Origin of the sequence: Parapedobacter deserti (genome assembly GCF_042646065.1) — a bacterium.
In the GTDB taxonomy this organism is placed as follows: Bacteria; Bacteroidota; Bacteroidia; order Sphingobacteriales; family Sphingobacteriaceae; genus Parapedobacter; species Parapedobacter deserti.
In genome coordinates, this window is record NZ_JBHRTA010000038.1 from 115,344 (window position 1) to 173,014 (window position 57,671).

Genomic DNA, 57,671 nt, shown 5'->3' on the forward strand with positions numbered 1-57,671 from the left:
TTCTCCTATTGTCGTCACCGCTTTAAAATTTGGCGCGGTATCACCCAATCGTAGACTCATATTTAGTTCCTCCTTTATGTGACCTGTTTAATCTACAAATTTAGTAGATTTTTAGAAAATTCCAAATTCTGTAACAAAATGTTGTACGCTTACATCTAAAACAGTATGGAAGGAGAATCGTTTGGGGAAATTTCACCCTTCTATCGAAAAAGGGTAATGATCGAGCTTGCGTTCTGGCAGCGTAAGATGACGGGAAAGCAGCCACTCGGTAATGTCTGGGCTAAGAACATACAGACGAAACTCAATAACCTGATTCCCGAGAAAGTTCACCAGGCAATTACATTCACTATTGAAAAGATGGTAAAGGCCGTACTTTTCGGGGCAGGATATACGACATCGCAGCCAAAGGAGTACAGCAGTTTTCAGCTGCGTGAGGCGTACGTGAAGAGGCTTATCGAGACGTATAAAAAAACGGCATCGTTAGAGGGTGCGGTCACCGGGGCGGGGGGCATCCTGATGGGGATGGCAGATTTCCCTGCTTTATTGGCCATCAAGATGAAAATGTTGTTTGATATTGCTGCGATCTACGGTTATGATGTAGGGGAATATAAAGAACGACTTTTTTTGCTTACCGTATTCCAGTTGGCCTTTTCGAGCCATAAACATCGGGCCGAAGTATACGATCGGTTGCGTCATTGGGAGGCATATGCGGAAAGGCTGCCCGATGATATCGATAGTTTTGATTGGCGCACATTTCAGCTGGAATACCGCGACTATATTGATCTGGCCAAAATGGCACAGTTAATACCGGTCATCGGTGCAGCTGTCGGTGCGGTGGTCAACTACCGGCTGGTGCAGCAGCTGGGGACCGCTGTCATGAATTGTTACCGGATGAGGTTGCTGAACGAGAAATAGGTAGCTGAGTATTATTATTACATTACTGCAAAGCCAATGAATCTGGATACGTTAGCAGTCATACGAGCGGGATACAAGCCGGTACAGCCCACTGTGCGGCAGTCGGGTGGATCAGTCGCTTACCTGGAAATGCTGCCTGATCATCGGCTGCAACCTTTTATTCACTGCTATTGGCAGCTCAAAACAAGCGTGCCGCTGGAAAATCCATTCCTTTACCGTGTAGTCGCGGACGGTTGCATCGATATCTTCTTCGAGGCAGATCGACCTGAGAAAAGCTTCGTAATGGGCTTCTGTAAGCAGTACACAGAATTCGAATTGGACAGTGTGTTTAACTATGTCGGTGTTCGGTTTCTGCCTACGATGTTCCCTCAGTTGTTCAAGATCGATGCATCGTCGCTAAGCAACCGCACCGAAGACTTGGAGGCTGTCATTCCTTCCACAGCTCGGTTTGTCGCCGAGCGGTTTGTTCCAGGTTTGCCAACCAGTGCTATTCGGCAACAGCTGGATGACTATTTCCTTCGACATATCGCCCGCACCGATTTTAACCATGACCCCCGTCTATACGGTGCCATAGCCACGATCATGCAGAAATCGGGCGTTTTAACTATAGAAAAGGACATTGATAGCGGTATCAGCCCGCGACAGCTACGGAGACTTTTCGAATACTATATTGGCGATACGGCAAAAACGTTCTCGAAAATAGTGCGTTTCCAAAATATCCTCCGCGCCAAGCCATCAACCCACAGTCTCCGGGAGAATAAACTGTTTTATGATGCGGGGTATTACGATCAGGCGCACTTTATTAAAGCGTTCAAAAGCCTCTACGGGGTGACACCAAGCCGAGCCTTTGGGCGGTAAGTTGTCCGGTTTTTACAATCTTAGGGAACTTGCTTCGTGCAACTTTGCATAACAAAAACAATTCGTTATGCACTATTTGTTCACCTGGCTTGCTGTTCTTTGCTGCGTTGGCATTGCAAGCGCACAAACTGAAACCATTAAAACACGACAGAATATGAAACTAAATGCAGGAATCATCACCGAAAAATTGGCTGAAAGCAAGGCTTTCTACACCGAAACGCTGGGATTTGGAGTAACGTTCGAAAATGAGTTTTATCTCCTATTACATACACCCGGACGCACCGCGGAAATCAGCTTTTTATTGCCTGACCACCCTACGCAGCAACCGTTATTCCGGTCGGCATTTGGCGGTCAGGGTGTCTACCTCACCATCGAAGTAGAGAACGTGGATGAGTTATATGAAGCGGTAAAAGCGAAAGGTGTCCCCATAAAAATTGACTTAAGGGACGAACCATGGGGTGACAGGCACTTTGCCATTGTAGATCCCAACGGCGTTGGGATCGATATCGTTACTTATTCAGGAACGGCGCAGTAAAACTAGCGGATAGGCTGAATTGACCCGTTCGGTATGAAAGATTCTACGATTTAATTGCTGGCAGCTTTACAACAGACGAGCTCTTCGGGGTCAACTAGTTACAGCAGGTAGTTGAATACGCTGAAACGTAGAGCTTTGATGGCAGTACACCGTATGTGTAGCTGAGTTTTCGGCAAAACACTATGCTTGCATAGTGTTTTTCTCTATCTTTGCTTACGTAGGCGATGCATCCGTTTCCAACGGACGGCAATTAAAAAAACCTGCAAATTATGATATTTGAACTCACCGAAGAACACCGAATGATCCGGGATGCTGCCCGTGATTTTGCCCAAAATGCATTGAAACCGGGCGTTATCGAGCGCGATGAGCATCAGGAATTTCCCGCGGCACAAATCAAGAAACTGGGCGAATTGGGCTTTCTGGGGATGATGGTCGACCCCGCGTACAATGGAGCGGGGCTGGATACCGTATCGTACGTAGTGGTCATGGAAGAATTGTCAAAAATAGATGCATCAGCTTCGGTGGTGGTGTCTGTCAACAATTCATTGGTGTGCTATGGCATTGAAAAATATGGTACGGAGGAGCAGAAGCACAACTATCTAAAGCCGTTGGCGGCGGGAGAGCAAATCGGGGCATTCTGCCTTTCGGAGCCTGAGGCAGGATCGGATGCGACATCTCAGCGGACCACAGCAGAGGACAGGGGAGACCATTACCTGCTAAACGGCACCAAAAACTGGATAACCAACGGAAGTACGGCGTCCACTTACCTTGTTATCGCGCAAACGTATCCGGAAAAAGGACATAGTGGTATCAATGCACTCATCGTCGAAAAAGGAATGGAAGGCTTTTCGATAGGGCCTAAAGAAAATAAGTTGGGTATCCGGGGTTCGGATACCCATTCGCTTCATTTTAACGACGTGAAGGTGCCCAAAGAAAACCGGATCGGCCAGGACGGTTTCGGATTCAAGTTTGCAATGAAGACGCTCGAAGGCGGGCGGATCGGTATTGCGGCGCAGGCCCTGGGCATTGCTTCGGGAGCGTATGAACTTGCGCTGAACTATGCGAAAGAGCGCCGAACTTTCGGCAAAATCATTGCGCAGCACCAGGCCATTCAATTCAAGCTGGCTGATATGGCCACGCAGATCGAAGCGGCAAGGCTGCTTTGCCTGAAGGCAGCATGGCTTAAAGACAACGGCCAACCGTATGCCCAAGCAGCGTCCATGGCAAAATTGTATGCCGCTGACGTAGCCATGAAAACTACCGTTGAGGCGGTGCAGATACATGGCGGCTATGGCTACGTGAAGGAGTACCATGTAGAGCGTCTGATGCGTGATGCAAAGATCACCCAGATCTACGAGGGAACTTCGGAAATACAGCGGCTGGTGATTTCCCGGGAGCTGTTGAAAGATTGAGCCCGGTCGCAGGTTTTCGCGCAGCGAACGTGTTCCGCGCGTTCAAATGAGAATTAGCAGCTAATTTCACAAACATATTATCATCAACAATGATTACGATTGGTAATGACCAAGTAGCAGATGCATTGGCTTATGACCGGCTGATAGAAGCGTTACGAGACATGTTTTGTTCGACATATACCATGCCGGTGCGGCACCATCATTTTTATAAGACGGTTGAATCTGTTGAAAACACGGTAATTTTGATGCCCGTATGGAACGATCGCTACTTGGGCATTAAGCAAGTAGTTGTTGCGCCGGCAAACGGAGAGAAAGGGCTTCCCGCCATTCATGCGCATTATATGTTGATGGACGCCGTTACCGGACAGCCGCTGGCACAGCTGAATGCTGCGCAGCTAACCGCGCGGCGTACGGCCTGTACGTCTGCACTGGCGGCATCGTTTTTGGCCCCAAAAGATGCAGAGTCCTTGCTGATCGTAGGAGGAGGAAAGGTGGCGCAGCACTTGGTTCAAGCACACACCGTGATGCGGTCATACCGTCGGATATCGATATGGACGCGCCATGCCGCTAATTCGCAGGACTTTGCAGCGCATCTGGCCACCTTGGGTCACCGGGTGGAGATCGAACGCGACCTCGAAAAAGCAGCTCGTGATGCGGATGTGATTGCCTGCGCTACATTATCTCCGTCGCCGCTTATCCGTGGGGAATGGCTGAAGCCGGGTACCCACCTCGACCTCATCGGTTCGCATACGCCCAACACCAGGGAGGTCGATGACGAAGCTATCAGGAGAAGCACCATCTTTGTGGATTCGCGGGAAGGAGCGCTCCACGAAACGGGAGAGTTGGCTATCCCCATTGCCCAGGGGGTGCTTGACCCCGCGGAGGTGCAAGCCGATATCGCCGAGTTGGTCAAGGGTGTACATCCTGGCAGAACAGATCCCGGAGAAATAACCCTTTTCAAATCGGCAGGACTCGCCGTGGAAGATCTGGCAGCCGCCCTGCTGGTGTATGAGTCGGTGCGCGGTTGAAAAGGTAAAGGTTTATTTTGTCCTAATGATGTTACAAGCGTGCGCAAATCTGGGGCATGAAATGTTAATATCTGACTACCTTTCGTGGTGTATCTTGCTTTATATTTGCCTAAACCCCGTTAGAAACCTTTTGCATTTGATTCGGAGAGGTAATTATTTGATATGAAACATTATTTGCGAACTGCGATTGCTGCATCGATCCTTGCCATCACCGGGCCTGTAACGGCACAGGCTCAGCAAAACAATCATTTAGCCAGTCTTTATGAACAGGCCAGCGAGGTTTCGGGCTTGGTGGTCCAATACGGTCAGGATACGCGGGCGGTCGAGTACTTTTACGGACCAATGGCTTCCGTTCAAGGAAGAGGCGCTGCATATGTACATTCGCCGGAACAATTGGACCGGTTGAGGCGGCTAAATAAGGAATACCTTGATAAGCTGAAAACACTGGATTTCGACCGGTTCAGTATACACGGGCAAGTGGACTACATCCTGCTGAAACGTAAAATCGAGCGGAGTGAAGAAACGCTGGCTGCCGAAAAGGTCGATTACCAAAAGGTTGTCCGATGGATGCCATTTGCCGATTCCATTTATGCATTCGAACGGTTGAGGCGGAAGGGTACTTCGGTAGATGGCGAAGCGGTAGCAAATTCGCTGCATGGAGCGCTCCAGCAATTGACTGAAGCCCAGGCGCTGTTAACAAAGGAAGATGCGCTGGATGCCGCGTTGGCTGACTACGCATCCAGCGCGGTGCTGGATCTGAAGGCACGCCTCAAAAACGCTTTCGATTTTTACAATGGGTACGACCCCCTATTCACGTGGTGGGTGCCCGAACCGTACAACGCATTGGACACGGCACTTGAACGCTACGGGAAGCTTATTTTAAGTAAAAGTGACGCCAAGCCGTTTGACGACGGCAGTAATATTGGCGGAAGGCCAATAGGCCGGGAAGCGTTTGTCAAAGCGCTTCGTGATGATATGATTCCTTATACTCCAGAGGAATTGCTCAAACTGGCGGACCAAGAATTTGCGTGGTGCGAAGCGGAACTGCTGAAGGCCTCGCGTGAGATGGGTTTCGGTGATGACTGGAAAGCGGCGCAGGAAAAGGTTAAAAATAGCTATGTACCACCGGGAAAACAACCTGAGTTGATCATTGAACTGTATAAAGACGCGAATGATTTCATCAAAGGAAAGGATTTGGTAACCATGCCTCCGCTTTCCGAAGAAACTTGGGGCATGTTTATGATGTCACCCGAGCAGCAGTTAGTTAGCCCGTTTTTCCTCGGCGGACGCAACATCATGGTTTCCTATCCGACCAACACGATGAGCCATGACCGGAAGCTGATGAGTATGCGAGGCAACAATCCTTATTTTTCACGGGGTACCGTGCAGCACGAATTGGTGCCTGGTCACCACTTCCAGTACTTCATGAATAGTCGCTACAAGCCCTATCGGGCCGAGGCATTTCGTACACCGTTTTGGACGGAGGGGTGGACGCTCTATTGGGAACTGCTGCTGTACGATCTCGGATTTGCTAAAACTCCGGAAGAACGGATCGGTATGCTGTTTTGGCGGATGCACCGCTGTGCACGAATTACCTTTTCCATCAATTACCATTTGGGCAAATGGACACCGCAGCAGTGCGTCGACTACCTCGTGGACCGCGTTGGGCATGAACCGTCGACGGCACACGGTGAAGTCAAGCGCTCGTTTGAGGCTAACTACGGCCCACTATACCAACTTGCTTATCTCACCGGTGGATTACAGGTCTGGAGCCTGAAAAAAGAACTGGTTGATACCGGCAAGATGACCTATAAGGAGTTTCATGATCAGATTATCAAAGAAAATTACCTGCCCATTGAACTGCTCCGTGCTACGCTGACTAACCAAAAGCTGAACCGCGATTTCCAAAGCAGTTGGAGGTTTTATGCGTTTGACAACTGAACAACTACCATGAATCTGACGATAAATAAAGCCCCTGGAGGCAAATTACAGCCCAGACCATAATGAGCACAGCGGCAAATAACGGGTTCAAATCGTCGTTGAGCCTGATGGATGCCACCATGTTGGTGGCCGGAAGCATGATCGGTTCGGGTATCTTTATTGTCAGCGCGGATATTGCGAGGAATACCGGCGGTGCGGGGTGGCTCATGGCGGTATGGCTGATTACCGGCTTTATGACGCTTACCGCTGCGCTGAGCTATGGCGAGCTAAGCGCAATGTTCCCCAAGGCAGGGGGGCAGTACATTTATCTAAGGGAGGCGTACAATCCGCTGGTCAGTTTTGTATTCGGGTGGACTTTTTTTACCGTTATCCAAACGGCCACAATTGCTGCGGTCGGCGTAGCCTTTGCCAAGTTCACCGCCTATTTGCTTCCGGCACTGGATGAGGACGTGATCGTAATGGATTTGAGTTTCTTACAAATATCATCGGCGCAGCTGGTTTCAATAGTTGTCATCTTGTTGCTTACCGTGGTAAACACCTGGGGCGTCAACAGCGGAAAAGCTGTGCAGACCAGCATCACAGTGGTTAAGATTGTGAGCCTGCTGGGACTGGTGCTTTTTGGTTTTTTTGCGTTCAACAGCGATGTGTGGCGAGCCAATTGGCTCACCGCTGATGCCTGGAACCTACGACGACTGAATTCGGATGGCTCGCTTGCAAATTATACCATGTTCGCTGCGTTGGGTGCCATCGCTGCCGGGATGGTTGGTGCCATATTCAGCAGCGATTCGTGGCACGCATCCTCCTCGGTAGCCGGTGAAATCAAAAATCCGGGCCGCAATGTGGGGCTGAGCCTCGCGTTGGGTACGATCATCGTGACCATCGTGTACCTGCTGACCAACCTCATGTATACGGGAGTACTTACCATGGAACAGATGGCTGCTTCCGATAAAGATCGGGTAGCCATGACCGCTGCTCAGGAGATCTTTGGTCCTATTGGCATCACGATCATTGCCATTATGATCATGGTATCCACGTTTGGCTGCAACAACGGGCTGATTTTGGCTGGGGCAAGGGTTTATTACTCGATGGCGCAGGACGGGCTTTTCTTCCGGAAGGTGGGACAGCTCAACAGGTCTTCGGTTCCTGCCGTAGCGCTATGGCTGCAATGCATTATCGCTTCGCTATGGTGCCTGAGCGGCAAATACGGCGACTTATTAGATATGATTTCCAGCGTGGTTGTCATATTCTATGTGCTCTGTATTATTGGCATATTCAGGTTGCGGAAATCCCGTCCCGAGGCTCCAAGGCCATATAAGGCGTTTGGTTATCCCATATTGCCGCTGGTTTACATCTGCATGGGCTCTGCTTTTATCATATTGATGGTCGTCTACAAGCCGAACTATACCTGGCCAGGAATTATCATCGCTTTGCTGGGTATACCGGTATATTACCTGATACGAAAAAAAGCAATGCCAGTAAATAGTTGATGTATGCAACAGCTGATCCCGGTGAATATGGCGCATAATAAGTGCCGGGGGGAGCTGGAATATGGATTTCGACATAAATTATACAATAAGCAATGAAGTATACGCAAATCAGGTACCGGTGCTTGGTTCATCTGCTCATCTATGGGCTGATGATCATTGGTAAAGCGCATGCCCAAGGGACTGCTGAAGATTATATACGTGCGGCCTCGTTTAGCGAAACAACGCGTAACAAAGTGCATTATACACCTACCAACTTTACCTGGCTGGAAAATGAGGCGAAATTCTGGTATGTAAATAATACACCGGAAGGTAAGCGCTTTATGCTGGTAGATGCAGCCGAGCGCAGAAAAGCGCTGGCCTTCGATCATCACCGGATCGCAGCTACCTTGGCTTCGGCAAGCGGGGAAAAGGTAGACGCTGACAGCCTTCCGTTTAATGTGATCACGTATAGGTCGGCAAATCAGATCGACTTCAATGCTTTTGACAAGGTGTGGAGCGTTAGCTTGACGGATTACCGGGTTACGGATACCGGCAAGAAGCCTGAGCCACCGCGGTGGGGCCGTGGGGGTGGCCGTTACTGGGGAGATCCAGACAGTGATGGGGTACGGGAAACCACCTCTCCAGACAGCAATTGGGTGGCCTATATCAAGAACTACAATGTATACGTACGCCCCCGCGACAAACGCGGTGGTGAAATCCAGCTGAGTTATGATGGGGCGTTGGGGCACGCTTACTCACCGAATATTGCCTGGTCGCCGGATTCCAGGAAGCTTGCCGTGAATAAGGTAAGGCCAAATACCCAGCGGAAGATCTATTTCGTAGAGTCCTCGCCAAGCACCCAACTGCAGCCCATTCTCCAGGAGCGGAATTACCTAAAGCCAGGGGATGCGCTTCCGCAAAATCAACCGGTATTGTTTTTGCTGGATAGCAAGCTGTCTTTTGCGGTCGACCCAGAGCTGATTCCCAACCAATACAGCATATCGCGCCTCGAATGGCGGAAAGACAGCCGTGGCTTTACCTTCGAATACAATCAACGCGGGCATCAGCGATATGAGGTGTTTTCGGTGAATGCCGCCACGGGGGAGGTCTCCTCGTTGATTACCGAAACCAGCAAGACGTTCGTAGATTATAGTGGCAAGAAGTACCGGAAGGATATCAATGACGGCCAGGAAGTCATTTGGGCTTCGGAGCGCGATGGCTGGAACCACCTATACCTTTACGATGGCAAAACCGGGCGCGTTAAGAATCAGATCACCAAAGGTGAATGGGTGGTGCGGGAGGTAGTGCATGTAGATGAAGATAAGCGGTACCTCATTTTCGCGGGAAGCGGTAAGGAGGCCGGTCAAGATCCCTACTTTATCCAATACTACCGCGTCAGCTTCGATGGTTCAGGCTTGGTTCCGCTGACCTTTGAAAACGGAAACCACCGAGCAGTGTTTTCTCCAGACAATTCTATGTTTATCGATACATACTCCCGAGTCGATGCGCCACCGGTATCGGTATTGCGCAGCGCAGCGGACGGCACGGTGTTGCTGGAGTTGGAAAAGGCGGATGACAGCGCCTTACTCGCAACCGGATGGAAATATCCCGAAGTATTCCATGCAAAGGGGCGTGACGGTGTAACGGATATCTGGGGCGTTATCATCCGGCCTTCCAATTTTGATCCCAGCAGGTCGTATCCTGTTATTGAGAACATCTATGCCGGTCCGCAGGGGTCGTTTGTGCCTAAGACTTTCAGTACACAGCAGGGGATGGCTGCATTGGCAGAGCTGGGCTTTATTGTTGTGCAGATCGATGGCATGGGCACGTCCAACCGCTCTAAGGCCTTTCATGATGTTTGCTGGAAAAACCTGAAGGACGCCGGCTTCCCCGATCGCATGCTGTGGATAAAAGCCGCTGCAGCAAAGTACCCGTATATGGATCTGAACCGTGTTGGCATATATGGAACTTCCGCTGGAGGGCAAAACGCAGCCGGCGCTGTGCTGTTTCACCCGGAGTTTTATAAGGTTGCCGTATCATCGTGCGGCTGCCACGACAACCGGATGGACAAGATGTGGTGGAACGAACAGTGGATGGGCTATCCTATCGGCCCGCAATATGCGGAGTGTTCGAATGTGGTCAACGCCCATAAATTGGAAGGCAAGCTGATGCTTATCGTTGGTGAAGTTGACGACAATGTAGATCCCGCGTCGACCATGCAGGTGGTAGATGCGCTCATCAAAGCTAATAAAGACCACGAGCTGGTGGTGTTGCCCGGCGCTGGTCATACTTCAGGGGGCGAATATGGTGAAAAGAAAAGGCGTGACTTTTTTGTAAAGCACCTGCTGGGAGTAGAGCCCCCGGTATGGGAAGGGCAGAAGGCGGTATTCTAGGCGTAAACGTCAACTAACTAACGCCTAATCACTTCGGGGTAGCCAGGAATTTATACACCAACCCCAATAGAAAGTATTGTCGTAGGGTCAATTGTTCCTGATAGTAGTTGGTATTGCCGGAGCTGCCGATCCAGATATTTTGGTTCTGGTTTAGCATGTCAAAAGCTGTAAACTTCAATTCGCCTTTCCGCTGCATAATGGGATAGTACAGCGCCGCATTTACGAGGTGGAGGTTAGTGCGGTCATTACCTAAACTTCGGGGTTGATTTCTTACCGTGTAGGATGTTTCGAGACGGAATTTTCGGATATCATCCAGCCTCAGCATGGCACCTACACTATGGTTGATGTTGGAGATATCCCGGAAGTTTACCGTTTGTTGCTCGTTCCTAACCTTATTCATGTTAAATCCATATGTGGGAATGAGCGTTATCTTGTTTTTGTAGGTTACATTTAGGCTGTTGTCGAGATTGCCATACAGCGTCTGTGCGGCGTTTTCCTCATCATTTACCGTCGCATATGACTTACTCGTCGAACCATATCCAGAGAGGTTCCAGCTGATATTCCATGTCGCGTTTTGCGCGAAGCGCTTCATTACGTATGCATTCACATATAGCCGATCTGTACCCGGTGCCTGATAATATCTGCGGGTAGTTTCAGAACTGGATACGTCATACGTGGTGCTTGATCCGATAGACCTCTCATAGCTCGTATAACCTATCGAAGCATTGAAGTTTATTTTGCTATTGGCGAACCATCTGAAATAGCGAAACCTGATGGTCTCTTCTAGTTGATTGGTAAAATATGGGCTGGCGATCGTCAACGAAGTTGGGTACAGGTCTGAATTGACCGCGACGATCTGGTAGAATGAAGGCAGCCTCACCTGTTTGCTGTACGATAGCGTGAGACCGTTAAGCGTGAAGGAAGCGGTAGGTAACCAATAGCGGCTGCGATCATTCAAATCTGCGGACTTCCCGTAATAGTGGTAGTTGCGGCCAAGATTCAGCCATTCGATACCTACAGAAATCTTTAGTTTTTCCTTGAAAAGGGAGGCGTTGGCCCGAGTGCCGAGAAAGGCAAATCCGAATTGCCCCTGCTTGTTGTTGGCGACATCACTCCGGTTTGTGAACTCCTCAGAGTTGATTTTATTATCTATTTCCTCTACGTTCCGGTTCAATTCCCAGTTGTAACGGGCATACGTGTCCCAATTGACATGTTTACGGATGGGCACTTGTACGTTTAACATATTTCCAATAGTCAAATTGTTGCCGTTTGTGAGCTGCATTATGCCTTGGTTTACAGTACTGTCGTTAAATAAGTAGAACCGGTTGAAGGTATTCCGGATACTATTATTTTCCGTTTGCCTGATATAGGCGTTCTGGCTGATTGAAAAAAGTATCTTTGATGTAGCCAGTTTTTTTTCTGCGTAGAGATTGTGTCTATAACTTCGGTTGTTTGCCGTATTGTTACTGTTGCTTTCGCCTTCCTGAACACTTATTCCTCCATCCTGAAATCGGCTCGAATTGCCGTAATGTTCATTTGCACTCCGTTCAAACGCTATGTTGGCATCCAACGAAACGGTCGATGTCGTATCTGGGGCATAACGAGCAAATGCCCGGAAGCGGTGAGTGTAGTTCTTATAGGTTGAATTGTCTTGGCTGTTCGCAATTTCAGTTATTGTTTCATAGATATTTGAGTTGGTGCCTTTATTATCCACGTAGTCATTCTGTTGTTCAAATGTATACATTAAATTGGTTTTCAGTTTTTTGTCAATGTCGTAGTTTGCATTGATGCCAAGGGAAACCTTATTTTGTAATCCGCCATAGCTCATATAACTATACGAATTGTTTTCTGCACGGTTCATTCCGCCATACTGCCCCAACTCACTATAATCAAAGCCCTGTCGGCTGATGTTGTTCCCATAGCCGATGAAACTGATCTGCAAGGTGTCCCGAAACGTGTTGACCAATGCTCCCGTTTCATAGCGGTCGTGTGTGCCGCCACTGCCGTAAAACTTGCCGAAATCCGCTTTAACAAAATCTTTTTTTGTCTTCAGGTTAATTACGATAGGTAGCTCAGAATCATCCAGTATCTCCCGTTTTGACTCACCCTTGTCTTTGATCACCTGTACAGCGTCAATCAATGAAGCGTCAAGATTGCGGGTTGCCATCGTGAGGTCTTGCGCAAAAAAATCTTTATTGTTGACCCGTATACCCGAAACTTGCCTGCCTTGATAGTAAATCGTGCCGTCTACATTGACTTGGAGACCGGGTAACAATTGCAGCAACTCTTCCACGTTAGCGTTGGGGCGTGTCTTGAAGTAGTCGGCTCGATATTCCAGCGTATCGCCATTTAATCGGATGGGCGCTATGTGCGTTACGATCACCTCATCAAGACTGACTTCTCCCATCATAACCGTATCGAGAGACAAAATTTCCTTGGGATTTAGGGTAAATTCATGGCTATAAGGTGAACTGCTGACGTGTGTGATGTGTACGATTAACTGTCGCAACGTTAGAATTTTTATCAGCTTGAACCGACCGTCGCTGTCCGATAAGGAATAAGTAACCACCGAAGAGTCCTTGACTTCAACAACCGCTATTGTTGCCTTTTCCAACGGTTGCCGGTTTACATCCACGACAACGCCTTTGATTTCGCCGTTGTTCTGTGCGGCTAACAAATGGGACAACAACAAGCAGAGGCCCAATAAGAGGAATCGCATATGACGAGTTTAAGAATTGGTTGGTTTCGGTTTACCATGGTACTAATATATGAAATCATCGTGATTTTACAAAGACTTACGGTGGAAGGGCTAAAATTGCAAAAGCTTCGTTACCATCTGATTACATGTTAATGTCTATCGGTTGAAATATAAGTTAGTGCTTATATAAGCTATGCCCTTACCATCTTTTTTCCAATGCATCGGAATACCAAGCCATCATTCTGAAAAAGAAAGATATAAATTGAAAAGCGATCAATTTTAATTCACTTTTTCGTTACCGCTGGGCAGTATATTTATATATAGGGTAAATAATTGCTCTTATCGGTGAAGATCGGATTAGTTTAAGCAGGGCCGTGCATTTACCTTTGTTATATCTTGATGATAAGATAGCTAACCATTCAACCATATATATTTTTCTGAGATAGGGACGAAAATAATCATGTGCGTAGCACTTGTACTTGTAGTTTTATTGTTAACTAAACAAACTGAACAACATGAACAACGAAGCAATACCGTTTTTGGATCCGTAAGCCTGTATCCTAGTTATCTGGTCTTTTTTTGATGTGTAATTAATTAGCAAGTATGAAACTAATATGAGACAAACACTACTACTATTGTTGTATAGCCTGTTTTCACTTCCTATATTAGCCCAGACCGTAACAGGAACGGTGAAGGATGTGGACGGGCAACCATTGGCCTCAGCGACGGTTGCAGTTCGAGGCACGAATATCGCCGTGCAAACGAACGATCAGGGGCAGTTTTCTATTCAAGCAGATCGTGGAACTACGCTCGAGACAACGCTCGTTGGTTTCGAAAAACAGGTGGTGGTTGTTCAAGGACAATCCGCTATTGAAATTGTGTTGACCGAGACGCTGAGTTCATTAGACGAAGTGGTTATCATCGGTTATCAATCAGTCAGCAAGAAAAAGAATACTGCTGCGATTTCGAGTATTTCGGGAAAGGAACTCGCTAATATCCCTGCGGCAAGTTTCGATATGTTATTACAAGGCCGTCTTGCGGGGGTGAATGTCCAGAATTTTACGGGTATGCCTGGCGGAGCACCTACCGTGAATGTACGGGGAACCACCGGAGTAAGTTCAAATTACGAGCCAGGTACCATCTTGAATAATCCGTTATACGTCGTTGACGGGGTGCCTCAACCAGCGGAGCAATACAATAGTGTCAATACCGGTACTGGCACAAACTACCTGGCTGGATTGAATCCAAATGATATCGAGTCAGTGGACGTGTTGCGCGATGCTTCAGCGGCCGCTATTTATGGCTCCCGTGCAGCTAACGGCGTCATTATGATTACAACTAAGAAAGGGCGTAGTACGGAACCTACTGTAATGGTCAATGGCTATACCGGTATAGTGATGCGGCCCGAACTTAGGGACGTCACACTGGGTGCTGCCGAACGCAGGCAAAAAATGGAGATTATTGAAAGGCAAGTTGCCTATAACAACCGCGCTAACCTTCCTTTTTTGCTAACAGATAGTTTGAATCCGGCCTTCAATGGCAACACGAATTGGCAGGATTTATTTTATCAACTTGGTAAAATAAATAATGGGGACCTGAGTTTAAGTGGCGGTGGTTCAGGTGGTATGTCTTACCGTTTCAGTGCAGGTTACTACGATGAAGAAGGTATTATTAAAGCGACAGGCTTCAAACGCTTCAGTAGCCGATTGAATTTGGTCAGCAGGGCGGCAAAAGAAAAGCTCATGATTAACCCAATTATTGCTTTCACGCGCACAGACCGGGCGCGAGGGAACGGAGAAGGGCTGAGTCCGCTGGAACGAAACTTAGGTTTGGGTATAAGTCCCTTAAATGTGGGAGCAGGCAACATGCCCTCATCACTAATTAACCTATCGGACAGTAAGAGAGAGTTGATATTGGGGGTATACGATGAAAATTTAGATAAAAACATCAATAATCAACTGGCATTAACCCTCAATTTGGATTACGCGTTTTCGCCGCATCTCAGGTTCACTTCACAAACATCCTATACCAATAACGGTGCACGGCGCGATTACAACCGCCCGAGTGCGTTAAATGGTAATGTAGGTAACCTTGCGTTTACTTTCTCATCCGCTCAGGAAAATTGGTTGTCATCAAATTATCTTACCTATAATAATATGATTGGCAAACATTCGCTGAGCGCGTTGCTAGGCCAGGACATTCAAACTGATCGCTATCAGACCACTCAAGCGTGGGGAAATCTGGGGTCATCAGACCAAATTAAGGTCGTGCAAGGCTTTTTGCAGAACAATATCGGTGCGGGGTCAGATTATCAAGCCTGGGGTCTGCTTTCCTACTATGCAAGATTTAGTTACGATTTCGACAGCCGCTATTTGTTTTCTGGAAGTTTACGTTCGGACGGTTCCTCTCGCTTTGGCGAAGACAGCAAGTGGGGGTGGTTCCCTGCATTTTCGGTAGGGTGGCTGTTGTCTGAAGAGGATTTCTTAAAAGACAGTGAGGGAATATCCATGTTGAAAATTCGCGGAAGTTACGGCACATCGGGTAGTTTACCACGTGAGAATTATCTACAGTATAACCTTTATAATGTCAACGCCGGATCATATAGCGGCAGTGGCGCAACATCTTATAACGGCGTTGTATCCACCCTGCCAAACTTTCATAACGGGGTGGCCCAACGCGGGCTAACCTGGGAAAAAAGTAGAAGCTGGAACATTGGTGCAGATATAGACCTCTTTCAGGGTAAATACAGTTTTTCAGCGGATATCTACAATCGGGAAACCACAGCTCAGCTCTTTTCTGTAGAATTACCCGTCACGACCGGCTACGATCTAGCATTAACCAATTCTATCGGTATCCGTAACGCAGGCTTTGAGGTGATCATTAATGCTAATCCCTTAAACAGAACCAGCCCGGTGAGGTGGATGACAAACTTCAACCTTTCTTATAATCGAAACGCCATCATGAATCTGCCTAATGGTGGAAGAGATCTGGTGTTGAGCGGCGACCGTTTTGATAAATCACATATTCTTTCGGTAGGCAGCCCAATCAATACATTCTACTTGCTTCAAACACTTGGGGTATACGGGTCACGAGCGGACGTACCGATCAATCCTTATACAGGAGAACGGTTTCGGAATAACAACGGGTTGTATGATGCGGGGGATTTTTATTTTGCCGATCTGGACGGGGACTATTTCATTGATGTCTTCAACAGCGGCATCAACCCAGACAAGTTGCCCATCGGCGACCCTAATCCGAAGTGGACGGGCGGATGGACGAATACGTTTTCTTATAGAAACTTTTCGCTTACTGTATTTTTAAATTATACCCTGGATCGGGATGTGCTGAACCTGTTTGAGTCGGACGCCTTTTCGAATTCGACCGCTGGCAGTGCAATGAGCAACTTCGCCTATTTTTCCATACCGGACCTGAGCAAGTATAACATTTGGCGCGCAGATGGGGATGAGGCCACATATGCTAAAATGGATTTGGGCAGTTATCGGTATTACTACACATCAGCGCAAACCTTCTTCTTGGAAAGCGGCAGTTACGTCCGGCTGAAGAATATCATCGGGTCATACGAAGTAAACCAGGCTTTTTTGTCGCGCATGGGGCTGGGGCGGTTGAGGATTTACGGAATTGTGGACAACGCTTATATGTGGCAAAAGTCCAGGAAGCTGCCGGATGCGGAAGCGGTCAATCAGTACGGGGAATACAATGGCGGTGGGTACCCCATCCCGAGGAAGTATACATTGGGCTTAGAGTTGACATTTTAACCAAGAAATTATGAAATCGAAATATTCTCTTTTGGGTGTTTATGCGATCATTGCCTTACTTGCAAGCTCGTGCGAAAAAATTTTGGTAGAAGAACCCCGCAACTCGACTTATCTGGACGCGTTTTGGCAATCCTCCCGCGACGTGCGAAGTGGCTTGGCAGGAAACTACGCGTTGTTGAGAAACGCTGTCACAAGTGGTAATTTCAATGGGGCTGGCCGGCATTATATGTATGGCGATGCCGTAGCCAGGAATTATTTTACTATCGATTATTCGGGAGATGGGTTGGAGGGCATACAAGGGGGTGACTTCACTTTTCAATACAACATCGAATCGTATGGAGATTGGACCTCGTTTTATAAAGCCATTGCCATGAGCAACATCATATTGAAGCAAGTTCCTGAGATTGACGATGCGTTGCTTGCGGACGAGGAGAACACGGTCAGGTTTAAAAACGAGGTAATCGGGCAGGCATTATTTATCCGGGCACTGAGCTATTTCTTAATGGTCCGCGTTTGGGGAGACGTGCCGTTGGTAACCGAGGCGTATGATGATCCGATATCCGCACCGCAGCTTCCAAGAACTGCTAAGGAGGAGGTAATGGCTCAGATCGAAAACGATTGCCATGAAGCGGCGAGATTGCTGTCTTGGGGATATAGGAACATTGCAGAGGCCAAAGTGATGGCTAATCGAGGTTCTGTATACGCATTATTGGCTCACTTATATTTGTGGCGAGCGACCACATCGGATTTAGGTTCGGACCAGCCTAACATGAACGATGTATATAGCGCTGATACCACAATTCAAGCCCTCAAGGATTTCGGAGGATACCGGCAAACGGATACAAGTAATTATTACAGCACGTTTATCGGCCGTTCGCCCGACGGCATATTTGAGCTTGCAGCCAGCGAGGACAACAGGGAGGGCTCTAATCGGCACATCGCGTCGTTCTTTCTTCGTAAACAATACATAGACTACAACAGTCCAACATATTCGCGGTTTCACGTCAACCCCGCTTACTTAGCCAACCATTTTTACAAATTAGCAAAAGAATGGGGCTGGGTTTGGAGCGGTACCGAATGGGAGTGGCTTGAATATGATACCAAAGTTATTGACACAGCCGATATCCGCTTCCGGAGAAATTTTACCGATATCAATACGAACCAGCCTACGTGTATCAAATATAGCAACGTAGTTTATCGTAATCCAGGGCAGCTGCAAGACGCGTATCTGAGTAATAATATCATCGTGTTTAGGTATAGTGATATGCTGCTTTTGGAGGCGGAGATAGCGTTGTATCGGGATGAAGTGGATAAAGCTCGAACGATCATCAACACATTCCGAACTCGGAACGGCGCCTCTCCATCGGGGTTGGTCAAAGCCGGACTGACAAAGAACGAAGTTATGTACGAATATATGCTGGAAAGAGGAAAGGAGCTCTACTTGGAGGGGCACTTGTTTTTTGATTTGATCCGGACCCGGCAATACCCGCAGTTCGTTGACTGGCTGTCTACGGATCGTTTCCGTCAGGGTGGGTTTTACTGGCCGGCAGCGCCCCAGTTGTTCCGGAATAACTTGCAGCTCACCCAAACCCCATATTGGCGTGGTAAGGTTTAGAAGTATAGGCTGCATGATTTTACTTTAATATAAACTAGGAAAGATGAAAATGATATTAAGATTCTGTTTGGTCATCATGACTGTTGTTGGGCTGTTGTCCTGCGAAAAGAATGACTATATGAATGACGGCGGGCCAAGTGATGCATTTGTCAATATGACGACCTACGACTTTTTGAAGTCGCATCCGAAATTCGATTCATTAGTCCGTGTGATCGACCAGGCTGGATTGAAAGATGAAATTAATGGTGATATCACCTTTTTCGCATCAACAAATTACAGCGTAGCCAGTTACGTGGCGGTCAAAAGACAAGAGGAGATCATCAAAGTTGGCGATGAAAACATTGATTTTGGTATCAAGGATATTCCAGCAACTGAATTACGGGATTCTTTACAGATCTATATGTTCGATGGAAAAATAAACCGTGAACAAATGTCTACAGAAGGAGCTTATTATACCAGTAGGTTGGGGGCCGTCCAAGGCGTCCGGTTTATGATCAAGCTGCGACGAGTAAATATTTATAGTACGTTCTTGGATTATGTCGATTATGTAAACTTGACGAAGGTGAACGGAACACTTGATTCCGATGAGCCGGATCAGTCTAGCATACCGGAAAACCTACGTGATCTGTCATATGATTGCCAGACATCAGGGATTATCACGACGACGGGGATCATACATGTATTGTCGGATAATCACCGGCTATTTTTTAATGCTCAATCTTTCAGTAATTAAACGGATAACAAAATGAAATCGAGAATATTGCTTGTTTGTTTTACAGGAACAATAGCTATAAGCAGTTGGAGCTGCTCTAAAATTGATAAGGGCTTCTTGAGCCAGGGAATTCGGTATAAGTCAAACATCATTGAATGCAAACGAGGTATGGCATTGACGCTGTCTGATCGGATTGATGCGGACGGATCTACACCGCCATATACGTTTACGATGCTTAACCTGCGCAATAAAATTACGGGGGAGTCTGCACCTGCTGAGTTTTTTACCGACTACGAAGTGTTGATGTTCAAAAGCGGTTCGGTGTTCGACCCAAGCAAAGACACGACAGTGGAGTTGTTGAACAAAAAACGGGAACTCGTCAATACCACGCCCATGGTATTCAACGAAACGAGTGGACAGATTGCGTTTAACCGAGCATCCGCTAATCTTACCCTTGGAGAGTATGTATTCGATGTGGAGATGTCAAACTCTTGGGGAAAGCGTCTGTTCAAGGATTTCGCGCAAATCAATGTAGTTGACCCTTTGATAACGGATATGTTTCAGGTGACGTATCAAGCGGCTACCGGCTCAACTGCTGCAGAAGTATTTACGACGATCAATGCGCCACAGCTTTCCTGCACGAAAATCTCCAATGAAGGTGCCCGGGTAATTCTCAAAATTGTTGATAAGAACGGTAACCCATGGAACCCGCGAGCCGGCGAAGTCATCCGACGGGGCGACCGCCCAACGTTTGAGTCACATGTAAAATTCAATCCGGTTATCGAAACTGATACCGCGTTAATTTGCGATTTTGAGGTGGCTCCGTTCCCATTGACTAACTTAGTGGGTGATGACGGAACCGATTGGGCTTTCTTAATTTACTACCGGATTCCCATGCAGTTCGCTCAGATCGACGGCGTACCAAGTAATAATGTAAATCCAGTATTTGGATTCCGCGTTTTAATGGAAGGAACCTATGTAGTACAGGTTAAATTGCCAGATGTAACACGTATTTCTGGAGCTACACAAAGCCCAGGTACTACTTAAGCACAGCGTGTGCTGATCTCACAGCCAGCTCCTGTTTATTGGCTGCACTCGTCGGATAGCCTCATCGAACAATATTTTGAGGCTGATGACCGGAAATCCCACCTCCCCACCTATCCTCTGGGGATTTTGGAGTGCCAAAAGTTGAAGCAGCGGTTGTTTGTTAGCGGGCGTATTGCTTCAAAACGCGATAGAGGGTGTCTGGAAGGAAAGGCTTTTTCACGTGGCCATCCATTCTGCTTTCCTCGATTTTACTGAGGGTTTCGGCGGATGCCGATGCGGTAAGCGCGATGACCGGTAGGCGGGTTATCGCGGGGTTCGGAGAGCCTCTCATCTGCCTGACAGTTTCAAAGCCATCCATTTCTGGCATCTGAAGGTCCATGAGTACTACATCCCAAGGCGATCGTTCAAGCAACAGTAACGCCTGCTTTCCGTTTTCGGCCAAGCCGACTTCCACACCCCAGTTCGCTAGGGTCTGTTGGATAAAGTAGCGATTCATGGCATTGTCCTCCACCAGCAACACCTTTAGGTTGAAGGGCGTGAATTGCTGGGAAATGTCGATCAGATCGGTTTCCTGAGCGTGTGCTTTGGTGATCGGGAAAGTAATGTCCACGTGAAATCGAGTGCCTTCACCAGGCGAACTTTCCAAGTAAATTTTGCCATGATGAAGTTCGATGAGATTCTTTACGATGGCGAGTCCCAATCCGCTTCCGCCGAATTGCCGGTTGGTACCGGCCGATTCCTGACTGAACGGTTGGAAAATAGCTTCCTGCCGGTCTGGCGAAATGCCGATGCCAGTGTCTTCAACAACTAAACGCACTGTGGCGTCATGCACACGCTTTTTTAGTACATGGCATTCTACCGTTATTCCCCCATGGACGGTAAATTTTGCCGCGTTGCCGATTAAATTATATAGGATTTGGGTAAACCGGGCTGAATCGCCGACGACATCGATAGCCGACAGTTCATCCGCTATCCACACATCCAGATACAGGCCTTTTGCGGATACTTCGTCTTTGAAACTGAGACACACTTGCTTCACCAATGCAGGCAGCGAGAAAGGGATGGATTCAAGTTCAATTTTATTTTGCTCGATTTTGTTAAAATCTAAGATATCGTTGATCAACAGCATTAAATGCTGCGAGGAAAACTTCAGGTTATCCAGATGCTGCCGCTGATCCAGTATGTGTGCGTCGCGCTGCAGCAGGCTTGCTGTGCCGACAACGACACCAAGTGGCGTACGCAGTTCATGCGACATGGCCGACAGGAAATCGGATTTTGCCTTGGCCAGATTGATGAGCTGGTTATTCAGCTTTTTCTGATGGTGCATGACCCGCGTCAGCGCCCGCTGGTAGTAGTAATGTGCTGTAATGATGATGCCGAAATCGATAACGATCAAAGCCACAGCCGAGTAGAAGTTCATAAACAGCGGCAGCAGGTGAAGAGCTATCTCGGCATGATGAGCATGAAGTAAATACACCGGCACAAGCAACGTATAGAGTATGGAATAGATCATCCCCCAACGCCGCCCTAAACCATAGAAGCTCCACATGATTGGCATGAAGATATTAAGCAGCGTATGGATGTGCAAGCCATTGCCCCCGAAAAATGCGCTTTGCCAAAGCCCCTGCAATTGAAGTACGAGTGCGATATGAATAAGAATTTCGAGGTATTGCGGCCGTGATAGCAAGAGTTTAAGTACGATGACGGTAACTACCACCCCGATGGAGTATGATACGACCAGATGCGTATTCAACGTGGCAAAAGGCAGTATAGCAGCGAATTTTAGGAAATTCAGCATAAATACCATGACAAAGATAGTAAGCTGTGCCTTCCTTAGTTCGTCGGGTACGGTTGCTAGCGCCTTTTTCAGCGATAGATTATGCCAGGGCAATTTGCTGCTTTCCACCATGGTAAGATGTGGCAAAGATAACATAAAAACGGTGCTTAGCTGCTAAAATCAGAAGGGTCGGGCTGTCAGGTATCAAATGGGCCATGTTAATTTACGGCGCACTTCCGCTAATATCCGGTTAGGCAATCGACCGACCCTTGCATAACTTTGTATTATTAGATGTCGGTAGGACATTTTAAAACCAACTTATAGGCTGATTAATTGAGCCGGTTTAACGAGTAAAGGGAAGTCGCCGGTTTCGGATACCTGCTGTACTTTCAAGTGTTATAACTACATTAAATTATGGTGTTGCTAGCCGTATAAATTTAAATGACCAATTTTTATGAAAAAGTTATCCATTTATTTCATTATGTTTTGTGCGTTGGTTGGGCAAAATGCGTTGGCGCAACAACCCACGACGTTGCGGGGTAAAGTCTTGGATGAAACGGGCCTTCCCGTCGCGGGGGCTTCCATCAGCATCACCAATACCCAGGCGGCTACTTCCTCCAACGAAGCGGGCGATTTCACCATCCAATACACTTCACCTGCTACGTTGCGGTTGTCGGCGTTGGGGTATGTCAGCCAAACCATTAGTCTCACGGATCAAACGACGCTTTCGATCCGCTTGGTACCCACCGAGGAGACACTGGAAGAAGTCGTTGTAGTAGGCTACGGTACCCAGCGTAGGGGTGAGGTGACCAGTGCGATCGCAAGCGTAAGATCCGAGGACTTTGTAAAAGGTACGGTGCGCGACGCTGCCCAGCTGGTGCAGGGGAAAGTAGCTGGGCTACGGATTACGACACCCAATGGCGATCCCAACGCAACCACCCAGATCAACCTGCGTGGCCTCAACTCGATCAACGGATCGCAGAATCCGCTGGTGCTGATCGACGGAGTGCCTGGCAACATTGCAACCGTCGCGCCAGAAGATATTGAGTCCATTGACGTGTTGAAGGACGGCTCTGCAGCTGCTATTTATGGAACGCGTGCTACAGGAGGCGTCGTGTTGATCACGACGCGCAAAAACAGGAGCGCGGAGCCACGCTCGTCGATCGAATATAATAACTACGCCAACGTGCAGACCATCTTCCGGAAACCGGAGATGATGGATGCTAATGACTACCGGCGGTTGATCGCTGAAGGCTACGCCTACGGCGACTCCAGCAACAATACCAACTGGATCGATGAGGTCTTGCAAAATCCGATCAGTCATAACCATAACCTTACGTTTTTCGGCGGTAGCTCGCAGACAAACTTTACCGGTTCGTTGAACTACCGTGGATGGGAAGGGATAATGCTGAAAACCGGGCAAGAGCGGATCACCGTGAGAGCGGACCTTAACCATGAGATGTATGATGGTAAACTGCGCACAAACATCCAGGTCATCAACCAAACGTTATCCGCAAAACAGGGTGGTGCCGGTGGCTGGGCCTGGAGGCAGGCCATGATCCGCAATCCGACGGAAGGGATCAAGAATGCAGACGGTACTTGGAAAGAAGGGACCGCTTATATGTATGACAATCCGCTGGGCATCATCCACGAAACGGTCAACGACCAGATGTTCCGGGAAACCCGCTTCAGCGGATCGCTTGACTACCGGCCCATTGGTGACCTCAGTTTGAAAATGTTGGTATCGCGCGTCATCAACAACAACTTGACCGGTAGCTCGACTACGTTCCAGCATGTCAACACAACTAAAAACAGCTTGAATGGCACGGCCAATCGATCTACTACGGCAAACACCGAAGACCTGTTGGAGTTGACGGCAAATTATAACAAGGTATTTGGCGACCACCGCTTGAACCTGTTGGGCGGTTATAGCTACCAGCATAATGTCGGAGAGTTTTTTAATGTCTACAACTTTGACTTCCCGAATGACGATTATTCGTACAACGAATTGGAGGCCGGTGCGGCGCTGCGCCGTGGCCAGGCAACCATGACCAGCAACAAGGATATGTGGAAGCTGATCGGTTTCTTCGGCCGGGTCAACTATTCGTGGAAGGAGCGGTACATTGTTACGGCGAGCGTGAGGCGGGAAGGCTCAACAAGGTTTGGCGAAAACAACCGCTGGGGCACGTTCCCGGCATTATCAGCCGCATGGAATGTGGGTAATGAAGACTTTATGCAATCCGCCGGGTTTATATCCGACCTCAAGCTCCGAGCTGGCTTCGGCGTTACGGGCACCATCGCTTCGTCACCTTACATGTCGCAGACGAGCTATAACTTCGACTGGCAGCAGGGTGCATTCATCAACGGCGAATGGGTACAGGGGTTTGTGCCCGCACGAAATTTCAATCCTGATCTGCGCTGGGAGAAAAAGGAGGAATGGAATGTCGGACTGGAATTCGGGCTATTCAACAATCGCCTGTCCGGTGCGCTGGACTGGTACACGCGTAATGTCAAGGACCTACTCTACAACTTTGCAGTTCCAACACCCCCGTTCCTGTATGGCAGCATGATGCTGAATGCGGGCGAAATGCAGAATTCCGGATTCGAAGCCTTGGTGAATGTACGCGCAGTGGATAATGAAAATTTCAAATGGACTACAAACGTAGCCTTTTCAACCAACCGGAATAAGCTCGTTAACCTCTCCAACGACCAATTCAATGTGACTACGGAGTTCTTCGACTGGGGGCATACCGGAGAGCCTATACAGGTATCTACCCACCGAGTAAGAGTGGGCGGGCCGATCGGTCAGTTCTTCGTGTTGAAAAGCGTTGGTTTGGACGATAACGGAAAGTGGCTGGTGGAAAGCAGGGACGGCGAAACGATCCCGATAGCCAATGCCACGCCGGAAGACCGCCAATATTATGGGAACGGGATTCCTAAATACAACCTTGGATGGAACAATACGCTGAACATTCAGCGCTTTGACATCGCGGTGAATTTCCGTGGCGCATTCGGTCACCAGTTGCTGAATATGCAGCGTTTATACTACGAAAATCCGGTAAATAAGGCGTACAACGTGCTGAAAACGGCTTATGACCCCGTATATGGCAAGCAACTGAACAACGATTTGGTGTACGTTTCGCATTACATTGAAGACGCTGACTACCTGAAAATTGATAACGTCACATTGGGCTACACATTCCGGCCGAATGCGATCAAGGGAATCAGCAACCTGCGCGTTTACGCTTCAGGGCTCAATCTGTATACCTTCACGGGGTATAAAGGAATAGATCCGGAAGCGGTGAATATGGGTGTCATCGGTAACGAGAACTTCACTTTTTCACCCGGAATAGACCATCGGGACAAATACCCTAGTACACGGACGTTTACCCTGGGATTAGGGGTTACCTTTTAACGATTATTGAACTAAGAACGATATACTCATGAACACGAAAATAATGAAGACCGGAGTACTCATAGCCTTGCTGCTTGCTGGGGGGCTCAATTCGTGTACCAACTTGGACGAGAAGGTTTATTCCGAAGTGCTTGAACGGAATTTTCAGCCGACGGAACGTGACTTACCTTATATTTTGGCGCCTGTTTATGCTCCGTTCCGGACGTTGATGTTCGGCTGGCAGGGGTATTTTGATCTGCAGGAAGAATCTGCCGATGTTATTATTACCCCGGTAAGGCCTAATGGATGGGATGACGGTGGTACATACCGCCGGATGCACCAGCACAATTGGACATCCGAACAGTGGCAACCGACGAATACCTGGAACCAGGCGTATTCGGCCATAAGCCGGGCAAACCGGGTGATCATGCAGATCGAAGACGGAGCATTGCCCCTGCCAGAGGAAGTCGGAAGGAATGCGATCGCTGAACTGCGGGCAGCACGGGCGCTGGCGTATTACCTCTTATTGGATAACCACGGTAATGTGCCGATAGTGACCGACTACCGCGATGACTCGTTGCCGGAACAACGTACTCGGCAGGAAGTTTACGATTTTGTCATCAAGGAGCTGACCGAGGCATTGCCACTATTGTCGGAGGAAGTGGCTCCAATGTATGGACGTATGAACCGTTGGGCAGCCAAAGCATTGCTCGCCAAAATCTACCTGAATGCAGGGGTGTATACCGGCACGCCGCAGTGGCATAAAGTCATCGAAGAGACCGATGACATTATCGCCAGCGAAGCATATTCCCTTGATTTAAACTATTCCGATGTTTTCACATACACCAACGAGAATTCGGGCGAGATCATCTTTGCGGTACCCTACGACGAGGTTTACGGTACAGGAAGCCAGATCCATATGAAGACCCTCGACCCGTTGAGCCGGTTGGTATATGCAATGGCCGCAGGACCTTGGGGAGGCAACTGCGCTGTGCCTCAGTTTATAGATACCTACGATCCTGACGACAGCCGCCTATACGATACCTGGATACAAGGTCCGCAGTATCATGCCAATACCGGCGCGGAGGTGATCAATTATGTCAAGCACGTGCCAGGTATCGGAGGAGATGGCACCGTCGCGCCGAGCAACGCGGGGTTCCGCATCGGGAAATATGAAATCAAAAAGGGAGCAACGGGCAATTTGGACAACGACTATCCGATGTTCCGTTTTGCTGATATTCTCATGATGAAAGCCGAGGCGCTGCTGCGTACGGGCAACGCTGATGCAGCTGCAGGTCTTGTCACGCAGGTGAGGCAGCGCGCATTCAAAGATAATCCGGAGAAAGCTACCGTTACGGGTGCGCAGCTTGAACAGGGGAGCGGCTACAACTACGGCTGGCAGGATAAAGATGGGTCGGTAGATGCGGTCAACGGTGGTGCAGATATTCAACACGGGAGATTCCTGGACGAATTGGGTTGGGAATTTGCCGCGGAAGCCCATCGCCGACAGGACCTGATCCGTTTTGGGGTATTTCAGACCAAGACATGGTTCAACCACCGTCCACATGCACAGGCGCAGACACGTACGCTTTTTCCGATTCCTTTTGCTGAGCTGACGAAAAACCCCAACCTCACGCAAAATACTGGGTATTGATTTGGTTTATTGGTTGTTTTGTGTAAATGGTCATACGGCTTTGCCGTATGGCTATTTGCGTTCAAGACCTGACCAGCGTTTTTCCAAATGGCACTGGTTATTTTCCGGAATTGTAGTATTTTCGGCCGCTACAACAAAAAGCTGAGGAACGATGATCGATATGGCCAGACACGATAAGCTGAAGCACTATTTTTTTCTGTCACTGGTATTCTTTTTTAGTATTTCAACCGCTGCTATCGCCCAGCATGCGATAGATGGTAGCGTTATGACGGGTGACGGCCGTGGCATTCCACGGGCCAGCGTGCAGCTCCTCAACTCTAATCTGGCGACTTCGACCGACGAGCAAGGGTCTTTTCTGCTCGAACGTGTTCCTACCGGTACACATACGATCCGAATAAGCGCTGTCGGATATGCCACAGAAAACCGTGTCGTGACCGTGGACGAAAGCGTAGCCCTCAGCATTGAATTGTCAAGTGTCGCTAATCGGCTCGATGAGGCTGTGGTGACCGCGCATAAGATGGAAAGTGATCCGAACGATATCCCGGCGAGCCTTTCCGTGATCGGTGCACGGGAGGTGGAGCAGCAATACATGTGGAATGTGATGGACATCACAGCGGTAGTACCCAATATGAATATTGCCCATCCGGGAGATAACCGCAACGTGACGTCTATCCGCGGCATCACCACCACATCATACAACCAGGCCGTGGCCACATATGTAGACGGGGTCAATCAGTTTGGGCTAGACACGTACATCCCTTACCTGCATGATGTGGAGCGCATCGAAGTACTCCGCGGACCGCAGGGCACGTTGTACGGCCGCAATGCAATGGGTGGCGTGATCAACATCATCACCAAACAGCCGACAAACGAGCTGACGGGGTTGGTGGAGGCCAACTTAGGGAATTACGGGCAACAGCGCTATCTATTGGGTCTGCGGGCACCTATCGTCAATGATAAGCTATTCCTCGGTGTTTCGGGCATGTATAACGGCCTCGATGGGTATTACACCAATGATTTCGACGGCTCGCATTATGACAAGCAGCACACGTTTTTTGGTAATTATTACCTCAAATACCTGCCGAATAGTCGATGGGCGATGACACTGAACTTCAAGCATGTTGCCAACCGGAATGGCGGTGCATTCGCGTTGTTGATGGGATTGGACAACGCGTTTGAAAACCCGTATCGGTTGAGCCAGAATGCGAAAACAACAATGGTGGATAATTCGAATAATGTGTCGCTCGCTGTCAGTCATTTCGGCAGAGCGATCAATTTCAGTTCTCAGACGGCCTATCAATCTAACTACCGGTATTACCGTGACCCGATCGACGCCGACTTCATGCCGCTCGATGGTATGTCGGTTGTCAACAATTATGGAAGGGATTGGAACAATGTCAAGGTGTTTACTCAAGAATTTAAGGTCTCCTCAGCACCTTCCAAGGATAGCCCGGTAAGCTGGACTGCAGGTGCCTTCCTTTTTCATCAGGATGCGCCGACAAAGCAAGGCACACACTTCGGATCGGACGCGCCGATATTAGGCGAAGGGTATCCTGTCAACGCTACGAGTATCCTGACCAATTCAGCGGTCAATCAGGGAGCAGCCGCTTTCGGCCAGCTCGGATTTCGGTTCGGCAGCGGATGGGAGGTTCAAGCGGGACTAAGGTATGACTACGAACATGCCGGGCTGGACGCATTGAGTGAGTTCCGGCCCGATGGGGGAAACGTCATGATAACGCAGCCGGATACGTCGATGTCGGCTGGTTTCCACGCGGTTACACCAAGCTTCAGCGCCAAATATGTCTTCAACGAAGCGCAGCATTTTTACGGAAGTTACACCCGGGGGTTTCGTGCGGGAGGAATATCCCAGCTTTCTTCTGATCCCAACGAAGCTGCGCTGCGCCCTTTTGATCCCGAATTCAGTAATAATGTCGAGGTTGGAAGCAAAAATATCTTGTGGGGGCGGCGCCTGCAGCTCAACTTTGCGGCGTTTTATACCCGAGTAAACAATGCCCAGGTGCCTACGCTGCTATTGCCGGACGCGATTACCGTCACCCAAAATACGGGACGCATGGAAAGCATGGGGTTGGAATTGGAGGCGACAGCCCGGTTGGTGAGGCATTTGAGCGTTTGGGGTAATGTTGCTTTTACTGAAGCAAAGTATCTGGATTTTAACACAGCGGACGAAGGTGAAAATGTGCAGCTGAGGGGCAACCGGCCGGTATTTACTCCAACGTGGACCGGATACCTGGGTGCCCAGTATGAAGTTTTTTTCGGCAGTGCAAACCGGCACCGCGTACAATTCGGCGCATATAGTAGATTCGTCGGTCAGCAGTACTTTACCGTTGAAAACTCACTGGGTCAGGGGACATATAGCTTGTTGAACGCCAATATCGGCTATTCGTTTTCGGGATATGAACTTCTTTTATGGGGGCAGAATCTCGCTGACAAGCGGTATGTCGACTATGCCTATGATTTTGGCTTCGCCGCGGTTCATCTGGGTAGGCCCGCTACCTATGGACTGACGGTAAGGAAGCGGTTTGGATCATAATGTCAAAAACTTCTGCCTGTATTCAGTAGGCGTCATGCCGATGAAGGTTTTGAATTGCTTATTGAAGTTGGATAGGGTGTTGAAGCCGGATTCATAGCAGATCTGCGCGATATTTTTTGCTTCTTCCGTAGAGAGCAGCCGGCAGGCGTTGCGTATGCGAAGCTCGGTTAAAAAATACGAAAACGATTTGCTGGTTTTCATGGTGAAATACCGGCTGAAAGACGTCGGGGTCATGTTCAGCAATGCTGAAACTTCTTCCAATGTAATTTTGTGCCTGAAATGTTTTACTGCATAGTTATAAACAATATTGATGCGGTTAGTTTCCACATCTTTCAATTGGTAATAGACCATGTCGTTATGCAGCAATCGGTATTCTTTTGTCTTGGTGAGTAAATCCAGGATACGGAATAAGTGGATGACACTTTCCATGCCATGCAGGTGCACCAGTTCGTGCATAAGTTTGGCAGTTTTCTGGGCGGTTTTTCCGTAAAGCTCCATTCCACGCCGCACTTTCTCCAGCAGGATCTTGAGTTGGGCAAATTCTTCTTTCTCGATCAGTTTTTCGAGAGCTGCCCCATTGAAGTAGATGACCAGGCCGCGGCTGGTATGCTCGCCATGCGCGTCGAAATAACATTCATCACTGCGCCATAGGTGTGGAATATTAGGGCCAAGGAAAGTCAGGTCGCCCTTATCAAATGGCTTCACTGTATTGCCGACGAATTTAGTGCCGGTGCCTTCCACTACCAAGAAGAGCTGAAATTCCATGTGTGCATGCCAAGTCGTATCAAAATGCCGGTCATGGAGCTCACGCACAGCGAAAATATTGGATTCCGGAATACGGGTCTTCTGAATAGCTGTTTTTTTCACAACTACGTTCATTTAGTTGGTTTATTTGCTGGTTGTTATCTTTATGCTCTCAAGATAGGTAAACGGTCGGTGACAGCGTTTATTGTAATGAAAATGTTAACTAATTGTCCATTATTCGTGTCTAATTGACGGTAAATGGATAAGATATAGTCAGAATTTGTTAATTAATAGGTGTGACAGCGTCCGCGAATCTTCTATCTTAGCGCTTACAATGACAACCAATAAGGTAATCAATTTCTAAATTATGACAGAAGAAGTTAAAAGTTCAGCTAACATACCCGAAAGCAAGCCGGATATGTTATTGTTTTATGCGTGCGTCATTTCTTTGGTGGCCACTTCTTTTGGGTTTGTATTGCGGGCTTTCGTTCTTAACGACTGGGGGGCCGAGTTTCAATTGACCCAAACGCAGCTTGGTGAAATCGCGGGAGTCGGCTTATGGCCGTTCGCGATCAGCATTGTGCTGTTCAGCCTAATTGTCGATAAGGTTGGGTACAAAACATCAATGGTCTTTGCTTTTCTTTTCCATATCGCTTCGGCATTAGTCACCATTTTTGCTGGGGGTTATTGGATGTTATATATTGGCACTTTTATGATGGCGATCGGTAATGGCATTGTCGAAGCTGTGGTCAACCCGGTGGTCGCCACCATGTTTCCCAGGCAAAAGACGAAGTGGTTGGCCATCTTGCATGCGGGGTGGCCGGGCGGATTGGTCTTGGGCGGGCTTATGGCCCTGGCATGGGGGCCGGAAACCGCTTGGGAATTTAAGATAGCGCTAATACTTATCCCAACGCTGTTGTACGGCGGCATGATGATTACCCGGAGGTTTGCTGCCAATGAACGGGTCCAGGCAGGTGTATCCTATGTCGAGATGCTGAAAGAATTGGGGGGTGTCGGCGCGTTGCTGATCACGGCATTGATTGTTTTCCAGCTGGGTCAGGTGTTTGGCTGGAGCGCTTGGGTAAGCGTTGTGGTTACGTTGTTGATTTCCGCCGGTTTCGGCTTATATGTAAAAAGTTGGGGACGGCCGCTGTTCATTGTGCTATTGTTGGTGATGGTGCCTTTGGCCATTACAGAGTTAGGTACCGATAGTTGGATCAGCAGTTTAATGGAGTCTGAAATGGAGAAGCTGGGGCTGCAAGGCGGCTGGGTACTGGTGTATACGTCGGCCATTATGCTGGTGCTTCGATTATTCGCTGGCTCCATTATCCATCGGATGTCGCCTTTAGGGTTACTGGCGCTCAGTTCGTTCATTGCGGCGGTCGGACTATATTACCTTTCGTTTTCCGTGGGGTCGGCCATTTTGATTGCGGCAACCATCTATGCGTTTGGCAAATCTTACCTGTGGCCGCTGATGCTCGGTGTGGTGTCTGAGCAGTTTCCCAAGGGCGGTGCCTTGACATTGAACGTGATTGCCGGTCTCGGTATGATCAGCGCTGGTGTAATCGGCGCAGGGGTGCTTGGTTTCCTTCAGGATAAGCGTGCCGATGGCAACATCGCCCAGTATGATGCCACACATAACACATCGTTGTATGATACGTATCTCACCGAGGAGAGAACGAGCCTATTCGGCGAGTACCGGGCGCTTGATTTCGGTAAATTTTCGGCCGCACCGCCGGAGGATAAGGAAACCATCGTAGCCATTCAGGAAGAGTCAAAAAAAGTAGCGCTACGGGATATCGTGGTATTTCCGGTCATCATGCTGGTTTCTTATTTACTGCTGATGTTGTATTTCAGGCGTAAAGGGGGGTATAAAGTGAAGCTTTTGAATACCCAATCAGACACATAGTCTATATTAATTTTCATTATGGCATTAAATGTTAAGCTAGGGGTGAGCACCTGGTTATGGACATCTCCATTCCGGACGGAAGAAGCGGGTGCTTTGTTTGAAAAGATTGCCAAATTGGGATACCATTCGGTGGAAATCGCAGTGGAAGACCCGAATTTGGTTGATACACAGCGGTTGAAGTCAGTGCTGTCGGCGAACAACTTGGAGCCGATCATTTGCGGCGCGTTCGGCCCGACGAGGGATCTCACGAGCGATGACATCAACCTGCAGCGCACCGGAATGGTTTACATCGAAGAGTGCCTGCGGATCGGCGAAGCGCTTAGCTCGCGCTTTGTTGCAGGCCCAATGTATTCGGCGGTAGGAAAGGCCCGGATGGTGCCGCCGGAGCAACGGGCCATTGAGTGGGAACGGGCGGTACGGAATCTCCGTACGGTTTGCGAACGGGCTGCCGATAGGGGGCTGGAGATTGCGCTGGAGCCGCTGAACCGCTTCGAGTCAGATCTAATCAACAATGCGGATGATGTGCTTCGTCTCATCGACGACATCGGCCATCCTGCTGCAAAGATATGCTTAGACATGTTCCACATGAACATTGAAGAGCCCGATCCGGAAACGGCTATCCGTAAAGCCGGAGAGCGGCTTATCCACATGCAAGTGTCGGAAAACTATCGGGGCACTCCTGGCACGGGGAATGCCAATTGGGATGCATATTACCGAGGCTTGGCTGCTATAGGGTATGCCAATACGGTATCAGTAGAGAGCTTTACACCGGAAAACAAGGAGTTGGCCGGAGCCGTATGCATCTGGCGCAACCTTGCGGAAGATCAGGACACGTTTGCACGCGATGGGCATGCATTTTTGAATGAATGGATAAAGGGTGCTGAGGGAACACCTCCGTCTGTATCCGCTTAAAACGAACCGCGCGAATAAAGTAAAATAATGAATATGAGCAAGAAACCTATCAACGTAGCGATCATTGGCTTGGGCTTTGGAGCAGAATTTATTCCAATTTACCAGCGTCACCCAGACGCCCATATGTATGCCATTTGCCAACGGAATGAAGAGAGCCTTAACAGAATCGGTGACGCTTTCGGTATCGAAAAGCGCTACCGGGACTATGATGAGCTGTTGAGCGACAAGGATGTCGATGCGGTACATATTAATACGCCGATACCCAACCATGCCGAACAGTCGCTGAAGGCACTGAGGGCTGGCAAGCACGTGGCCTGTACCGTGCCGATGGCTACAACGGTCGAGGAATGCCGGCAATTGGTCGAAGCCGTGGAAGATACCGGCCTGACCTACATGATGATGGAAACCGTGGTGTATGCGCGCGAATTCCTTTTCATGAAAGAGCTGTATGAAAAGGGTGAATTAGGTAAAATCCAGTTTCTCAAAGCAAGCCATCAACAGGATATGGACGGTTGGCCCGATTACTGGCCGGGTTTGCCCCCTATGCACTACGCTACGCATTGCGTCGGACCGGTATTGGGACTTACCAGAAACGAAGCAGAGTACGTGTCTTGCTTCGGATCTGGAACGATCCGGGAGGAGCTGCACCACCATTATAACTCGCCGTTTGCGGTAGAAACCGCGCACATCAAATTCAGGAATTCCGACTTAAGTGCACATGTATACCGGTCGCTATTCGACACCGCCCGGCAATACCGGGAAAGCTTCGAGGTATACGGCGCTAAGAAAGCGGTGGAATGGCCGCTGATAGAGGGCGAACCGCTGGTGGTTCATACGGCTAAAAGACCCGAGCCGGAGATTCCGGAAAAGGTGCACTGCCCGGACTACGCACATCTCTTGCCTGAGCCGATACGGCATTTCACCACCGGCGGTGTATATGACGAGTCGGACAACCAGCATCTTTCTTTCGTACAGGGCGCCGGACATGGCGGATCACATCCGCACCTGGTACATGAGTTCGTCAGTGCCTTGGTGGAGGGGCGGCAGCCATTTCCTAACGTTCGTCAATCGGCTAATATCACCTGTGTGGGCATTCTGGCCCATGAGTCTGCGCTGAAAGGCGGTGAAATTATCCGTTTGCCCGAATTTACACTGCAAGGCTAATGGAAAGCATCACCAGCATCAGTTATGTTGATTTGGCTGGTGATGATTTTTTGTTTATATAAATAAATGTCAATTGAACGATATAATGAATAAGTTAACTAGAATCCTGCTGTTGGCGTTGGTTCCCTTGTTTTTTTTTAGCTGCGGTGGACAAAGAAATCGGGACGATGGGCCCAGGAGGCTGGAACTGTTCTTCCTTGGCCATGCCAGCAAGCACCACGATTCCGAACTATTGGCCGATATACTGGCGCAGGAATATTTTTCTGAGGGGATCAACATCACTTATTCGGTCGATCCGGATGACCTCACCAGAAGTGATCTTCATCGGTATGACGGCCTTATCGTGTATGCCAACCACGATTCAATCAGCCCTGCTCAGGAGCGGGCGCTGCTTGACTACGTGGCTTCCGGTAAGGGCTTCATCCCGCTCCACTCCGCGTCATTCTGCTTCCGCAATTCGCCGGAAGTGGTCGCCCTGATCGGGGGGCAGTTCAAAAGCCACGGCGGTGGCGCATTTTCGGCAGAAATCGTAAAGCCGGACCATCCGGCGGTGGCTGGTGTCGAACCGTTTGAGACCGAATGGGATGAAACATATGTGCACGATAACATAGCCGATGATATCGTGGTATTGATGGAACGGGTAGACAGTACCCACCGTGAGCCGTACACCTGGGTGAAGGAATATGGCGAAGGGCGGGTGTTTTATACCGCCTTTGGCCACGATGAGCGCACGTTCCGCAATCCGGGATTCCTGCAGCTGGTGAAGAGCGGTATTCTCTGGGCGGTGGGTGAGCAAGCCGTGAAAAAGATGAAGGACTATGCGATTGCGCAGCCAGTGTACGAAGATGCGCGGATGCCCAACTACGAGCGGCGCGATCCGCCGCCCCGCTATCAGCTTCCGCTGAGTGCTGAAGAGTCCCAGACGCTCATTCAGGTACCTGTCGGTTTCCGGCTGGAACTGTTTGCGAGCGAACCCGATATCAGAAAGCCGATTGCAATGGACTGGGATGAAAAGGGTAGGTTGTGGGTCATAGAGACTGTAGATTATCCCAATACTGTTCGCGATAACAAAAGCGAGGGCGACGACAGGATCACGATCCTCGAAGATACCGACGGCGACGGAAAGGCCGATAAGTTTACGGTATTTGCCGAGGGGCTGAACATCCCGACGGCGTTTACGTTTGCCAACGGGGGAGTCATCGTGGCGCAAGCCCCTCATTTCTTATTCCTGAAGGATACGGATGGCGACGGTAAAGCCGATGTGCGCGAGGTACTGATCGATGGGTGGGGCACCTACGATACCCACGCCGGACCATCCAACCTGCGGTACGGCATGGACAATAAGATCTGGGGCACGGTAGGCTATTCGGGTTTTGAGGGTACCATCGGCGGGCAGCCGTTTAAGTTCGGTGCTGGCGTCTATCGGTTCGATACTGGCGCGAAGCATTTTGAGTTTCTGGGTACTACCAGCAATAATACCTGGGGGCTCGGCTTTTCGGAGGATTTCGATGTCTTTATCTCTACGGCCAACAATGAGCACAGCGACTTCTTTGCTATCCCGGCCCACTACTACGAACGGGTAGGGCTCATGGAGCGGGGCATTGAAAAGATTGACGCCCATTACAATATGCACGTGCTGACCAAGGAACTGCGGCAGGTTGATGTGCACGGTGGCTTCACGGCAGCGGCAGGCCATAGCCTATATACGGCGCGGGCGTTTCCACAAGAGTATTGGAACCGGGTGGCTTTCATCTGTGAACCTACCGGCAGACTGGTGCATCGGCATTTCTTGGAACAAGTGGGGGCGGGATTCCGGGAAAAGGGTGATGGCTGGAACATGATCGCCAGCTCCGACAATTGGTTCGGCCCGGTAGAAGCGAAGGTTGGCCCGGACGGTTCGCTTTGGGTGCTCGATTGGTACAACTTCATCATCCAGCACAATCCCACACCTGAAGGGTTTGAAAACGGGGTGGGTAACGCGTATATCGATCCATTACGCGATAATACCAGAGGGCGGATTTATCGTATGGTGCACGAAGATGCGAAGCCTTCAAAATCATATAAGCTGAACCCTAAACGTCCGGGTACCTTGGTCGACGCTTTGGAAAGCGACAACCAGTTCTGGCGCCTCACTGCGCAGCGGCTGCTGGTAGAATCGGGTGATAAGGATGTAGCTGGCAAATTGCATGCGCTGATACGGGATAGATCGGTAGACGAAATCAACGTGAACGGCGGAGCGATACACGCCATATGGACGCTCCACGGCCTCGGCCTGTTGGACGGCTCTGACGAAAAGAGTCTCCAAATAGTTGTCGATGCGCTGAAGCACCCCGCACCAGGGGTACGACGCGCAGCTATCCAGGTGCTTCCAGTTGATAAGGCAGGGGTAGTCGATCACCTGATCGCTTCGGGTGTTACCCGTGATACCGATTTGCGTGTCCGGCTAGCCGCATTCTTAGCCTTATCGGATGCATCGCCTTCAGCAGAAATCGGCAAGGCGATCTTTGAATCGGTTCAGCAGCCCGACAACGTAGCGGACAAATGGGTCTCTCATGCACTACTGATTGCGGGCGCCGTACACCGCCAGGCTTTCATGGGTGAATATCACCAACAGTTTGGGCATCCAGACCTTTCTAATACAGACGGCTCACTCGCCGAGCGTATCGTTGCCGGCAAACGGATGACCGTCCTTCCGCTTAGTACAGAAAGGGGTGGTACGATAGGCGGGCGGCAGGTGCCCGACTTCGCCAATCAGGAAATCAGTTTTGTGGCTGAGGTGCGGCCTCCTGAAATGCGCCGCATCCTGGTTGAGGGTGTCCTCGTATCCCATGGCGACAACAAGGATGGTTATGCCGTATACCTGAAAGACGGCCGGGTACATTTTCAGGTAAACCAGAAAGGGAGGAAAGCCATTATCCATAGCGGTGAACCGTTACCTACGGAATTTACCGTCAAAGCATCCCTGCTTTCCGGCGGGAAGATGACATTATCCATCGATGGGAAACAGGTGGCGGAAAGCAAGACGGCCGGCCTGTTTGCCGAAGTGCCGGGCGGGTTTATCCGTATCGGGCACAACAGACAGCGCCGTTGGGGTGATTCGACACCGCCCATTCCCAATGTCGGCGACTACGCCGATGACTTTCATTTCACCGGACAGTTGGAGAATGCACGGCTTGTTATGGTAAATACGCAAGAGTCTGCGGATGAAACGGTAGTGACCGCTGATGAATCCATCACCATCAAGGCGGTCATCGGCGAGATGAAGTACGATGTTACCAATTTTGTGGCCAAAGCGGGGCAGACGCTGAAAATTGTCTTTGAAAATCCGGATCACATGCAGCACAATCTGCTGGTTCTTAAGCCCGGCACGTTGGAAAAGGTTGGACAGGCTGCTGATGAACTGGCCAAACAGCCCAATGGCGTAGAGATGCAATACATCCCCAATACGCCGGATGTTCTGTTCAGTACGCCGCTTGTCGACCCCGAGCATCGTTACGAGCTGACGTTTACGGTGCCTTCCACGCCAGGCGATTATCCGTACGTGTGTACGTTTCCGGGACACTGGCGGATTATGCATGGCGTGATGAAGGTGACGAGGTAGCGCACGACTTAACAAGCAACAAGCTTGGACTGGCCCGGCGATGTGTAAGACACGTGCCGGGCCGGTTCATTTTAGCGGCGGAGCCATAGGGTTTCCCCAGAGCTGCCTAACGGGATTTCATACTGCCCCTGGTCATTTTTGTGGTATCCAGCCAGCGTGTACCTGCTATCTTCCCCCGTTTCCTCCAGACGTAGATAAGTCATAGGCGTATGGCCATTGTCCGGAGCAAGGGTGACGCGAACCTCACCGGTTTTATCGTGGTAGGCGACGTCGGTTATCCGCCCGACATCCAGGGTGATCCAAAGGCCGGCGGGGGCGATGAATACACGGGACTGTCCGGCGGTGGTCACCTTCGTGGTGATCCAATTGTTCTTCTGTTTCAGCACGCCGCTGAACGCCAGCCAACCGAACTCAGCATGTTTGGTGATGTATGTGCCCGAGTTTACGGCGTAGCCGTAAAAACCGCAGCCGTAGTCGCCCGCATAGCCATCGATGGCCAGCGTGGACGGATAGGAATGAAACGCCGCTGGGCCGAAGCCATCTGCTGTGATGTTGGCCAGCGCGCCCATGACCCCGGCGTGACCTACGCGGAGCAGGTAAAAATCATCGGGGTTGTCCCGGTAATGCGTAAGCACGGGAATGGAGTTAAGGGCAGACCCATAGTGGTGCAGCTGCCGTTCGATGCGGGAAAGTTTGCCACCGTAGACGAAATCCCAATACCTGCGGGCGCTCCCATTGTAACCCCAATGCGGCACAGTGGGCATATACGCCAGGATTGCGTTTAGCGTCACCAGCGCTTTCTCGTCAAATCCGAAGTAGCGCGACCACAGGTATACTTCCTCCTGCCCCGTTGAATCCCAAGGCATTTCACTGCCAAAGGGGTAATTCAACGAACGCCAATGGTCTGCCCGTTTGCGCATGGCCGCTTCGAGTTGGTCGGCCATATCGGTATATCCTTCGTTTTTCAGGTCATTGAGCACCAGCAGGAAAACGGAGCCCTCCATCTGACCGAACTGGGCATAATGCGGGGCGTGTTCGACCATGGCCATCGCAGTGTGGTAAGCGCGCTCGAGGGACGTTTGCCAGCGTGTTTCTGTAACAAGGCCAACATAATGACGCGCAAGCCGGTACATCACCCAATGGGCAGCTGTCACATGCGGATAGTTGTAGGATCGCCCAGGGCTGTCGGCTTCTTTTTTCTTCCACGCCGCCCAGCCGCTGTAGTTGATGGTGTCGCTGTAGGTGCCTGGGGGCATGGAATCCGGTTCGTAATAAAACAAACTCTTTTTTACACCGTATTGCAGCGGCCCCTCGTTGTATTGGATGCCTCCCCATAGTGTTTCGTTGACAAATCGTTTCAGCTTTTCCACTTCAGTACCATCGGGCAGCAACACCTGCTTCATCACTGCGGCCAGCCAGCTACCAGCCCCGGCCTCATCACTTAAACCTGCGAACCACGCACGCGACTCTTGAGTCAGGTGTTTCTTTGCTTCATAATCGTAGTTGATGACCGACGGCGAGCGGCCGAAAGGGTCGTTGTCGTCTTCATACCATTGCGCCGTGGTGAGGAAACGGCCAAGATCGGTCACTGCATCCCGCTCGGGTTTGATGACCTTATAGTTTACGGTTTGCCTGGCACCATCGGCATAGGTGATGGTAAGTCGCGCTCGGCCCCATTGCTCGCCGGCGATTTCATAGGTGTGCCATTGGTTTGTCGTTTGCTTCCCTTTTTTAATGGACAGCGCGTTTGCCGGATGTGATTCGATGGATTTCACCTTGCTGTGGTAACGGAGGAAGAGTTTGGCAGGAGCATCCTGTGGCACCACATAGCCCGGTATACCCACCGCCACCGGGCGCCGTTGGCGGGCGAGTTCGTCTTCGATCTGCCGGACGTCCGGCGCCATGACAAACCGCAGGGCATAGCTTTTCGTTTCGCCGGGCTGAAGGATGGACGAAGTAGGCTCGTTCCATTGCGTTACGCCACTCCATTCTGCCGTTGCATGGGCCTTACTGTGGATCATCCACTCGTGAAATCCTTCGAATACAATACTCCGCGGTGTGGGGTCGTCATTTAGGGGATTATAAGCCTCAAAGGGCGCGTTCTCATGGGGCAACACCAACAACACCGGTCCGTTTCCGTGAAGCCGGTTTACCTGGAGGTAGCCAGCGTCCATTCCGAGATACGGATCGAAAAAGACATTGTCGGCATGCGCCTCATCCAAGCTCTTATCCTGCAAGATGTTATTAAAAACCATCGGGATGCCCAGGGAACCGATTTCTATGGCGGAGTTTGTCGTGTTGGTTAGCTCGAAGCGGAGCACCAGCATCCCGTCAACCGATTGCCAGAAACGTTTCACGGCAAGCGGAACATCCGAAGGCAATGTCGGCGTCAGGTCTGAGGCAGCAAACGTATCGCCCGTTGCCGGCAAAGGAATCACAGGCGCACGTTTGGTGGCCGTAGCGTAAGACTGCCACGGCATCTGCGCGCCGGTCCTCACCCGCATATTGATATCGCCAAGGTGATACAAACCATCCTTTGCACGCGCTTCGAGCCGTTCGGCAGGAGTGTAGTCAAAAGCAGTATCGGTAAGGGGAATCAGACCTGCAGCTGTTTGGGACGCCTTGACGAGCTTAAGCTTGAAAGGCGGGGCGGCGAATTCGACGGTGCCATCCTCCAGCCCTAGTGTAGACGGACGCTGGGCGATGCGTTCCCAAGGAGATTGTGCTTGTACGGACAACACACAAAGTGCCATTGTGCTGTATGTCAGTGAATACCGATAGAACGACAGCGAGTATTGAAACAATAAGGTCAGCATAGTATCAAACGTTCAAAAGAACAAATGTAAAAAAGACAGCATTAATCCGATCGTTCGATATTACCTATTTATATTCAGATTTTGATGGATTATGTACCGCACAAAAAAAAGCCCTTGCACGGCTACGGTGCAAGGGGAAGCAACAGGGTTAGGTGATCTATCGATTTGAAAAGACTTCCGCCAAGACAGTATGCAGCCGCTCGTCGCGCAAGTTTGACGCCACAATTTTACCTTCGGGGTCGATGAGGTAATTCTGTGGCACACCGCGCACACCGTAAAGCACGGCGACGGCATTGCTCCACCCATTGAGATCAGAGACATTTACCCAAGGCAAACCGTCTTTTTCGATAGCTGCGAGCCAGGCATCGCGGCCGCTTTTGCTATCAAGCGATATGCCCAGCACTTCCAAGCCTTTGTCTTTATAAGCTTGGTATGCCTTTACAAGATTCGGGTTTTCAGCACGGCAGGGCGCACACCAGCTGGCCCAGAAGTCGATAAGCACGTAGCGGCCTCGGTAGTCTGACAGGTGGACTGGGTTGCCGTTGACGTCTGGCTGTGTGAAGTCTGGCGCGATGTTACCTATCTGGATGGTTTTTTCGGCAATGATTCGGGCTGTAAGTGCCTTGGCAGTAGTGAGGCTGCGGACTTCTTCCGAGAGGCTCGCCAGTACCGGCTCAATCTCGCTTAGCGGATGGGTATTGGCCACGTCGCGCAGCGCTTCGGCGGAAAAGATGGAGTTTGGGTTGTTTTTCGCAAACTCGAGTTCTTTCTGCCGACGGGTTTCCAAAATGCCATCAACTTTTTCCCGCAGTGCGGTCATCTTTTCATTGTATTGCGGGTCGTCTTGCGGAATGGAGGCCGCGGTTTTACTCGCATTGTCCATAATGGCTATAAAACATCCCCCGACTTCATCGAGGAAGGTGGTGTATTCGTCGTGCAGCGGGGAGCCGGTGATTGCTGAGTTGTGTAGTGAGTCGGTGACGGCGATATGGTAATCTTCGTTCCCGATATAAAAATACAGGCGGTCACCGATGTTCTGGGTCATGTATTTGCCCTTATTTTCGTGGTCCAGTATCATTCGCGCAAAATTGGGCTCGGCTACTTCACCTTCGAAGGCAAAGCTGCCATCTTTGACGATGGTCGAGTCGCTGTGTTCGCCGGCTGCACCTTGGTAGTCGAAATATACTTTGCTGCCATCTTTAGCGGCTGGTGCCCTGCCGATAATTTTGAATCCCTCTTGGGCCTGGACTATGGTACTGCCAACCGCGAATGCGGCCAGTAGGACAGATAATTTCTTGTTCTTCATTTTTTGCTTTTTTTCTATTCCTTTAATTATTCGCTTAAAAATTTCTAAATGCGACGTCCACTGGATACCCCGGGATACCATCGATCTGTCCGGTTAGGTCGCCGAAGCGTCCCGTCTGTATGGCGAGGAAGTACAAACTTGATCCCGAACCAACGACAAGGGTGTTCTGACCGTTGTGAAATTTCATCATGGTGATCGGTGTATCGAAACTGGTTTCCAGCTCGCGTATATCTTCATTTAATGGGTTATACCGATAGACTTTATTGCCTGACGCGATATAAATAACCCCATTCTGGGCGGCCAGTAATTTGGTATTTTCCCCGAATAGGTTTTGGCGCACGAACAGCCGGTTATGGCCGGGCGTAAAGGTGAATGGCCCATTGAAGTTAACGGTAAACGCCAACTCGCGGATGGTGCCATCGGCTCCCCTAACATAGGCATAGGTTTCGGTGTTATTGGACTGCACGATATCCACCAAATCCATGCCGACGTTGGTTGGGTCAAAGATGCCGGTGTTTGTGACGGTATATTGGGTGCCGAAATAGGTGGGAACACCATATAAATTGAACCGCAAAAACTGCCGTTTGATACGGTCGAAAGCGATGAAGCTGTATTGGCCATTCACGTTGGCCATGACGAATTTTGGTGCCAGGTTATAGTCTCCATCTGCATACGAGCCGAACATGCCATAGGTGGCCGCCTGATCCCAAGTGTGGGTGGTACCGCCGTAAAACCTGCCGTTGATCACTCCCATCATGACGCCCTGGGGATGCTGGACCATGTGCCCAACCTCGATGGTCGGCGGGGGCAAAAAGAAGTTTGTGGCAAGGGTATTTGGATAGACAGGATCTTCCTGCATGGTCGTCACATTCAGTCGGACACCACCGTTTTGCGTGATGATCCAATAACCGAGCGGTGTCCCGCCTGTGGTCTGGTTTGTCATGTATAACAGGTGTCTTGGATTGGCTGGAAGTTGTTTGCCGTTGATGGCTTCATATAGGCGTGACTGTACGGTACTGTCCGGTTTGATAAAGGATAACTGGGTGACCCCGTTCTCTACACTAAGTACCGTCATGCCACTGACAAATTCGGTAACGCCCTGGATATAGAAACGGTGGAAATACCGCATTCCGTTCGCTTTGTTGTGGATAGTCAAAAGGGCATGATAGCGGTTTGCTTGTAGTCCGAATACCATGCGTAGCGAAGGGCCGACCTGTTCGATGCTCGAATCAGCTTCGGGCACCCCAATACGCCATTCCAATTCGATATCGGCGTCTGCCGGAGCGATAATTTCGGGTTCGATAATCAAGCTATCGCCCACAATGGCTCCGTAGGTTTCCAATAGGTTGGTGACTTCCGGTGCTACAGGCATATTAATGTCGTAGTTGCCCTTGTCTTTATAACAGCTGACCGATAGGATGGACAATATGCTAAGTGCTATTACAAATTTTTTCATGATTATCTTACCTCCTGTCCGTTTTCGTCAATAAAGTAATGCCTCCCCGCAGCGGCGCTGTAACGCAAAAGTATGGTGCGGCTGGGGTTGTCCCGGTGGTAAAAATGATAGTTTGGATTTGTCCCTTCAGTGAGCGGTTCGAGTACATATCCTTTTTCAGGATTGTCAGCGACCCAACTGAATGGATTGTTTAACATCCGGGTGAGTAGATTTGCAAAGTACGTGTTGCGCGGCGCATCCAACCCCTCTGTGGTCATTTCGGTTTGCTCGGTGACCAGGATGAAAAGTTGATGTTTGACACGTGAGTACGCGCCCAGCCACATGCTCCACCAGTATGGTTGTTCCAAACGAGCCGAAAAGACAACCCGTGCCCGGATAATCCGAGGGTTTTCGACGCCGAAGTCATCAGATGCCTGAAGTTTTATGATCAGTGAAACGGACTGATCTTCCAAATCTGCGGCGTTATAGAGGACCAGTGGCAAAAATGCATTTCCGGAGTCAGCCGGGACCGGATATTGGTCTTTTAAGGGCTCGTAGTGCTCACCTGCAATCGCTGTTGAGGAATCCTGTTCTATATAGGCGCGGAAGTGACGAACGCGCCCTTCGCGGAAGCCGGAAACGCGTGTAAGAAGATTGACCGTATCCTGTGCTTTAGTCATGTCGTAAGCAAAGGTGTAGGTGACACTATCCGGGATCGTCTTTAAATAGTTTGTGTCAAGGTCAAAATAAACATTAGCGGAATGCTGAAACGTTTGTAATTCTGCTTGATTACAACTGCTGCAGAGCACAGTGACGCCAACCAATAGATATAACGCCTGTATTGTCAATTTGTAATGCATGATCTTAAAAAAATTAACGTTCGCCATAAATAATTTCGTCGTCTGGTAGTGGAAGGACAAAAATCAGATTGCTCGGCGCTATGACCACTCCCTGTAGGTTTCGGAACGGACGGTTGAGCCGTTTATGGGTATAAAACAACTGTCCTTCAGCAAAGAGTTCTTTGCGGTATTCTTTCACGAGTTCTTCTTCAAATTCCACGGCGTTGGCAACAGACAACGGTTGGTCGATGCCCCGATTCCGACGTACAGCGTCTATGTATTGGGTCGCCAACTCGGGATTAGACTCATAGGTGCACTCCGCGGCGATATAGTATAGTTCGCTTAATCGTAGTGCTGGAGCCATCAGGTAGTGCCTATTAGCATTATTTTCATTACTAAGTGGGTTCCTGCGGTATTTGTGGATCTCTGAGATATACACGTTGTTTACGCCGACCGTGCTAAGCCATTGCCGGTAGCGGAGGTCGGTACTGCCGGCACCGGAGGTCTCGTAAATGGTTTGTGCGGCTTCTTGGAGAAGGTGCATGCCGGCAGTTCCTGTGCGGAACCAGTTCGTGTTCAGATCGTGATTTTTGCGAGGGATGTACCATGCAAAAACGAGCTCTGTATAAAGGATGCGGTCTCTTTTGTCTTCATCCACAGCCAAAAAATCACTACTTGCCGTGAAGGGAAACTTGTTAGATAACATGACTTCCATTGCGTTTTCATACGCGTTAAGTTTGTCCTGTTTATAAAGATACGCACGGGCAAGCGTACCGCACACCGCGTAATAGTTCATACGGTGCCGTCGGTTTTGAAGGAACAGGTCATGGTTGGTTAGTTCAGGCCCCGGTGTGCCATTAGCATTCAACGGGTATGCCGCGATGTAGCTGGATGCCCGTATGGGCTCGTCAACCAGCAAGGCCTTGGCCGCTTGCAAATCTCGGATTGCCGAATCCAAAACGGCTGAAACGGAAGACATCGCGGTAGGCATGTTGCTGTATGATGTCACATATGGAATGGCGTTGGCGTTGGGGCTGACCGCAAAAGCCGGTGCAAATAGCCGAAGGGCATCGAAATGTAAGTAGGCCCGCAGGGCTAAGGTTTCGCCTTTGATCAAAGCATAGTAGCCGGGGGCAAAAATCCGCTCTTGTTCATCGATATGTTCCAAGATCAGGTTGCAGTTGGCTATGGCATGATACAAGCCTCTCCAGATGCCATCCTTGCGACGGATGAAATCGCCGTTGTCATATTGGAAATTGCGTGTCTGCATGTAGCGGAGTGGATCGTTTGCCGATATGTTGTAGTTCTGGATCAAGACCTCGGGCGTACCTACGGTCAACTCTCTGCCATATAGGGCGTTATCCGTACAGCGCGTGTAGACGCCCAGTAACGCTTCTTGGAAACCTTCTTGGGAGGAAAACAGCAAGTGACGGTCTACCTCCGTCTCAGGTCGGACATCCAGCCACTGCCTGCATGAGGTCAGGGTTAATAGCAAAACTGCAAATGGTATAATCGTTTTTTTCATCGTTTTCAACATAAATTGAACTTAAAATCCGGCTTGAAGGGAAAACATTACTGTTCGGGCAAACGGATAGTTTATACCACGCTCTTGCTGTACCGATGACCAGTAGAACAGGTCGTTGGCGGTGACCGCGACCCGGAGGCGCGACATGGACAACCGGGACGCCACACGCGGGTCTACATCGTAAGATAGGAATAACGATTGTAACGACAACATGTTGTCCGGCATGACAAACCGGGACGACACCCTTGTCTCACCAAGATCAGCAATATTTTTGAAGAACGTGACATCACCGGGCTGCTGCCATTTTTTTTCAAGTACCCGACGATCCACATTGTATCTGGGGTCGGCATTTTCCACGCGATCCACAAGCGTTTGGTTGTATTGGTCGCCCCCGAAGCGTGTCAGGAAAAAAGAAACCAAGGTGAACTGCTTAAAGCGAATGGTGGTACCGAAAGAACCTTCGGCGATAGGGGTGGGATCTCCGACAACGGTGATATCACGTGCATCCCAATCATACGTCAATGAGCCATCACGTTTGATGAAGATTTCTTTTCCGTTTTCCGGATCGATACCCAGGGAGGGCACAGCATAAATGGCGTGCAAGGCTTGCCCTTCTTCGTAGCGTAATAACGGCACGCCCCGTAAGTCTTCCTGCCCACGCTCCGGATCCCGTTGCTGTGCGTCATTGACGCGGTCGTTATAGCTCTTCAACGAATTGGAAATCCGGACGATTTTATTGGTGTTGTGGGCGAAGTTGCCCGTAAAAGTAACTGTCCAGTCGGCATTTCGGACCGCTGTAAAAGTAGCGTTTAACTCTGCTCCTCGGTTTTCCATATCGCCAAGGTTTTCCTTGTAGTCTACGAAGCCGGTGGATGGAGCGATACTAATATCCGTCAGGATGTCACGGGTAAGACGGTGGTAGAGCCTTGACGTAATCAGGATCCGGTCAGAAAGAAGGCCCAGGTCAAATCCAACGTCGGTGTTCTGCGTTTGTTGCCATGCCAGGTTTTCGTTTCCGTAACGGGAGACGATAGCACCTAAACCGGAAGAGTACCAATTGTTTTGTTGGTAATTGTAGGTCGTTCGCGACATAAAAGGAGAAAACTCAACCGACCCGGTTAGTCCGGTGGTGGAACGTAAGCGTAAAAGGCTGACGACATTATTGGAAAACCAGGGTTCGTCATGTACGTTCCATCCGATACCGACAGACCAAAAGGGTGCAATACGGTTGTTGGTGCCAAAACGAGACGAACCGTCAGCGCGGACCGTGGCATCGAGCAGATATCGGTTACGGAAGGAATAGTTGGTGCTTGCCAGTACGCCAAAAAGACGGGCTACGTCGAGCCGGCTACGGGGCGACTCATTTTCAACGTATCCCCGAGCAAAGCCGATACTGGTGAAGCGGTCATTGGGGAAACCTATAGCGGTAAAAGAGCGCCAATCTGACCGGTCCGTGCGCATATTCGCCGCGGTGACAAAGTTGACGCTGTGATCGTTGATCTGTTTGATCCAGTTTAGCCGAACGTTGCCATCCCAGAAGGTTTCATCCGTGTTGCTGCTGACGTATCGCCCCTTTTCATTGGCACGGGAAGGCTCATACACAAAAAATTCATTGGCCAATGGGGAGACATAATCATCACCATAGCTCATACGCCGGGTCATGCTAAGCTGGCCACGCAAACGGAGGTTGGGAGCTAGCTCAAATTCCCCGGCGAAGTTATTGATAATTTCGGTATAGCGATTTCGGTTGAAGCTACTCAGGGTAGCGTTGAACAACGGATTCATCAGGGTGTCGTATTCATAAGCACCCGACGCAATCCGTCGTTGTAGCAGCTCCGGATTTTGGATGATGTTGCCATTGTCATCCGTCATCCGGTAGTAGGGATTCATCCGCACATACTGGGAAAAATAGCCGTAAGGCGATTCCTGCGATCCCATAGCGGTGACGGCCAATTCGTTTTGGAAACGGATTTTGTTGTTCAGGTCGTAGCGGAAGTTCATGTTTCCGGAATATTGGTTCCGGTGCGAGCCCTTCATCACACCTGGCCGGGTCTGGTAGCGCAGGTCAATACCATACCGGAACGCCTGGGACCCACCCTCGGCAAAGAGGCCGTGCCGCTGGCCAACGGCGGTCCGTAACGGCTGGGACAGCCAATAGGTATTCACCCCACCGACCACACTGGCCATTTTCTGATAGTAACGTACGTCCAATTCATCTTGCGGTATGTTTTGTGTTTCGTTGTCGTACACACCGGCTAACCGCTCGTATTCCAGTTTTTCGGCAGCGTTTAATACATTGTACTCCGTCAGATCTGGCCCGGTGACGTACGTCTCGTGGGTATATGAAAGCTGGAGCTTACCATCTTTGGGAGCCTTCGTCGTAATGACCATGACGCCATTGGCAGCGCGGGAGCCATAAACGGCCGTAGCAGCGGCGTCCTTTAGCAGCGTAACCGACTCGATGCGCATCATGTCCAGGTCAAATACCTTTTGTATATCCACTTGATAACCGTCTAGGATAAATACCGGGAGGTTGCTGGCTCCAGTAATATTGTCCCGGCGGAGGACGTCGCCGTCCGTTCCAACAGGAAGTGCTGAAGAACCTCTCACGGTGATATTAGGAAGCATGTTTGGATTTGAGCCATTGAGGTTATTGTCCATTAATCGGAAAGAGGGATCAAACACCTGCATGGCTTGGAAGACGTTTTGCGGAGCGACCTGTCGGAGTTCCTCTCCGCTTTTGGTGACTGCCGTGCCAGTATACGTGTCGCGGTTGATGACTTGATAGCCGGTAACCACTACCTCATCCATTTGGCTGGCTTCTTCTTCCAGCACGATGGTATACGCGGTCTTGCCGGCAACGAGCGTAACGGTTTGCGGCTGATAGCCAATGTAGCTGATGACAAGTTTGTTGTCTATGGGTAATTCGGTGATGACAAACCTGCCCTCGTCATCGGCCACCACACCGGGCCTGCCTTTCAGGGCGATGGTAGCGCCGGCAAGTGGGACCTGCCTGTCGTTGACCGTGCCCAAGACAACGCCCCGGATGGGCTGCTGCCGGGCCGGCGTGGCTTCCTGCGGCTTGGCAGCAATGTCCTTACGCTCTAGCATGATCGTTTTCTCCACTATGCGGTAGCTTAAGTTTTGTGAATGGAGCAGCAGGTCAAGAAAATTTGTCAGCGGCATGTTTTTTACATCCATGCTTACCGGTGTGGCCTGCTCAAGCATAGCTATGTTGCCCACGAATTCGTAATCAGTTTGGTTCTTAATTTCTTGCAGCACGTACAGCAGCGGCTGATTTTTCCCGCGATACGTAATGGTTTGCGCATAACTTGCTACGCTTACCTGAAGAAACGCGGTCAGATGCAATACTATGAGAAGTTTCATCGCTCTGAGATAGTCGTTTTTATTCATTAAGTTTGTACGGTTTGGATAGTCACATTATTTATTCACACGGATGAGCGTTGTCGTCCGAACTGTTTTACGGGAAGGTGCTGAGACCACCTTCCTGTTTATTTCTTGGTATTGGGTAAAATTGTTATTTCCGCTAGCCCTCCTTTCTGTTTTGTTGTTTTGTAGATGATAAGATAAGTGTCCGGTCGGCTTCCAATCGGTATGCTATCCCGTTGGTTTCAAGCAGGTTCATTACGGTGGACAGCTTGTTGTTGCGGTGAATGCCTCCGAAAAAACGGATGTCGGGCACTTCGCCTTCATATTTAACGTTAATGTCATACCACCTTGCCAGTTCACGCATCACTTGGTGAAGGCTTTTGCCATCAAGGCTGAACCGCCCATTTAGCCAGGCTACCGCAGCACTGGTATCTACATCATTGACTTCAATGTGCCCGTTTTGGGTGATGGATTGCTGGCCAGGAGATAGTATAACGTATCGGGTATTGGGTGTTGCGGATGGCGTCTTGCGCATGGTGGCTACCTGCGGATCGGCCTTTACCCGCACCCGTCCTTCTATCAATGTGGTCTTGGTTTCCTGTTCATCTTCGTATGCAGCGATATTGAATTGGGTGCCGAGTACTTCTACCTCCTGGCTTTTGGTCATTACCTTAAATGGAATTTTGGTCACCTGTTCACTTACCTCGAAGTAGGCTTCGCCTTCCAGCATTACCACCCGTTCATCACCATCAAACTGCGAGGGATAGTTCAGCGTAGAAGCGGAATTGAGCCATACTTTCGTGCCGTCCGGTAAGGTAACCTGATAGGTGCCCCCCTTTGGCGTAGCGAGCGAAAGCGGACGTGAGCCTTTTCCTCTTCCCTTATTGTCCTGTGCACCCAACACGGAAGTTCCATCAAGGTATGTAATTCCGTCCCCAACGATGATTCCCGCCTGTGCCTCGCTCAGATCGACTGTCCGCCCGTTGGCCAGGGTAAGCATGGCTTTATTGCGCCCAGGCTGAATATCCAGTTGCGTTACCTGCTGCTCATTGCTGCCACGGCGGCTATCTATGACGAAGTAGCCAACCAGCGCGCAAGCCATGAAGATGGCAGCCACACGAAGCCAAACGGGTAAGCGCGTACGACGAGTGGCGGGAAGCATGCGGTTGAAGATTATGGTAGCACGCTTAGCGGGGAAATCAGCCTGCTCGGTGAGAGGCACCTCGCTCCACGTCGCTTGCATAAGCGATTTGATCGAGGCTTCATGCATTGGATCTGCCAGCAACTGCTGCCACTCCCGTGCTTCAGCTGGCGAGAGGGTATCCGTCAAGTAGCGATGGTGCAGGTACGCAATGCGATGTTGGTCCATTTGGTGGCGCTTTGTTTAATAAAGACGTAGCGGCGGCAAGAACGGGGCAACGGATTTAAGTTTTTTTTTATTTTGCCGCAAATAGATAAAAAACGATGCACAGTACCGCCAGGTCGGCATGGTTTTGAAGATAAGTGCGAAGAAAGCGCAGGGCCAGCTTCATGTGGCGGTGCACGGTTTGGGGCGAAAGGTTCAGTTGGGCCGCGGCTTCGTCATACTTCAACCCCCGCTGATGGCATAGTTGGTATACGCGCTTCTGTTGCGGGGGGAGTTTTGCGACGCCTTCATCGAGTATGCGGCGGGTTTCGCCCAAAAATATGGTTTCCTCAGTGTTGTTGGTGCGGTCGTCATACCTGGCCGTAAACGTATCGGTATGTCTGGCATACGTTTTCTGTAGGCGAAGCTGATCGAAAGCTTGATTGCGTGAGAGGATGAACAGGTAATGATCCAGGTCTTTAATTGTCGATAGGGATTTGCCGCATTTCCAAAGTTTAAGGAATACTTCTTGTACGATTTCCTCAGCTTGTTCTTTGGATTTTAAATATTTTAAGGCAAAATGATAGACACGTGGAGAATAGTAGTCATAAATTAACCGAAAGGCCGCATGATCTCCATCTGCCGAACGGGCCAATGCTTCTTCTTCGTTGAAATTTACGGTCATTTTATTGGTACTCTCCTTTGGTTGGCCAAAATACGTAAAAAAATTGTTGTTTCCTGATTAATATATAGTAAACCGCGGTCGAATAGGCGATGGCCAGCGGGCTATTTGATCGGGCGGTAAGGGTAGTAAACATTGCTACGATCGGTTTGAAAGTCTCGTTGTTTTATATCTGAATATAACTGTTATCTTTGCCATGATACATTTATTGAACCTTTTGATCATGAAGAATAATACTAGTGTCTATTTAGCCGCTTTGTTGGCCGCAGCCGGCCTGTCGGCCTGCAATCCTTCTCAAGAACAATCAGCTGACACTGATTCGGTGTCGGTTTTAACGGTGTCGCCTGCGGATTTCGATGCCGACATCGATGGGGACTCCGTTAAGCTTTATACGCTGACAAACGGGACGGCTGTTGCTGCCATTACCAATTACGGCGCGCGCGTGGTTAGTCTGCACGTGCCCGATAAAAACGGGAACCTGGTAGACGTGGTACTTGGCTATAGGGATCTGGCTACTTACCGGCAGCCAGGGGAAGGCTTTTATGGAGCCGTTGTCGGCCGTTACGGAAACCGCATCGCCAAGGGACAGTTTGAGCTGAATGGGCAGCGGTATCAACTGGAACTGAATGACGGACCGAATAGCCTGCATGGCGGTACAAACGGCTTCTTTGCAAAGGTATGGGAAGTCAAACATGTAACGGACAGCAGTCTTGAATTGCAATATGTATCTCCGGATGGAGATGCCGGCTATCCAGGTAAGTTGGAAACGACCGTTGTGTATACGCTGACCTCGGACAATGGGCTGGATATCGCTTATCACGCCACCACGGACAAAGCCACCGTAGTGAATCTGACCAACCACGCCTATTTCAACCTCAGCGGCGAGGGTGACAGCACCATCCTTGATCATTTGCTTACCATCCGTGCAGACGGCTACACTCCGGTCGACGAGACCCTCATTCCCACCGGCGAAATCACGCCCGTGGAAGATACACCTTTTGATTTCCGTCAGCCGACTGCTATTGGCGCGAGAATTGATACGGCCGATGATCAGTTAATGCTGGGCAAGGGGTATGATCACAACTTTGTGCTTAAAAAGGACCCAGGGTTGCAATTGGTGGCTACGGTGGAGAGCCCAAAGACGGGCATTGTGATGGATGTCCTTACGGAAGAGCCTGGGCTGCAGTTTTATAGCGGCAATTTTATGGACAACGTGCAGCACGCCAAGGGTGGAAAGACCTACGGATATCGCTCGGCGTTTTGCTTGGAAACCCAGCATTTCCCGGACGCACCCAATAGGCCGGATTTCCCTACCACCGTTTTGGAAAAAGGTTCGGAATATAAGACAAGGACGGTATACCAGTTCCGGGCCCAATAAGTAGGACCAAAGGGGATGCTTGATCCGTAATGAGTGTTTTTAATATTGTTATTGCGTTACTTTCGGTTTTTAGCATTATCCTGCTATCCGTTACGTTCTTCATCCCCGCCGATTCTGAAATATATCAGTTGATCGGATATTTTGATTTTTCACTTTGCGCCATTTTCCTGATTGACTTTTTCAGGCAGGTTTACCATGCCCCGAATAAATGGAGATATCTTTATACGACGGGGTGGCTTGATCTGTTGTCTTCTATTCCGATGGTGTCTGAATTCCGCTATATTCGAATTTTCCGGGTTTTCCGGGTATTGCGGATCATCAAATCCTTTAAGTTACTGATTTCGTTTATTCGGCACAATAGAGCCGCAACATTATACGGATTCGTGGTATTCACTTCCTATACAACCCTCGTGCTGTGCACCACGGCAGTATTGTATGTGGAACAGGATATAGGCAATATCGTAACCGCCGAGGATGCTTTGTGGTGGAGTTACATCACAATCACCACGGTAGGGTACGGCGACTTTTATCCGGTAACGACTACTGGCAAAGCCCTGGCATCTGTGCTCATCTTCTGTGGTATCGCGACTTTTGGTACCGCAATATCGTATCTCAACGAAAAGGTAGAATCGTTTAAAAAACAATAGCATCAACGCATATGCTTCTATTTGTTTATCAGCTCTGCCATTGCATAGTCATGGCTCTTGGCGACGCTTTCGAACGGATCAATAGTGATGACATCCTGTTCAACAAACGCATATTGTAGTCCGGCTGTTTTTCCCTCCGCCATTATTTTTTTAAAGTCGATGCTTCCGGTTCCGACCTCGGCATAGGTAATCGCCGACGTGATTTCCATTACCGATTTATTGTCATAATCCGGGCCGATAACCGGCGCAGTATTGTCCGGATCCATGTCTTTGATGTGCCACAGCGGGAAACGTCCCGGATACTGTTCGAAATAAGATAAGCTATCCGTTCCAGATTTTTCGCTCCAAAACAGGTCCAGTTCAAAAACGACGAGGTCGCTATCCGTATTATCGATCAGGATGTCTAATCCTTTGCTGCCATCCGCCAGCGTACGGAACTCCCAGAAGTGATTGTGGTAGCCAACTTTAAGCCCAGCTTTAGCCGCAAGCGTTCCGCCTTTATTCAGCTGGTCTGCCATGAAGCGGTAGTCGTCTGCGGTAAGCTTGTCGATCAGCAACAGCGGGGGTACAGGGGCAATCAAGTAGCGCTGGCCCAGCTCGGCTGCGGTATCGATATAACGTTTGAGCAGCTCCTCGCTGCCATTTCCAGGCGTCAGAAATTCGTCGAGCAGATAATGTCCGCTGTGGGTCTCTAAGCGGTTTTCGTCCAACTGCCTGCGCAAACTGCCGACGTTTAGCCCCCAAAAAGTGGCCTTACCGCCCATATTGATTTCAGCACCGAACGTTTCGACATGATTGTATCCGATTTCAGCCACACGGGCAAGCGTTTTAGTTGGGTTTTCAGCCAATTGATCGCGCAGGGTATAGAGCTGCAGGCCGAGTTCCCTAACGGAAGCAACCGGCGGTTGCGAAGCGCAGGAAAACAAGGAAGGGGTGAGGTACGCAGCTGCCACGCCTACGCCTGCCTGTTTTAAAAATGATCGTCTATTGGTATTCATATGAGGCGAAATGTGATGTGTGGATAAACAGTCGGTTTCGGTATCAGCTGAAATAAATGTATGCGGCTAAAATGAGCGCAATAATTCCCACAGAGGCAATGACATCCCATCTGGTCCAGCTTGCCCGGCTGGTTTCTTTGTGTTCTTCCGTAACGGTACCAAAGGTAAGCCCCTCAATCTTAGCATACGATGGCGGCGCCGTGGCGTAGCTTACCACGAACATAACTGCCAAACTGATCAAGAAGATTATCAGGCTGTAGTATTGAAAAAACATGTTATTTAAAATCCATAAGAAAGAGCCTTCCGTATAGGCAAACCCTTCCGACAATTTGACGGGCGTGTCTATGGCTAGGCGCAACAGACCAAGAAAAAACCCGGCGTACAAAGCTGCTAAGCATCCCTTGGAATTCAGTCGCTTATGGAAGATCCCGGCAAAAAAGACGACCGCAATGGGCGGGGCAAGATAAGCTTGAACACCTTGGAGATAGTCGTAGAGCCCCCGTCCGCCTCGTATGACCGGAATCCATAGCAAGCCGATAATGATCATTACCACGGTGGCGAAACGTCCCACCCATACCAAGGTTCGCTGGGGGACATTAGGGCGCAGTCTGGAATAGAAATCGATGGTAAAGAGGGTGGACGACGCATTGAATGCACCGGCAAGCGAACTCATCAATGCAGCAAGCAACCCGGCAACAACCAGCCCCCGTATGCCTACGGGCAGGACGTGAGCAACCATCAGGGGAAACGCCTGCTGCGCATTGTCGCGTATAATTTCGCCATCATCGCCGATTAGCTGATCGGTCAGTGCGGGAAGTTTCCCGCTGGAGGCCAACGCGTAGCAGATCATGCCGGGAATGATAAAAATGAACACCGGGAATAGCTTGAAAAAAGCAGCGGCGATGGATCCCCTTCTTGCTTCAGTTTCATTGCGCGCGCCCAGCACGCGTTGTACGATATACTGGTCCGTTGTCCAGTACCAGAGGCCGATGATGGGTGCACAGAACAGCATGCCGACCCACGGATAGTTGTCATTGAAGTACCAGGCCATCCTGCCCGTTTCTTTTACCGGGCTCCAAGTGCCTTCCACGCCTTCCGGTACCAACGGCTTCCAAAGGTTAAACATCTCGTCGCCTACGGTAGCCCGCAGTTCCGACCAGCCGCCGATCGCTTGCAACCCGAGGATGGTTACCAGTGCCGAACCGATAATCAGTACCACCGTTTGGAACGCCTCCGTGTAAGCAACCGCCTTCATGCCGCCCACGGCCGTATACAATCCCGTGAGGAGAATGATCAGCACAGAGCCCACCCAGAAGCTGTCGAATCCCATGAAGGTTACTTCCGGTAGCAAGCTCGTGAAAACCATTCCGCCGGCGTACACGCCGACGGCGAGCTTCGTTAACACATAAGCAACCAATGAGATGGCCGAGAGTACTGTTCTTGCACGGGGAGAAAAACGCCGCTCCAAAAACTCGGGCATGGTAAACACTTTGGAGCGCATATAGAAAGGCACGAGTATCCAGGCAAGGACCAGCAGGCACCATGCATGCAGTTCGTAGTGCGCCATGGCCACACCGTCAGTAGCGCCCGATCCCGCTAGCCCTACGAGGTGCTCCGAACCGATGTTGGAGGCAAAGATGGATGCACCGATGACGAACCATCCAAGGCTCTTTCCGGCGAGAAAATAGTCCTGCGCCGAATCATTCCGCTTCCTCATGGACCAGATGGCTATACCTGCCACCAATAAAAAGTAAAAGGCTATGACGAACCAATCGAGTGTTTCAAGGAGTTGCATAACGGTTTATAATTTGGGTTAAAGTTAGTACATTTTTAATTGAAGTTATCGGATTTTGTAATACACATCATTCCATTGGATTTCCTTTTGAAATTCGGTCAGGCGCGTGTCTTTGCCGATGTGAAGCAGCTCAATACCGGCTATTGACGCAAAGTCCCTGAAGTATTCCACGGAGAGGTTCTGACTGTACACCGTGTGGTGTGCACCGCCTGCGTAGATCCATGCGGTGCAGCCGGTGTTCATGTCAGGCAGCGGCCGCCATAATACTCGGGCTACCGGTAATTTAGGAAGGCCGTGCTGCGGTTCCTGTGCCTCGACGTCATTTACAATCAGCCTAAAACGATCGCCCATGTCGACAAGGCTCGCATTGAGTGCTGGGCCTCCCGCAGCGTCGAAAACCAGCCTAGCAGGATCTTCTTTACCGCCAATACCCAGCGGATGCACTTCCAGTTTGGGCTTCCCATTGGCCAGGGCCGGGTCCACTTCGAGCATATGGGCTCCAAGTACCATGGTATTTGAAGGGTCTAAATGGTAGGTATAGTCTTCCATGAAAGCGTTGCCTCCAGGCATTCCGGCGGCCATGACCTTTGCTGCGCGGACCAGTACGGCGGTCTTCCAGTCGCCTTCACCGGCATAGCCGAATCCTGCCTGCATAAGCCGTTGCGTGGCGATGCCGGGCAACTGCTTCAAGCCATGCAGGTCTTCGAATGTGTTGGAGAATCCCTTGAAACCGCCGTCTACGAGGAATTGCCGCAGGCCGATTTCAATCTGCGCCGCATCGCGCACGTTCTGGTGTTTGTCGCCGCCGTGCCGCACGTTTGCGGCCAGGGTATACGTATGCTCATATTCGTCGATCAACTGATCGATCTGGGCCTCAGAGACAGCATTGACTACCTGCACCAGATCGCCCACCGCGTGGGTGTTGACGGAAAAGCCGAATTCGGCCTCGGCGGTGACTTTATCGCCGTCGGTAACCGCCACATTTCGCATATTATCGCCGAAGCGGGCGAATTGCGCGCCCTGCCAGTCGTGCCAAGCTGCCGCGGCGCGGGCCCACACGTTGATCTGATTAAGCACGTTACCGTCCCGCCAGTGGCCTGTGATTACCTTGCGGTTGATGCGTAGCTTGGAGACGATATGACCGAATTCACGGTCGCCATGCGCGCTTTGGTTGAGGTTCATGAAATCCATATCAATACTGTCCCACGGAATATCGCGGTTATATTGTGTGTGGAGATGCAGCAACGGCTTGTTCAGAATCTTCAGTCCCCGTATCCACATTTTTGCGGGAGAGAACGTGTGCATCCAGGTGATGATCCCGATACAGTTGGTTGCATGGTTCGCATCGGCTATGGCCGCGTAAATCTCATCAGAGGTTTTGACGATAGGTTTGAAAACCACGCTGACGGGGAT

General features: G+C 49.9%; 36 protein-coding genes (2 of these 36 cut by a window edge). 21 read left to right on the top strand and 15 right to left on the bottom strand.

The features are described from left to right. Positions 1-60, bottom strand: the start of a protein-coding gene (locus ACFOET_RS13260; RefSeq protein ID WP_379023414.1) for a peroxiredoxin. 576 nt of this gene lie to the left of the window's left edge; 60 of the gene's 636 nt are visible here — the first part of the coding sequence; the start codon lies at positions 58-60; its stop codon lies off the left edge, out of view. A gap of 105 nt (positions 61-165) precedes the next feature. Between ACFOET_RS13260 and ACFOET_RS13265 the strand changes: the two genes are divergently transcribed. The 8 genes from ACFOET_RS13265 (at position 166) to ACFOET_RS13300 (ending at position 10,548) form a co-directional block, all read left to right on the top strand. Continuing rightward, entirely contained in the window at positions 166-915 is a 750-nt protein-coding gene (locus ACFOET_RS13265; protein ID WP_379023416.1) for an EcsC family protein, read from the top strand. A gap of 36 nt (positions 916-951) precedes the next feature. After that, positions 952-1,773, top strand: a complete 822-nt coding sequence (locus tag ACFOET_RS13270; protein WP_379023418.1) for an AraC family transcriptional regulator — start codon at positions 952-954, stop codon at positions 1,771-1,773. A 154-nt stretch (positions 1,774-1,927) separates the two neighbouring features. Then, positions 1,928-2,308 (top strand): VOC family protein, encoded by a 381-nt coding sequence (locus ACFOET_RS13275; RefSeq protein ID WP_379023420.1) that lies wholly within the window; start codon positions 1,928-1,930, stop codon positions 2,306-2,308. Between the two features lie 269 nt (positions 2,309-2,577). After that, positions 2,578-3,720, top strand: coding sequence for an acyl-CoA dehydrogenase (locus ACFOET_RS13280; protein ID WP_379023422.1), 1,143 nt, complete (start codon positions 2,578-2,580; stop codon positions 3,718-3,720). An 89-nt stretch (positions 3,721-3,809) separates the two neighbouring features. Then, positions 3,810-4,748: a bifunctional Delta(1)-pyrroline-2-carboxylate/Delta(1)-piperideine-2-carboxylate reductase gene (lhpI, locus tag ACFOET_RS13285; protein ID WP_379023424.1), complete on the top strand. Its 939-nt coding sequence runs from the start codon at positions 3,810-3,812 to the stop codon at positions 4,746-4,748. A gap of 162 nt (positions 4,749-4,910) precedes the next feature. After that, positions 4,911-6,689: a DUF885 family protein gene (locus tag ACFOET_RS13290; protein WP_379023426.1), complete on the top strand. Its 1,779-nt coding sequence runs from the start codon at positions 4,911-4,913 to the stop codon at positions 6,687-6,689. Between the two features lie 62 nt (positions 6,690-6,751). Then, a complete protein-coding gene (locus ACFOET_RS13295) occupies positions 6,752-8,176 on the top strand; it encodes an APC family permease (protein ID WP_379023428.1) in 1,425 nt (474 codons plus the stop codon). Positions 8,177-8,268: 92 nt separating this feature from the next. Beyond that, positions 8,269-10,548 (top strand): S9 family peptidase, encoded by a 2,280-nt coding sequence (locus ACFOET_RS13300; RefSeq protein WP_379023430.1) that lies wholly within the window; start codon positions 8,269-8,271, stop codon positions 10,546-10,548. A gap of 28 nt (positions 10,549-10,576) precedes the next feature. Here ACFOET_RS13300 and ACFOET_RS13305 read toward each other — a convergent pair whose 3' ends face one another. Beyond that, positions 10,577-13,267 (bottom strand): hypothetical protein, encoded by a 2,691-nt coding sequence (locus ACFOET_RS13305; RefSeq protein WP_379023432.1) that lies wholly within the window; start codon positions 13,265-13,267, stop codon positions 10,577-10,579. 593 nt (positions 13,268-13,860) lie between these two features. Here ACFOET_RS13305 and ACFOET_RS13310 point away from each other — a divergent pair. The 4 genes from ACFOET_RS13310 to ACFOET_RS13325 all read left to right on the top strand — a co-directional run bounded on the left by ACFOET_RS13310 (position 13,861) and on the right by ACFOET_RS13325 (position 20,396). Next, a complete protein-coding gene (locus ACFOET_RS13310) occupies positions 13,861-17,022 on the top strand; it encodes a SusC/RagA family TonB-linked outer membrane protein (protein ID WP_379023434.1) in 3,162 nt (1,053 codons plus the stop codon). Between the two features lie 10 nt (positions 17,023-17,032). After that, complete coding sequence (locus ACFOET_RS13315; protein WP_379023436.1) at positions 17,033-18,637, top strand: RagB/SusD family nutrient uptake outer membrane protein; 1,605 nt, start codon at positions 17,033-17,035, stop codon at positions 18,635-18,637. 43 nt (positions 18,638-18,680) lie between these two features. Continuing rightward, positions 18,681-19,370: a hypothetical protein gene (locus ACFOET_RS13320; protein WP_379023438.1), complete on the top strand. Its 690-nt coding sequence runs from the start codon at positions 18,681-18,683 to the stop codon at positions 19,368-19,370. A 147-nt stretch (positions 19,371-19,517) separates the two neighbouring features. Further along, positions 19,518-20,396 (top strand): hypothetical protein, encoded by an 879-nt coding sequence (locus ACFOET_RS13325; RefSeq protein ID WP_379023440.1) that lies wholly within the window; start codon positions 19,518-19,520, stop codon positions 20,394-20,396. Between the two features lie 160 nt (positions 20,397-20,556). On the opposite strand, the gene ACFOET_RS13330 is transcribed toward ACFOET_RS13325, so the two are convergent. Continuing rightward, entirely contained in the window at positions 20,557-22,329 is a 1,773-nt protein-coding gene (locus ACFOET_RS13330; RefSeq protein ID WP_379023442.1) for an ATP-binding protein, read from the bottom strand. Positions 22,330-22,627: 298 nt separating this feature from the next. Here ACFOET_RS13330 and ACFOET_RS13335 point away from each other — a divergent pair, with 298 nt between their 5' ends. The 3 genes from ACFOET_RS13335 (at position 22,628) to ACFOET_RS13345 (ending at position 29,772) form a co-directional block, all read left to right on the top strand. Beyond that, positions 22,628-25,588, top strand: a complete 2,961-nt coding sequence (locus tag ACFOET_RS13335; protein WP_379023444.1) for a SusC/RagA family TonB-linked outer membrane protein — start codon at positions 22,628-22,630, stop codon at positions 25,586-25,588. Between the two features lie 28 nt (positions 25,589-25,616). Then, a complete protein-coding gene (locus ACFOET_RS13340; RefSeq protein ID WP_379023446.1) occupies positions 25,617-27,221 on the top strand; it encodes a RagB/SusD family nutrient uptake outer membrane protein in 1,605 nt (534 codons plus the stop codon). 160 nt (positions 27,222-27,381) lie between these two features. Further along, positions 27,382-29,772, top strand: a complete 2,391-nt coding sequence (locus tag ACFOET_RS13345) for a TonB-dependent receptor (protein WP_379023448.1) — start codon at positions 27,382-27,384, stop codon at positions 29,770-29,772. On the opposite strand, the gene ACFOET_RS13350 is transcribed toward ACFOET_RS13345, so the two are convergent. Continuing rightward, positions 29,767-30,651 (bottom strand): AraC family transcriptional regulator, encoded by an 885-nt coding sequence (locus ACFOET_RS13350; RefSeq protein WP_379023450.1) that lies wholly within the window; start codon positions 30,649-30,651, stop codon positions 29,767-29,769. The two genes, ACFOET_RS13345 and ACFOET_RS13350, sit on opposite strands and share 6 nt — an antisense overlap. A gap of 283 nt (positions 30,652-30,934) precedes the next feature. Between ACFOET_RS13350 and ACFOET_RS13355 the strand changes: the two genes are divergently transcribed. The 4 genes from ACFOET_RS13355 (at position 30,935) to ACFOET_RS13370 (ending at position 38,102) form a co-directional block, all read left to right on the top strand. Further along, positions 30,935-32,425, top strand: a complete 1,491-nt coding sequence (locus ACFOET_RS13355; RefSeq protein ID WP_379023452.1) for an MFS transporter — start codon at positions 30,935-30,937, stop codon at positions 32,423-32,425. A gap of 18 nt (positions 32,426-32,443) precedes the next feature. After that, positions 32,444-33,337, top strand: a complete 894-nt coding sequence (locus ACFOET_RS13360; RefSeq protein WP_379023454.1) for a sugar phosphate isomerase/epimerase family protein — start codon at positions 32,444-32,446, stop codon at positions 33,335-33,337. Positions 33,338-33,370: 33 nt separating this feature from the next. Continuing rightward, positions 33,371-34,501 carry a Gfo/Idh/MocA family protein gene (locus tag ACFOET_RS13365; protein WP_379023456.1) on the top strand — a complete coding sequence of 377 codons (1,131 nt, stop codon included), beginning with the start codon at positions 33,371-33,373 and terminating at the stop codon, positions 34,499-34,501. A gap of 85 nt (positions 34,502-34,586) precedes the next feature. Beyond that, positions 34,587-38,102, top strand: coding sequence for a PVC-type heme-binding CxxCH protein (locus ACFOET_RS13370; RefSeq protein WP_379023458.1), 3,516 nt, complete (start codon positions 34,587-34,589; stop codon positions 38,100-38,102). A gap of 71 nt (positions 38,103-38,173) precedes the next feature. Here ACFOET_RS13370 and ACFOET_RS13375 read toward each other — a convergent pair whose 3' ends face one another. The 8 genes from ACFOET_RS13375 to ACFOET_RS13410 form a co-directional block, all read right to left on the bottom strand. Continuing rightward, positions 38,174-40,918: a DUF5695 domain-containing protein gene (locus ACFOET_RS13375; RefSeq protein ID WP_379023460.1), complete on the bottom strand. Its 2,745-nt coding sequence runs from the start codon at positions 40,916-40,918 to the stop codon at positions 38,174-38,176. A gap of 157 nt (positions 40,919-41,075) precedes the next feature. Continuing rightward, entirely contained in the window at positions 41,076-42,224 is a 1,149-nt protein-coding gene (locus ACFOET_RS13380) for a redoxin domain-containing protein (RefSeq protein WP_379023462.1), read from the bottom strand. Between the two features lie 34 nt (positions 42,225-42,258). Continuing rightward, entirely contained in the window at positions 42,259-43,680 is a 1,422-nt protein-coding gene (locus tag ACFOET_RS13385; RefSeq protein WP_379023464.1) for a PKD-like family lipoprotein, read from the bottom strand. A 2-nt stretch (positions 43,681-43,682) separates the two neighbouring features. After that, the gene (locus ACFOET_RS13390; protein ID WP_379023466.1) at positions 43,683-44,519 is read right to left on the bottom strand and encodes a DUF4843 domain-containing protein; all 837 of its coding nucleotides are present in this window, start codon (positions 44,517-44,519) and stop codon (positions 43,683-43,685) included. Between the two features lie 13 nt (positions 44,520-44,532). Beyond that, the gene (locus tag ACFOET_RS13395; protein WP_379023468.1) at positions 44,533-46,023 is read right to left on the bottom strand and encodes a RagB/SusD family nutrient uptake outer membrane protein; all 1,491 of its coding nucleotides are present in this window, start codon (positions 46,021-46,023) and stop codon (positions 44,533-44,535) included. 21 nt (positions 46,024-46,044) lie between these two features. Then, a complete protein-coding gene (locus tag ACFOET_RS13400; protein ID WP_379023470.1) occupies positions 46,045-49,410 on the bottom strand; it encodes a SusC/RagA family TonB-linked outer membrane protein in 3,366 nt (1,121 codons plus the stop codon). 160 nt (positions 49,411-49,570) lie between these two features. Beyond that, the gene (locus ACFOET_RS13405) at positions 49,571-50,782 is read right to left on the bottom strand and encodes a FecR family protein (RefSeq protein ID WP_379023472.1); all 1,212 of its coding nucleotides are present in this window, start codon (positions 50,780-50,782) and stop codon (positions 49,571-49,573) included. 67 nt (positions 50,783-50,849) lie between these two features. Beyond that, positions 50,850-51,443, bottom strand: a complete 594-nt coding sequence (locus ACFOET_RS13410) for an RNA polymerase sigma-70 factor (protein ID WP_379023474.1) — start codon at positions 51,441-51,443, stop codon at positions 50,850-50,852. 220 nt (positions 51,444-51,663) lie between these two features. Between ACFOET_RS13410 and ACFOET_RS13415 the strand changes: the two genes are divergently transcribed. Together ACFOET_RS13415 and ACFOET_RS13420 are read left to right on the top strand one after the other, a co-directional pair. Further along, on the top strand, positions 51,664-52,818 hold the full coding sequence (locus tag ACFOET_RS13415; RefSeq protein WP_379023476.1) for an aldose epimerase family protein: 1,155 nt from the start codon (positions 51,664-51,666) through the stop codon (positions 52,816-52,818). A 29-nt stretch (positions 52,819-52,847) separates the two neighbouring features. Beyond that, positions 52,848-53,465, top strand: coding sequence for a potassium channel family protein (locus ACFOET_RS13420; RefSeq protein ID WP_379023478.1), 618 nt, complete (start codon positions 52,848-52,850; stop codon positions 53,463-53,465). Between the two features lie 17 nt (positions 53,466-53,482). Here the strand turns inward: ACFOET_RS13420 and ACFOET_RS13425 are convergent, their stop codons facing one another. The 3 genes in view from ACFOET_RS13425 to araA are tightly spaced (at most 45 nt apart) and all read right to left on the bottom strand, a layout consistent with a single transcriptional unit that may run on beyond the window. Beyond that, positions 53,483-54,463, bottom strand: a complete 981-nt coding sequence (locus ACFOET_RS13425) for a sugar phosphate isomerase/epimerase family protein (RefSeq protein ID WP_379023480.1) — start codon at positions 54,461-54,463, stop codon at positions 53,483-53,485. Positions 54,464-54,506: 43 nt separating this feature from the next. Further along, complete coding sequence (locus ACFOET_RS13430; protein ID WP_379023482.1) at positions 54,507-56,258, bottom strand: sodium:solute symporter; 1,752 nt, start codon at positions 56,256-56,258, stop codon at positions 54,507-54,509. Positions 56,259-56,303: 45 nt separating this feature from the next. Continuing rightward, positions 56,304-57,671 carry the 3' portion of an L-arabinose isomerase gene (gene araA, locus ACFOET_RS13435; protein ID WP_379023484.1) on the bottom strand. The gene runs 129 nt beyond the window's last position, so the window shows 1,368 of its 1,497 coding nt (coding positions 130-1,497); the start codon falls outside the window, past its right edge — the gene reads right to left on this strand; the stop codon is at positions 56,304-56,306.

Coding starts and splice junctions, on each gene's coding strand:
- ACFOET_RS13335 (WP_379023444.1), top strand. CDS start 22,628: ATGAAAAAGTTATCCATTTATTTCATTATGTTTTGTGCGTTGGTTGGG.
- ACFOET_RS13410 (WP_379023474.1), bottom strand. CDS start 51,443: ATGACCGTAAATTTCAACGAAGAAGAAGCATTGGCCCGTTCGGCAGAT.
- ACFOET_RS13395 (WP_379023468.1), bottom strand. CDS start 46,023: ATGAAAAAAACGATTATACCATTTGCAGTTTTGCTATTAACCCTGACC.
- ACFOET_RS13385 (WP_379023464.1), bottom strand. CDS start 43,680: ATGAAAAAATTTGTAATAGCACTTAGCATATTGTCCATCCTATCGGTC.
- ACFOET_RS13415 (WP_379023476.1), top strand. CDS start 51,664: ATGAAGAATAATACTAGTGTCTATTTAGCCGCTTTGTTGGCCGCAGCC.
- ACFOET_RS13270 (WP_379023418.1), top strand. CDS start 952: ATGAATCTGGATACGTTAGCAGTCATACGAGCGGGATACAAGCCGGTA.
- ACFOET_RS13265 (WP_379023416.1), top strand. CDS start 166: ATGGAAGGAGAATCGTTTGGGGAAATTTCACCCTTCTATCGAAAAAGG.
- ACFOET_RS13430 (WP_379023482.1), bottom strand. CDS start 56,258: ATGCAACTCCTTGAAACACTCGATTGGTTCGTCATAGCCTTTTACTTT.
- ACFOET_RS13315 (WP_379023436.1), top strand. CDS start 17,033: ATGAAATCGAAATATTCTCTTTTGGGTGTTTATGCGATCATTGCCTTA.
- ACFOET_RS13425 (WP_379023480.1), bottom strand. CDS start 54,463: ATGAATACCAATAGACGATCATTTTTAAAACAGGCAGGCGTAGGCGTG.
- lhpI (WP_379023424.1), top strand. CDS start 3,810: ATGATTACGATTGGTAATGACCAAGTAGCAGATGCATTGGCTTATGAC.
- ACFOET_RS13355 (WP_379023452.1), top strand. CDS start 30,935: ATGTTATTGTTTTATGCGTGCGTCATTTCTTTGGTGGCCACTTCTTTT.
- ACFOET_RS13290 (WP_379023426.1), top strand. CDS start 4,911: ATGAAACATTATTTGCGAACTGCGATTGCTGCATCGATCCTTGCCATC.
- ACFOET_RS13275 (WP_379023420.1), top strand. CDS start 1,928: ATGAAACTAAATGCAGGAATCATCACCGAAAAATTGGCTGAAAGCAAG.
- ACFOET_RS13360 (WP_379023454.1), top strand. CDS start 32,444: ATGGCATTAAATGTTAAGCTAGGGGTGAGCACCTGGTTATGGACATCT.
- ACFOET_RS13325 (WP_379023440.1), top strand. CDS start 19,518: ATGGCATTGACGCTGTCTGATCGGATTGATGCGGACGGATCTACACCG.
- ACFOET_RS13405 (WP_379023472.1), bottom strand. CDS start 50,782: ATGGACCAACATCGCATTGCGTACCTGCACCATCGCTACTTGACGGAT.
- ACFOET_RS13295 (WP_379023428.1), top strand. CDS start 6,752: ATGAGCACAGCGGCAAATAACGGGTTCAAATCGTCGTTGAGCCTGATG.
- ACFOET_RS13305 (WP_379023432.1), bottom strand. CDS start 13,267: ATGCGATTCCTCTTATTGGGCCTCTGCTTGTTGTTGTCCCATTTGTTA.
- ACFOET_RS13340 (WP_379023446.1), top strand. CDS start 25,617: ATGAACACGAAAATAATGAAGACCGGAGTACTCATAGCCTTGCTGCTT.
- ACFOET_RS13300 (WP_379023430.1), top strand. CDS start 8,269: ATGAAGTATACGCAAATCAGGTACCGGTGCTTGGTTCATCTGCTCATC.
- ACFOET_RS13320 (WP_379023438.1), top strand. CDS start 18,681: ATGAAAATGATATTAAGATTCTGTTTGGTCATCATGACTGTTGTTGGG.
- ACFOET_RS13365 (WP_379023456.1), top strand. CDS start 33,371: ATGAGCAAGAAACCTATCAACGTAGCGATCATTGGCTTGGGCTTTGGA.
- ACFOET_RS13375 (WP_379023460.1), bottom strand. CDS start 40,918: ATGCTGACCTTATTGTTTCAATACTCGCTGTCGTTCTATCGGTATTCA.
- ACFOET_RS13380 (WP_379023462.1), bottom strand. CDS start 42,224: ATGAAGAACAAGAAATTATCTGTCCTACTGGCCGCATTCGCGGTTGGC.
- ACFOET_RS13330 (WP_379023442.1), bottom strand. CDS start 22,329: ATGTTATCTTTGCCACATCTTACCATGGTGGAAAGCAGCAAATTGCCC.
- ACFOET_RS13280 (WP_379023422.1), top strand. CDS start 2,578: ATGATATTTGAACTCACCGAAGAACACCGAATGATCCGGGATGCTGCC.
- ACFOET_RS13345 (WP_379023448.1), top strand. CDS start 27,382: ATGGCCAGACACGATAAGCTGAAGCACTATTTTTTTCTGTCACTGGTA.
- ACFOET_RS13420 (WP_379023478.1), top strand. CDS start 52,848: ATGAGTGTTTTTAATATTGTTATTGCGTTACTTTCGGTTTTTAGCATT.
- ACFOET_RS13370 (WP_379023458.1), top strand. CDS start 34,587: ATGAATAAGTTAACTAGAATCCTGCTGTTGGCGTTGGTTCCCTTGTTT.
- ACFOET_RS13390 (WP_379023466.1), bottom strand. CDS start 44,519: ATGCATTACAAATTGACAATACAGGCGTTATATCTATTGGTTGGCGTC.
- ACFOET_RS13350 (WP_379023450.1), bottom strand. CDS start 30,651: ATGAACGTAGTTGTGAAAAAAACAGCTATTCAGAAGACCCGTATTCCG.
- ACFOET_RS13310 (WP_379023434.1), top strand. CDS start 13,861: ATGAGACAAACACTACTACTATTGTTGTATAGCCTGTTTTCACTTCCT.
- ACFOET_RS13400 (WP_379023470.1), bottom strand. CDS start 49,410: ATGAAACTTCTCATAGTATTGCATCTGACCGCGTTTCTTCAGGTAAGC.